This is a genomic window from Rhodopseudomonas rhenobacensis, from assembly GCF_014203125.1.
Classification (GTDB): domain Bacteria; phylum Pseudomonadota; class Alphaproteobacteria; order Rhizobiales; family Xanthobacteraceae; genus Rhodopseudomonas_A; species Rhodopseudomonas_A rhenobacensis.
In genome coordinates this window covers 63612-119311 of sequence record NZ_JACHIH010000010.1, presented here as the reverse complement: position 1 = coordinate 119311, position 55700 = coordinate 63612, and the positions used below count along the sequence as shown (strand labels likewise).

At 66.1% G+C, this 55700-nt stretch carries 54 protein-coding genes and 1 riboswitch (1 of these 55 only partly in view); of the genes, 17 read left to right on the top strand and 37 right to left on the bottom strand.

Features of this window, described 5'->3' with window-relative positions:
- The 4 genes in view from HNR60_RS10430 to HNR60_RS10415 are tightly spaced (at most 21 nt apart) and all read left to right on the top strand, a layout consistent with a single transcriptional unit that may run on beyond the window.
- Positions 1-516 carry the 3' portion of a CpaE/TadZ family protein gene (locus tag HNR60_RS10430; protein WP_184257107.1) on the top strand. 750 nt of this gene lie to the left of the window's left edge, so only the last 516 of its 1266 coding nucleotides appear in the window; its start codon lies beyond the left edge, outside the window; it ends in the stop codon at positions 514-516.
- Between the two features lie 21 nt (positions 517-537).
- Complete coding sequence (locus HNR60_RS10425) at positions 538-2010, top strand: ATPase, T2SS/T4P/T4SS family (RefSeq protein ID WP_184257105.1); 1473 nt, start codon at positions 538-540, stop codon at positions 2008-2010.
- An 11-nt stretch (positions 2011-2021) separates the two neighbouring features.
- Entirely contained in the window at positions 2022-2996 is a 975-nt protein-coding gene (locus HNR60_RS10420) for a type II secretion system F family protein (RefSeq protein WP_184257103.1), read from the top strand.
- A 9-nt stretch (positions 2997-3005) separates the two neighbouring features.
- Complete coding sequence (locus HNR60_RS10415; protein WP_184257101.1) at positions 3006-3980, top strand: type II secretion system F family protein; 975 nt, start codon at positions 3006-3008, stop codon at positions 3978-3980.
- A gap of 326 nt (positions 3981-4306) precedes the next feature.
- On the opposite strand, the gene HNR60_RS10410 is transcribed toward HNR60_RS10415, so the two are convergent.
- Positions 4307-5110: a tetratricopeptide repeat protein gene (locus tag HNR60_RS10410; RefSeq protein WP_184257099.1), complete on the bottom strand. Its 804-nt coding sequence runs from the start codon at positions 5108-5110 to the stop codon at positions 4307-4309.
- A gap of 125 nt (positions 5111-5235) precedes the next feature.
- Between HNR60_RS10410 and HNR60_RS10405 the strand changes: the two genes are divergently transcribed.
- Together HNR60_RS10405 and HNR60_RS10400 are read left to right on the top strand one after the other, a co-directional pair.
- A complete protein-coding gene (locus HNR60_RS10405) occupies positions 5236-6618 on the top strand; it encodes a leucyl aminopeptidase family protein (RefSeq protein WP_184257097.1) in 1383 nt (460 codons plus the stop codon).
- Entirely contained in the window at positions 6611-7522 is a 912-nt protein-coding gene (locus tag HNR60_RS10400; protein ID WP_184257095.1) for a C40 family peptidase, read from the top strand. The genes HNR60_RS10405 and HNR60_RS10400 overlap by 8 nt, the downstream gene beginning before the upstream one ends.
- On the opposite strand, the gene HNR60_RS10395 is transcribed toward HNR60_RS10400, so the two are convergent.
- The 9 genes from HNR60_RS10395 to HNR60_RS10355 all read right to left on the bottom strand — a co-directional run bounded on the left by HNR60_RS10395 (position 7452) and on the right by HNR60_RS10355 (position 17337).
- Positions 7452-8075: an NUDIX domain-containing protein gene (locus HNR60_RS10395; RefSeq protein ID WP_246432894.1), complete on the bottom strand. Its 624-nt coding sequence runs from the start codon at positions 8073-8075 to the stop codon at positions 7452-7454. The genes HNR60_RS10400 and HNR60_RS10395 overlap by 71 nt on opposite strands.
- A gap of 30 nt (positions 8076-8105) precedes the next feature.
- Positions 8106-9743 carry an ABC transporter ATP-binding protein gene (locus HNR60_RS10390; RefSeq protein WP_184257091.1) on the bottom strand — a complete coding sequence of 546 codons (1638 nt, stop codon included), beginning with the start codon at positions 9741-9743 and terminating at the stop codon, positions 8106-8108.
- Positions 9743-10183, bottom strand: a complete 441-nt coding sequence (locus tag HNR60_RS10385) for a type II toxin-antitoxin system VapC family toxin (RefSeq protein ID WP_184257089.1) — start codon at positions 10181-10183, stop codon at positions 9743-9745. The genes HNR60_RS10390 and HNR60_RS10385 overlap by 1 nt, the downstream gene beginning before the upstream one ends.
- The gene (locus HNR60_RS10380) at positions 10183-10398 is read right to left on the bottom strand and encodes a hypothetical protein (RefSeq protein ID WP_184257087.1); all 216 of its coding nucleotides are present in this window, start codon (positions 10396-10398) and stop codon (positions 10183-10185) included. The genes HNR60_RS10385 and HNR60_RS10380 overlap by 1 nt, the downstream gene beginning before the upstream one ends.
- Positions 10399-10431: 33 nt before the next feature.
- A complete protein-coding gene (locus tag HNR60_RS10375; protein ID WP_184257085.1) occupies positions 10432-11610 on the bottom strand; it encodes an ABC transporter permease in 1179 nt (392 codons plus the stop codon).
- Entirely contained in the window at positions 11610-12719 is a 1110-nt protein-coding gene (locus HNR60_RS10370; RefSeq protein ID WP_184257083.1) for a microcin C ABC transporter permease YejB, read from the bottom strand. The genes HNR60_RS10375 and HNR60_RS10370 overlap by 1 nt, the downstream gene beginning before the upstream one ends.
- Position 12720: 1 nt before the next feature.
- Complete coding sequence (locus HNR60_RS10365) at positions 12721-14586, bottom strand: ABC transporter substrate-binding protein (RefSeq protein WP_184257081.1); 1866 nt, start codon at positions 14584-14586, stop codon at positions 12721-12723.
- A gap of 14 nt (positions 14587-14600) precedes the next feature.
- Positions 14601-16487 (bottom strand): extracellular solute-binding protein, encoded by a 1887-nt coding sequence (locus tag HNR60_RS10360; RefSeq protein WP_184257079.1) that lies wholly within the window; start codon positions 16485-16487, stop codon positions 14601-14603.
- A 292-nt stretch (positions 16488-16779) separates the two neighbouring features.
- Positions 16780-17337, bottom strand: a complete 558-nt coding sequence (locus HNR60_RS10355; RefSeq protein ID WP_184257140.1) for a c-type cytochrome — start codon at positions 17335-17337, stop codon at positions 16780-16782.
- 237 nt (positions 17338-17574) lie between these two features.
- Between HNR60_RS10355 and HNR60_RS10350 the strand changes: the two genes are divergently transcribed.
- Both HNR60_RS10350 and HNR60_RS10345 read left to right on the top strand, forming a co-directional pair.
- Complete coding sequence (locus HNR60_RS10350; RefSeq protein WP_184257077.1) at positions 17575-18312, top strand: 3-deoxy-manno-octulosonate cytidylyltransferase; 738 nt, start codon at positions 17575-17577, stop codon at positions 18310-18312.
- Between the two features lie 51 nt (positions 18313-18363).
- Positions 18364-19224, top strand: a complete 861-nt coding sequence (locus HNR60_RS10345; protein WP_184257075.1) for a prephenate dehydratase — start codon at positions 18364-18366, stop codon at positions 19222-19224.
- A gap of 24 nt (positions 19225-19248) precedes the next feature.
- Here HNR60_RS10345 and HNR60_RS10340 read toward each other — a convergent pair whose 3' ends face one another.
- Positions 19249-20268, bottom strand: a complete 1020-nt coding sequence (locus HNR60_RS10340; protein ID WP_184257073.1) for an LLM class flavin-dependent oxidoreductase — start codon at positions 20266-20268, stop codon at positions 19249-19251.
- A 458-nt stretch (positions 20269-20726) separates the two neighbouring features.
- Here HNR60_RS10340 and metF point away from each other — a divergent pair, with 458 nt between their 5' ends.
- Positions 20727-21617, top strand: coding sequence for a methylenetetrahydrofolate reductase [NAD(P)H] (gene metF, locus HNR60_RS10335; protein ID WP_184257071.1), 891 nt, complete (start codon positions 20727-20729; stop codon positions 21615-21617).
- Between the two features lies 1 nt (position 21618).
- Positions 21619-25482 (top strand): methionine synthase, encoded by a 3864-nt coding sequence (metH, locus tag HNR60_RS10330; RefSeq protein ID WP_184257069.1) that lies wholly within the window; start codon positions 21619-21621, stop codon positions 25480-25482.
- 90 nt (positions 25483-25572) lie between these two features.
- On the opposite strand, the gene HNR60_RS10325 is transcribed toward metH, so the two are convergent.
- Positions 25573-26172, bottom strand: a complete 600-nt coding sequence (locus HNR60_RS10325; RefSeq protein WP_184257067.1) for a superoxide dismutase — start codon at positions 26170-26172, stop codon at positions 25573-25575.
- A gap of 176 nt (positions 26173-26348) precedes the next feature.
- On the bottom strand, positions 26349-27590 hold the full coding sequence (locus HNR60_RS10320; RefSeq protein ID WP_184257065.1) for an MFS transporter: 1242 nt from the start codon (positions 27588-27590) through the stop codon (positions 26349-26351).
- Between the two features lie 194 nt (positions 27591-27784).
- Here HNR60_RS10320 and HNR60_RS10315 point away from each other — a divergent pair, with 194 nt between their 5' ends.
- Together HNR60_RS10315 and HNR60_RS10310 are read left to right on the top strand one after the other, a co-directional pair.
- Complete coding sequence (locus HNR60_RS10315; protein ID WP_184257063.1) at positions 27785-29158, top strand: MATE family efflux transporter; 1374 nt, start codon at positions 27785-27787, stop codon at positions 29156-29158.
- Positions 29159-29372: 214 nt separating this feature from the next.
- A complete protein-coding gene (locus HNR60_RS10310) occupies positions 29373-29816 on the top strand; it encodes a DUF2147 domain-containing protein (RefSeq protein WP_184257061.1) in 444 nt (147 codons plus the stop codon).
- Between the two features lie 7 nt (positions 29817-29823).
- On the opposite strand, the gene HNR60_RS10305 is transcribed toward HNR60_RS10310, so the two are convergent.
- The 4 genes from HNR60_RS10305 to cobD form a co-directional block, all read right to left on the bottom strand.
- Positions 29824-30969 (bottom strand): DUF3095 domain-containing protein, encoded by a 1146-nt coding sequence (locus tag HNR60_RS10305; RefSeq protein WP_184257059.1) that lies wholly within the window; start codon positions 30967-30969, stop codon positions 29824-29826.
- A 109-nt stretch (positions 30970-31078) separates the two neighbouring features.
- Positions 31079-31210, bottom strand: a complete 132-nt coding sequence (locus HNR60_RS24340; RefSeq protein WP_283810634.1) for a hypothetical protein — start codon at positions 31208-31210, stop codon at positions 31079-31081.
- Positions 31211-31252: 42 nt separating this feature from the next.
- Positions 31253-32812, bottom strand: a complete 1560-nt coding sequence (locus tag HNR60_RS10300) for a glycosyltransferase family 39 protein (RefSeq protein WP_430694908.1) — start codon at positions 32810-32812, stop codon at positions 31253-31255.
- Between the two features lie 231 nt (positions 32813-33043).
- The gene (gene cobD, locus HNR60_RS10295) at positions 33044-34033 is read right to left on the bottom strand and encodes a threonine-phosphate decarboxylase CobD (protein ID WP_184257057.1); all 990 of its coding nucleotides are present in this window, start codon (positions 34031-34033) and stop codon (positions 33044-33046) included.
- Between the two features lie 101 nt (positions 34034-34134).
- Between cobD and cbiB the strand changes: the two genes are divergently transcribed.
- A complete protein-coding gene (gene cbiB / locus HNR60_RS10290) occupies positions 34135-35106 on the top strand; it encodes an adenosylcobinamide-phosphate synthase CbiB (RefSeq protein WP_184257055.1) in 972 nt (323 codons plus the stop codon).
- Here the strand turns inward: cbiB and HNR60_RS10285 are convergent.
- The 3 genes from HNR60_RS10285 to cobU form a co-directional block, all read right to left on the bottom strand.
- Positions 35079-36542 carry a cobyric acid synthase gene (locus HNR60_RS10285; protein ID WP_184257136.1) on the bottom strand — a complete coding sequence of 488 codons (1464 nt, stop codon included), beginning with the start codon at positions 36540-36542 and terminating at the stop codon, positions 35079-35081. The genes cbiB and HNR60_RS10285 overlap by 28 nt on opposite strands.
- A gap of 226 nt (positions 36543-36768) precedes the next feature.
- Positions 36769-37392 carry a cob(I)yrinic acid a,c-diamide adenosyltransferase gene (gene cobO / locus HNR60_RS10280; RefSeq protein ID WP_184257053.1) on the bottom strand — a complete coding sequence of 208 codons (624 nt, stop codon included), beginning with the start codon at positions 37390-37392 and terminating at the stop codon, positions 36769-36771.
- Positions 37389-37970 carry a bifunctional adenosylcobinamide kinase/adenosylcobinamide-phosphate guanylyltransferase gene (cobU, locus tag HNR60_RS10275; protein WP_184257051.1) on the bottom strand — a complete coding sequence of 194 codons (582 nt, stop codon included), beginning with the start codon at positions 37968-37970 and terminating at the stop codon, positions 37389-37391. Before cobU ends, cobO begins: the two co-directional genes overlap by 4 nt.
- Positions 37971-38081: 111 nt before the next feature.
- Positions 38082-38274: riboswitch (cobalamin riboswitch) on the bottom strand.
- Positions 38275-38366: 92 nt separating this feature from the next.
- Here cobU and cobT point away from each other — a divergent pair.
- Together cobT and bluB are read left to right on the top strand one after the other, a co-directional pair.
- Entirely contained in the window at positions 38367-39422 is a 1056-nt protein-coding gene (cobT, locus tag HNR60_RS10270; RefSeq protein ID WP_184257049.1) for a nicotinate-nucleotide--dimethylbenzimidazole phosphoribosyltransferase, read from the top strand.
- Positions 39423-39881: 459 nt separating this feature from the next.
- On the top strand, positions 39882-40565 hold the full coding sequence (gene bluB, locus HNR60_RS10265) for a 5,6-dimethylbenzimidazole synthase (RefSeq protein WP_347339336.1): 684 nt from the start codon (positions 39882-39884) through the stop codon (positions 40563-40565).
- Positions 40566-40641: 76 nt separating this feature from the next.
- On the opposite strand, the gene HNR60_RS10260 is transcribed toward bluB, so the two are convergent.
- Positions 40642-40941: an HU family DNA-binding protein gene (locus HNR60_RS10260; protein WP_184257045.1), complete on the bottom strand. Its 300-nt coding sequence runs from the start codon at positions 40939-40941 to the stop codon at positions 40642-40644.
- A gap of 235 nt (positions 40942-41176) precedes the next feature.
- Here HNR60_RS10260 and HNR60_RS10255 point away from each other — a divergent pair, with 235 nt between their 5' ends.
- Together HNR60_RS10255 and HNR60_RS10250 are read left to right on the top strand one after the other, a co-directional pair.
- Positions 41177-41737 carry a flavin reductase family protein gene (locus HNR60_RS10255; protein ID WP_184257044.1) on the top strand — a complete coding sequence of 187 codons (561 nt, stop codon included), beginning with the start codon at positions 41177-41179 and terminating at the stop codon, positions 41735-41737.
- Positions 41738-41857: 120 nt separating this feature from the next.
- The gene (locus HNR60_RS10250; protein WP_184257042.1) at positions 41858-42502 is read left to right on the top strand and encodes a pyridoxamine 5'-phosphate oxidase family protein; all 645 of its coding nucleotides are present in this window, start codon (positions 41858-41860) and stop codon (positions 42500-42502) included.
- Between the two features lie 587 nt (positions 42503-43089).
- Here the strand turns inward: HNR60_RS10250 and HNR60_RS10245 are convergent.
- From HNR60_RS10245 to cybH, 16 genes are all read right to left on the bottom strand, one after another.
- Positions 43090-43503, bottom strand: coding sequence for a gamma-glutamylcyclotransferase family protein (locus HNR60_RS10245; protein WP_184257040.1), 414 nt, complete (start codon positions 43501-43503; stop codon positions 43090-43092).
- A gap of 260 nt (positions 43504-43763) precedes the next feature.
- The gene (locus HNR60_RS10240) at positions 43764-45113 is read right to left on the bottom strand and encodes a sensor histidine kinase (RefSeq protein ID WP_184257038.1); all 1350 of its coding nucleotides are present in this window, start codon (positions 45111-45113) and stop codon (positions 43764-43766) included.
- Positions 45103-46548 (bottom strand): sigma-54-dependent transcriptional regulator, encoded by a 1446-nt coding sequence (locus HNR60_RS10235; RefSeq protein WP_184257133.1) that lies wholly within the window; start codon positions 46546-46548, stop codon positions 45103-45105. Before HNR60_RS10235 ends, HNR60_RS10240 begins: the two co-directional genes overlap by 11 nt.
- A gap of 61 nt (positions 46549-46609) precedes the next feature.
- Positions 46610-47656, bottom strand: a complete 1047-nt coding sequence (gene hypE, locus HNR60_RS10230) for a hydrogenase expression/formation protein HypE (RefSeq protein ID WP_184257036.1) — start codon at positions 47654-47656, stop codon at positions 46610-46612.
- The gene (gene hypD, locus HNR60_RS10225; RefSeq protein ID WP_184257033.1) at positions 47653-48783 is read right to left on the bottom strand and encodes a hydrogenase formation protein HypD; all 1131 of its coding nucleotides are present in this window, start codon (positions 48781-48783) and stop codon (positions 47653-47655) included. The genes hypE and hypD overlap by 4 nt, the downstream gene beginning before the upstream one ends.
- Positions 48780-49007 carry a HypC/HybG/HupF family hydrogenase formation chaperone gene (locus tag HNR60_RS10220; RefSeq protein WP_184257031.1) on the bottom strand — a complete coding sequence of 76 codons (228 nt, stop codon included), beginning with the start codon at positions 49005-49007 and terminating at the stop codon, positions 48780-48782. The genes hypD and HNR60_RS10220 overlap by 4 nt, the downstream gene beginning before the upstream one ends.
- A gap of 15 nt (positions 49008-49022) precedes the next feature.
- Positions 49023-49985, bottom strand: a complete 963-nt coding sequence (gene hypB, locus HNR60_RS10215) for a hydrogenase nickel incorporation protein HypB (protein WP_184257029.1) — start codon at positions 49983-49985, stop codon at positions 49023-49025.
- Entirely contained in the window at positions 49985-50326 is a 342-nt protein-coding gene (gene hypA / locus HNR60_RS10210) for a hydrogenase maturation nickel metallochaperone HypA (protein ID WP_184257027.1), read from the bottom strand. Before hypA ends, hypB begins: the two co-directional genes overlap by 1 nt.
- Positions 50319-51443 (bottom strand): nickel-dependent hydrogenase large subunit, encoded by a 1125-nt coding sequence (locus HNR60_RS10205; RefSeq protein ID WP_184257025.1) that lies wholly within the window; start codon positions 51441-51443, stop codon positions 50319-50321. Before HNR60_RS10205 ends, hypA begins: the two co-directional genes overlap by 8 nt.
- Positions 51440-51997: a [NiFe]-hydrogenase assembly chaperone HybE gene (gene hybE / locus HNR60_RS10200; protein WP_184257023.1), complete on the bottom strand. Its 558-nt coding sequence runs from the start codon at positions 51995-51997 to the stop codon at positions 51440-51442. The genes HNR60_RS10205 and hybE overlap by 4 nt, the downstream gene beginning before the upstream one ends.
- A complete protein-coding gene (locus tag HNR60_RS10195) occupies positions 51987-52199 on the bottom strand; it encodes a rubredoxin (RefSeq protein ID WP_184257020.1) in 213 nt (70 codons plus the stop codon). The genes hybE and HNR60_RS10195 overlap by 11 nt, the downstream gene beginning before the upstream one ends.
- Positions 52196-53068: a hydrogenase expression/formation protein gene (locus HNR60_RS10190; RefSeq protein ID WP_184257019.1), complete on the bottom strand. Its 873-nt coding sequence runs from the start codon at positions 53066-53068 to the stop codon at positions 52196-52198. Before HNR60_RS10190 ends, HNR60_RS10195 begins: the two co-directional genes overlap by 4 nt.
- Positions 53065-53466, bottom strand: coding sequence for a thioredoxin domain-containing protein (locus HNR60_RS10185; protein ID WP_184257017.1), 402 nt, complete (start codon positions 53464-53466; stop codon positions 53065-53067). The genes HNR60_RS10190 and HNR60_RS10185 overlap by 4 nt, the downstream gene beginning before the upstream one ends.
- 273 nt (positions 53467-53739) lie before the next feature.
- Positions 53740-54051, bottom strand: coding sequence for a HypC/HybG/HupF family hydrogenase formation chaperone (locus HNR60_RS10180; protein WP_184257015.1), 312 nt, complete (start codon positions 54049-54051; stop codon positions 53740-53742).
- Between the two features lie 22 nt (positions 54052-54073).
- The gene (locus HNR60_RS10175; protein ID WP_184257013.1) at positions 54074-54694 is read right to left on the bottom strand and encodes a HyaD/HybD family hydrogenase maturation endopeptidase; all 621 of its coding nucleotides are present in this window, start codon (positions 54692-54694) and stop codon (positions 54074-54076) included.
- Positions 54691-55425 carry a Ni/Fe-hydrogenase, b-type cytochrome subunit gene (gene cybH / locus HNR60_RS10170; RefSeq protein ID WP_184257011.1) on the bottom strand — a complete coding sequence of 245 codons (735 nt, stop codon included), beginning with the start codon at positions 55423-55425 and terminating at the stop codon, positions 54691-54693. Before cybH ends, HNR60_RS10175 begins: the two co-directional genes overlap by 4 nt.
- Between the last annotated feature and the right edge of the window lie 275 nt (positions 55426-55700).

The following is a 55700-nucleotide window of genomic DNA, read 5'->3' as shown; positions in this document are numbered from 1 at the left end:
GAACGGGTCTACGACTTCGGCAGCGAGGCGTTCGACTCGATCTTCGACACGCTGCGCACCACGATGCCCTGCATCGTGCTCGACGTGCCGCACCAATGGTCGGGCTGGACCAAGCGGGCGCTGGTCTCGGCCGACGACATCCTGATCGTGGCTGCGCCTGACCTCGCCAATCTGCGCAACGCCAAGAACATGTACGACCTGTTGAAGGCGGCGCGGCCGAACGATCGGCCGCCGCATTACTGCCTGAACCAGGTCGGCGTGCCGAAACGCCCGGAGATCAACGCCAACGAATTCGCCAAGGCGATCGAAAGCCAGCCGGTGGTCAGCATTCCGTTCGACGCGCAGATCTTCGGCGCCGCCGCCAACAACGGCCAGATGATCGCGGAGATTTCCGCCAATCATCGCGCCACCGAAATGTTCTTGCAGATCGCCCAGCGGCTGACCGGCCGCGGCGAAACCAAAAAACCGCGCGGCTCGTTGCTCGCGCCGTTCCTCGAGAAATTGCGGGCCAAATAACGCCCGGGGTGGAGCATCGTCGTGTTTGGTAAGCGTAGCGGAGCAGATAACGACGGCCGCCTGCCGAAGCCCGCGCCAGCGGCGCCGGAGCCGGCGACCGGCGTTGCGTTGCGTGCGCCGATCGATGCGCCGCCCGCCGCGGTGGCGTCGCCGCCGCTCGCCCCGGCCCGGTCGACGCCGGCCGCGATCGCGATCGAGACCCGTAGGTCGGATAACTATTACCAGGTCAAGGCGACCATTTTCGGCGCGCTGATCGAGGCGATCGATCTCGCACAACTCGCCAAGCTCGACACCGAATCCGCGCGCGAGGAAATCCGCGACATCGTCAACGAGATCATCGCGATCAAGAACATCGTGATGTCGATCGCCGAGCAGGAGGAACTGCTCGACGACATCTGCAACGACGTGCTCGGCTACGGCCCGCTGGAGCCGCTGCTGTCGCGCGACGACATTTCCGACATCATGGTCAACGGCGCCGGCACGGTGTTCATCGAAGTCGCCGGCCGCATCCAGCGCACCGGCATCCGGTTTCGCGACAACCAGCAGCTCTTGAACATCTGCCAGCGCATCGTCAGCCAGGTCGGCCGCCGCGTCGACGAATCCTCGCCGATCTGCGACGCTCGGCTCGCCGACGGCAGCCGCGTCAACGCCATCGTGCCGCCGCTGGCGATCGACGGCCCTGCGCTCACCATCCGCAAGTTCAAGAAGGACAAGCTGACGCTCGATCAGCTCGTCAAGTTCGGCGCCATCACGCCGGAAGGCGCGACGATTTTGCAGATCATCGGCCGCTGCCGCGCCAACGTGCTGATCTCCGGCGGCACCGGCTCCGGCAAGACCACGCTGCTGAACTGCCTGACCAATTACATCGACGACGACGAGCGCATCATCACCTGCGAAGACGCCGCCGAATTGCAGCTGCAGCAGCCGCACGTGGTGCGGCTGGAAACCCGACCGCCGAACATCGAGGGCGAAGGCCAGGTGACGATGCGCGAGCTGGTGCGCAACTGCCTGCGTATGCGGCCCGAACGGATCATCGTCGGCGAAGTCCGCGGACCGGAGGCGTTCGACCTGCTGCAGGCGATGAACACCGGCCACGACGGCTCGATGGGCACGCTGCACGCCAACAATCCGCGCGAGGCGCTGTCGCGCTGCGAATCCATGATCACGATGGGCGGCTTCTCGCTGCCGTCGCGCACCATCCGCGAGATGATCTGCGCCTCGATCGACGTGGTGATCCAGGCAGCAAGGCTACGCGACGGCTCGCGCCGCATCACCCACATCACCGAGGTGATGGGGATGGAAGGCGACACCATCATCACCCAGGACATTTTCCTGTACGACATGGTCGGCGAGGACGCCAACGGCCACATCGTCGGCCGGCATCGTTCCACCGGCATCGGCCGGCCGCGGTTCTGGGATCGCGCGCGCTACTACGGCGAGGAAAAGCGGCTCGCCGCGGCGCTCGACGCCGCCGAAGCCGTCGTCGAAATCTAGCGGGGACATCGATGCAGATACAAACGCTCGCCGTCGCCTTCCTCGCCGCCACGGCGGTCGGCGGCCTCGCATGGGTCTTCATCTATCCCTCGTTGTCGGGACAGAAGGCGGCCGAACAGCGCCGCGCCTCGCTGGCGCGTCCGGAGCCCGTGGTGCGCATGGCCGACCGCTCGCAGCGGTCGCGCCGCGAACAGGTCGAAGGCTCGCTGAAGGAAGTCGAAGCCCGGCTGAAGAAGGAAAAGAAGGTCGCGTTGAGCACCCGGCTGACCCAGGCCGGCGTGAAATGGACGCCGAAGGGATTCATCATCGGCTCCGGCGTGCTCGGCGCCCTGATGTTCGCGATCACCTACCTGTTGGGCGGCGGGCTGATGGCCGCGGTCGGCCTCGGCTTCGCCGCCGGCTTCGGGCTGCCGCGCTGGGCGCTGAATTACCTGAAGAAGCGCCGCGAAAAGAACTTCCTCAAGGCGCTGCCCGACGCCGTCGACGTCATCGTGCGCGGCATCAAGGCCGGGCTGCCGCTGTTCGATTCGCTGAAAGTCGTCGCCGCCGACGCCCCCGAACCCTTGAAGAGCGAATTCCTCGCGATCCTGGAAACCCAGGCGATCGGCATGCCGCTCGGCGAAGCCTGCGCGCGGCTGTACGACCGGATGCCGCTGCCGGAAGCCAACTTCTTCGGCATCGTGGTGGCGATCCAGCAGAAGTCCGGCGGCAATCTCTCGGAAGCGCTCGGCAACCTCTCCAAGGTGCTGCGCGACCGCAAGCGGATGAAGGAGAAGATCCAGGCGATGTCGATGGAGGCCAAGGCCTCCGCCGGCATCATCGGCTCATTGCCGCCGATCGTGATGTTCCTGGTGTACCTGACGACGCCGGACTACATCTCGCTGTTGTGGACGCATCCGACCGGGCAGCTGCTGTTGGCCGGTTGCGTGCTGTGGATGGCGATCGGCATCTTCGTGATGAAGCAGATGATCAATTTCGACTTTTGACGGTGCAGCATGTTTGAACTCATCATCGAGAAATTCCACGATGTTCGTTTCATGACCATGCTGCTGGCTGCGATCGCCGCCAGCGCCACCGCCTATACGCTGATCATGCCGCTGTTCGCCGGCGAAAGCCTGTCCAAGCGCATGAAGGCCGTCGCCAGCGAACGCGAGCGGATCCGGCAGCGCGAGCGCGACCGCATGGCGAAAGCCGAACGGGTGTCGCTGCGTCAAGCGCCGAAACAGTTCGTCTCCAAGGTGGTGGAAGACTTCAACCTCGGCAAATGGGTGGCGCAGGAAACCGCCCGCGACAAGCTGGTGATGGCCGGCTATCGCGGCCAGGCGCCCTACGTCACCTTCCTGTTCTTCCGCATGGTGATGCCGCTCGCCTTTCTGATCGCGAGCGGGCTCTATGTGTTCGTGATCTCCCACATGCAACAGGCGACCCCGATCAAGATCGCGATCTGCATCGCCGCGTGCTACCTCGGCATGCAGGCGCCGATGCTGTTCCTGACCAACGCGATTTCCAAACGGCAGGTCTCGATCAAGCGGGCGTTTCCCGATGCGCTCGATCTGCTGCTGATCTGCGTGGAGTCCGGCATGTCGATCGAAACCGCGTTCCGCAAGGTCTCGATCGAGATCGGCTCGCAGTCGATCGCGCTGGCCGAAGAGTTCACGCTGACCACCGCGGAGCTGTCCTATCTGCAGGATCGCAAAGTCGCCTATGAGAATCTGGCCAAGCGCACCGGCCTCGAAGGCGTCAAATCGGTCTGCCTCGCCCTGCAGCAATCGGAGCGCTACGGCACCCCGCTCGGCCAGAGCCTGCGGGTGATGGCGCAGGAAAACCGCGACATGCGGATGAACGAGGCGGAGAAGAAAGCCGCCGCACTGCCGCCGAAGCTGACGGTGCCGATGATCCTGTTCTTCCTGCCGGTGCTGTTCGTCGTCATCCTGGGCCCGACCGCGATCAAGATCTCGGCGATGCAGTAGCAGCGGCTTGATCGGGCGACGCGATCGCTGCCGCCCGCACGTTGCTACGTCACGTGTCGTTTGCAGCTTCGCCGCCGCAGCCACGGGCGCCCGGCGGCGATGCCGCTTATTCTGATCGAATGAAGGAAGCGCTCAGCGTCTGCCGGAAAAAGCGATCAACGAAATCAGGCATTAAACCCGTCATTGCGAGGAGCCCTTGCGACGAAGCAATCCAGGGCTCCATGGGTGGCCCCTGGATTGCTTCGTTGTTCGGCCGGCGCTGCGCGCCGGCCTCGGCTCGCAACGACGAAACCACGGATTTGCTTGCTGCCTTTTGACTCGGACGCTCAGGAGCGGCCGCGGGGATCGTCGGCTTGCGCACCGAGCCGCGGCGCTTCCTTGCGGCTGAGCATCTGCCGCAGATAGGCGGCGTTGGCGGCGGCTTCGTCGGCCGGCAGGTCGGCGCGCACGATGGATTCGGCTTCGGCGAAGCGGCCCTGCAGCCCGACCACCAGCGCCAGATTCTGCCGCACCCGCGGATCGGTGCTGGCGCCCGCGCCATAGGCGCGACGCAGCGTCAGTTCGGCATTCGCCAGCTCTTTGGTGAGCACGTAGGACAGCCCGAGATTCGACAGCACCGAAGGGTCTTCCGGCTTGATCTTCAGCGCGCTGGCGTAGTAGCGCCGCGCCTCCTCATGACGTCCCATCTGATCGAGCGTGGTGCCCTGCACCGACAGAATCCGCCAATCCGGATTCTCCGGCGAATGCGCGCTGCCGAGCACGTCGAAGGCGCGCTGGAAGCTGCCGGCATCGGCCAAGGCGCGACCATAGCCGGCGAGCAAGGTCTTGTTTCCCGGACTGGCAATGGTGGCCTGTTCGAACACCGCGACCGCCTGCGCGCGCTGGCCGGTGGCCCGCAGCGCCTGGCCGTAGCGCAACGCGGCCTCGGCGTCTTTCGGATTGGAACGGTAACGCTCGCCATAGACCTCGACCGCCGACCGCGGATCGGCCGCCAAGGCGTCGGATTTGCTGGGGCCGAGCGAGCCGGTGATGTCCGAGCCGGTGGTCTGGCAGCCGCCGAGCGACGCCGCCAGCAGCGCCGCGCCGGCGGCGGATGCAACAGTGCGGGCGAGACTGGACGGCTGACGCATGACAGCTTACTCACGGTGGGCGCGGACGATGGCTGACCCCGAGCAATAGTCTGTTAACCCTAACGGCGGGTTAATCGGCGACGCCTCCGCCCGCGCGCGCTCGCCCGCTTGCATATGAGGCTCCGATGCATCCCGTGTTTGAAACCGCCCCGGGGCTGTCGGCCACGCCGATCAGCTTCGTCAGCAAGGCCAATTGGGACACCGCCTGCGCGGCGCTGCCGGACCACGCCCGGCAGTTTGCGATGGCCAACAATTACGCGGCCAAGCCCGGCGACTATCTGGCGCTGCCCGCGCCCGAGGGCGGCGTCGCGCAGATCCTGTTCGCGCTGGACGATCCGACCGGCAAATCGCTCGATCCGTTTCGCGTCGGCCAATTGCCGAAGCTGCTGCCGCCTGGAACCTACCGCTTCGCCAACGCGCCGCATGATCTGCGTCTGGCCACCCTGGCCTTCGCGCTCGGCAGCTACAAATTCAGCCGCTATCGCAAGGCCGAGGCCTTGGCGGTCAAGCTGGTCCCGCCGGAGGGGATCGATTTCGACGAGCTGTCGCGGATCATCGAGGCGGTGACGCTGGCGCGCGATCTGATCAACACCCCGGCCAACGACATGGGACCGGAGCAGCTCGCCACAGCTGCGCGCGAACTCGCCGAGCGGTTCGGCGCCAGTTTCAGCTGCACCATCGGCGAGGCGTTGCTGGCGCAGAACTATCCGCTGATCCACGCGGTCGGCAAGGCCTCCGACCGCGCGCCGCGGCTGATCGATTTTTCCTGGGGCGATCCGAAGCATCCGAAGGTGACGCTGGTCGGCAAGGGCGTGTGTTTCGATTCCGGCGGCCTCGATTTGAAGCCGTCGAGCGGCATGCTGATCATGAAAAAGGACATGGGCGGCGCCGCCAATGTGCTGGCGCTGGCGCTGATGATCATGGACGCCAAGCTCAAGGTGCGGCTGCGGGTGCTGATCCCGGCGGTGGAGAACGCGGTGGCCGGCAACGCGATGCGGCCGCTCGACGTGTATCCGTCGCGCAAGGGGCCCACGGTGGAGATCGGCAACACCGACGCCGAGGGCCGGCTGGTGCTGGCCGACGCGCTGGCGCTCGCCGACGAAGAGGCGCCGGAGCTGTTGATCGATCTCGGCACGCTGACAGGTGCTGCGCGCGTCGCGCTCGGCCCCGATCTGCCGCCGTTCTACACCAACGACGAGGCGCTGGCGCTCGACGTTGCGCGCTGCGCCAAGACCGAGAACGATCCGTTGTGGCGGCTGCCGCTGTGGCCGCCTTATGACGCCTGGCTCGACTCCAAGGTCGCCGCGCTGAACAACGCGCCATCCGGCGGCTTCGCCGGGTCGATCACCTGCGCGCTGTTCCTGCAGCGCTTCGTGGAAACCGCTGCGAGCTGGCTGCATGTCGACATCTACGGCTGGACGCCGACGGCCAAGCCTGGACGTCCCGAAGGCGGCGAATGCCAGGCCGCGCGCGCGATCTACAAATTGCTGAGCCAGCGCTATGGCTGACCTGACGCGCGATCCGCGGCTGACGCCGGCGCGGCCCGACCTCGCCGCGAAGCATCTCGAGGGCAAGGTCGAGGCCTTGCGCTTCGTGACCGGCGAAGAGTTCGAAGTGTTCGACGGTGTCGCGCCCGTCCGCCGCGATCCGTTCGGTGGCGCGATGCTCGACACTCAGGCGCTGAAGGGCGAGCGGGTGACGATCTACGAGCGCAGCGCGGAAGGCTGGGACTGGGGCCAGCTGCACAGCGATGGCTATGTCGGCTGGCTGCCTGATTTGGCGCTGTATCCGCCGGGACCGCCCGCAACTCACAAGGTGACGGCGCTACGCAGCTTCGCCTTCCCCGGCCCCTCGATCAAATTGCCGCCGGTCGACACGCTGCCGCTCGGCGCGCGGCTTGCGGTGGCGCGGCTGGATGGCGGCTTTGCCATCACGCACGACGGCCAATACGTGCCGGCCCAGCATGTGAGCGCGATCGACGCCTTCGAGAGCGATTTCGTCGCGGTGGCGGAGCGCTTTCTCGGCACGCCCTATCTGTGGGGCGGCAAGAGCAGCCTCGGCATCGATTGCTCCGGGCTGGTGCAGGTTGCGCTGAATGCGTGCGGCCTCGCCTGCCCGCGCGACAGCGACATGCAGCAGGCCCAGCTTGGACGCGCGCTGTCAGTTGCGGAAATGCAGAGCCCGCAGCGCGGCGACCTGATGTTCTGGAAAGGCCACGTCGCCATCGTGCGCGACGCCGACAGCATCGTTCATGCCAACGCTCACGCCATGGCCACCGCGATCGAAGGCATCGGCGCGGCGATCGCGCGGATCGCTGCCGCGGGCAGCGACCTCGCCGCGATCAGGCGGCTGGATTCCTTGCATAGTCCTGCAAGCGATCACGGTGCAGCGCCAGCCACTGCAGCGCGCTGACCAACAGCGCGTTGGCCACGAGGCCACTCTCGAGCGCGGCGATCGCCGCGTCGATCGACACCGCGAAGGGGCGGATCTCCTCGGTCTCCTCGGCAAGCCCGCAGCGCTCCGGCAGATTCGAGGCATCGATCAGCCCGAGAAAGAACGTCACGGATTCGTCGGTGATACCCGGCGTCGGCAGCACGCTGTAGAGTTCGACAAGGCGCGACGGCGCTGCGCCGATTTCCTCGACGCATTCGCGCGAAGCCGCCTCAGCCGGGGTCTCACCCTCATCGACGCGGCCGGCGACGATCTCCACCATCTCGCCGCGGCCGGTGACGAAATGCGCCGTCAGCCGAAACTGGCGGATCAGCACCACCTCGCCGCGCGCCAGATCCACCGGCAGCACCGCAGCAACCTTGTTGGCGCGCAACAGGTCGCGGCGCTGTTGCAGCGGCGGTTCGCCATCGCGGTGCAGCACAACGTCGAAGCGTTGATAGGCCATGAAGCCGCGGCCGATCAGCGACGGTTCGGAGACCGTCACTTCGGCCGCCTGATCCGCAATGACGGACATTGTCGTTTGATGATCATCCATTTCAAAAACTCATTGTGCCGCGGCGCCGCCGGGCTCGGTCTCGATGCGGAACGCGGCGGCGAACAGCGCGCGGGTGTAGTCGGTCTTCGGCTGCGCGAACAGTTCCGACGCCTCGCCCTCTTCGACCACCTTGCCGTGACGCATCACGATCAGATGGCTGGCCAGCGAAGCGACGACGCGCAGATCGTGCGAGATGAACAGGTAGGTCAGATCACGCTTGCGCTGCAGGTCGCGCAACAGATCGACCATCTGCGCCTGGAACAGCATGTCGAGCGCGCTGGTCGGCTCGTCCAGCACCACGAAGCTCGGCTCCAGCACCGCCGCGCGGGCGATGCTGATACGCTGGCGCTGGCCGCCGGAGAATTCATGCGGATAGCGAAACCGCGTCGCCGGATCGAGCCCGACATCCTGCAGCGCCTTGACCACGCGGGCGTCGCGCTGCTCCTGCGACAATGACGGCTGATGTACGCTGAGGCCCTCGGCGACGATATCGCCGACCGACATCCGCGGGCTGAGCGCGCCGAACGGATCCTGAAACACGATCTGCATGTCGCGGCGGAACGGCCGCATCGCCTTGAACTTCAGGCCCTGGATGTTCTTGCTGAGAAACACGATCGGCCCGTCCGACGAGATCAGCCGCAACAGCGCCAACCCAAGGGTGGTCTTGCCGGAGCCGGACTCGCCGACCACGCCCAGCGTCTCGCCACGGCGCACGCTGAGGCTGACGCCATCGACCGCCTTGATGTGGCCGACGGTCTTGCGCATCAGGCCGCGCTTGATCGGAAACCAGACCTTGAGATCGTCGGTCGACATCACCACCGGCGCGTCGGGCCGCGGCGGCGCCGGATCGGGCTTCGGCTCGGCGGCGAGCAGCGCGCGTGTGTAAGGGTGCTGCGGCGCGGTGAACACCTGCTCGACCGGCCCCTGCTCGACGATCTTGCCGTTGTGCATCACGCAGACCACGTCGGCGATGCGGCGCACGATGCCGAGATCGTGGGTGATGAACAAAAGACTCATGCCGAGCCGCGCGCGGATCTCCGCGAGCAGCGCCAGGATCTGCGCCTGCACGGTGACGTCGAGCGCGGTGGTGGGCTCATCGGCGATCAGCAGATCCGGCTCGTTGGCGAGCGCCATCGCGATCATCACCCGCTGGCGCTGGCCGCCGGACAATTGATGCGGATAGCTGCCGAGCCGGGTCTCCGGCTCTGGGATGCCGACCTGGGTCAACAGCTGCAGGATCCGCGCCCGCGCCTTGTCGCCGCGCACCCCGCCATGCAGCTGCAAGATCTCGCCGATCTGCGACTCGATGGTGTGCAGCGGATTGAGCGAGGTCATCGGCTCCTGGAAGATGATCGAAATGTCGTTGCCGCGCACGCTGCGGATCTCGTGCTCCGACAGGTTGAGCAATTCGCGGCCCTTGAAGCGGATGCTGCCGGAGGGATGCGACGCGGTCGGATAGGGCAGCAGCCTCAGGATCGACAGCGCGCTGACCGACTTGCCGGAGCCGGATTCCCCGACCAGCGCCACGCATTCGCCGCGCTTGATCTCGAACGAGATGTGATCGACCGCGATCGATTGCCCGCTCGGCTGGTGAAACGCCACCGAGAGGTCGCGAACGTCGAGCAAGGGCTGGTTGAGGACGTCCATCAGGAGAACTCGGAGAGTTGGAGCCATTTCAGATCGCCGGCGATCGAGCGGCCGAGCCGATGATCTTCAGTCAGGAAGTAATCACATCCCGCCGCCATCGCAGTCGCGACGTGGATCGCATCCATCGGCTTGATCCCTAACTCAGCTTGAACATGACAGGATGCCAGAAGAATTTCACGGCTGACCGGCAAGGTGAGAATCGGACTGGACGGCGAAAAGAACAGCTCATACTTGGCCAGATGGTCAGGGCTGTTGAGCGATATCGGTTTCGGCATGACTTCCGCAATCGTCAACTCCGAGGTCACGACCCGCAGCACATCGGCATCGATCGCGCTCAGCATCTCGTACATCGTCTGCGTCGATCGGCTGCCTTGCTCGATCGCGTAGATAATAATGTTGGAATCGAGATAGATCGGCCGATCTCTGTAACGCTCCCACATCAGCTGTCTTCACGGAGCTCGCGGATATACTGAACCACTTCCTCGTCGCGGCCATGGATGTTCGGGACGGCCCCAGCCAGCGGCGCCAACAACACCCGCGGTTGCATCTGCTGCTTGAGCCTGAACTCGATTTCGACCGAACCATGCTTTGGCAGCCCCTCGCGTAAATCTGCGGGGAGCTTATCGACGGGATAGTCCGGCACGATCTTGTTCATCACTCCTCTCCTTCCCGGCAGCCTACCACAGCCTCACCTGAACGTCTTGCGCGGGTCGAAGGCGTCGCGGACGCCCTCGCCGATGAAGATCAACAGCGACAGCATGATCGCCACCGCGAAGAATCCGGTGAAGCCGAGCCACGGCGCCTGGGGATTGGCCTTGCCCTGCGACAGCAACTCGCCGAGCGACGGCGAACCGGGTGGCAGCCCGAAGCCGAGGAAATCCAGCGCGGTCAGCGTCATCACCGACGACGACACGATGAACGGCAGGAACGTCATGGTGGCGACCATGGCGTTCGGCAACAGATGCCGGATCATGATCTTGGCGTTGGAGACGCCGAGCGCGCGCGCCGCCATGATGTATTCGAAATTGCGCCCGCGCAGAAATTCGGCGCGCACCAGCCCGACCAGCGACACCCAGGAGAACAACAGCAGAATGCCGAGCAGCACGAAGAAGCCCGGCACCAGCACCGACGACAGGATCAGCAACAGATACAGCGACGGGATCGCGCTCCACACCTCGATGAAGCGCTGGAACATCAGGTCGACCCAGCCGCCGAAATAGCCCTGGATGCCGCCGGCGGCGACGCCGATCACCGAGGAGATGATGGTGAGGCTGAGGCCGAATAGCACCGAGATGCGGAAGCCGTAGATCAGCCGCGCCACCACGTCGCGGCCCTGATCGTCGGTGCCGAGCCAGTTGTACTCGAGATCGCGGCAGCCATTGAGGCCCTTCTTCTGCACCACCGGCTTGCACTCGGCTTCGGTCAGCATCCAGGTCGGCTTCGACGGCGCAGGCGTCGGCAGGTCGAGATTGTGGGTGTCGTAGGAATAGCGGATCAAGGGCCAGATCGTGGTGCCGCCCTTTTCGGCGATCAGCTTCTGCAGGAACGGATCGCGATAATCCGCCGCGGTCTCGAAATCGCCGCCGAACGTCGTCTCCGAATAGCTGACGAAGGCCGGGAAATACAATTTGCCGTCGAACTTGATCAGGAACGGCCGATCGTTGGCGATCAATTCGGCGAACAGCGAGACGAAGAACAGCAACAGAAAGATCCAGAACGACCAGTAGCCGCGGCGGTTGGATTTGAAATTCTGCCAGCGCCGCCGGTTCAGCGGCGACGGCGCCAACAGCCGCCGCGCCGGCGGCACGGCCTCGCCGAGCGGCGCTGTGGTGGTCGATTCGATCGGCTGGCGCGCGATGATCGTCATCAGACCTCGCGCGCTTCGAAATCGATCCGCGGATCGATCCACATATACGCCAGGTCGGACAGCAGGTTCACCACGAGACCAACCAGCGAGAAGATGAACAGCGTGCCGAACACCACCGGATAGTCGCGGTTCAGCACGCTCTCGAAGCCGAGCAATCCCAGCCCGTCGAGCGAGAAGATGGTCTCGATCAACAGCGAGCCAGAGAAGAACGCGTGGATGAAGGCGCCGGGAAAGCCGGCGATCACGATCAGCATGGCGTTGCGGAAGATGTGGTTGTACAGCACCTGGCGTTCGCTGCAGCCCTTGGCGCGCGCGGTCATCACATATTGCTTGCGGATCTCATCCAGGAACGAATTCTTGGTCAACAGCGTCATGGTGGCGAAGGCGCCGAGCACCATCGAGATCAACGGCAGCGTGATGTGCCAGAAATAGTCGATGATCTTCCAGTACCAGGGGAAATCGCTCCAGCCGTCCGAGGTCAGCCCGCGCAGCGGAAAGATGCTCCAGAACGAGCCGCCGGCGAACAGGATGATCAAGAGGATGGCGAACAGGAATCCCGGAATCGCGAAGCCGATGATGATCACCGCCGAGGTCCAGGTGTCGAATTGCGAGCCGTCCTTCACCGCCTTGCGGATGCCGAGCGGAATCGAGATCAGATAGGTCAGAAGCATCATCCAGATCCCGAGCGACATCGACACCGGAAGCTTCTCCTTGATCAGCTGCAGCACGCTGACGTCGCGGAAGTAGCTCTTGCCGAAATCGAACCTTGCGAAATTCCACAGCATGATCGCAAATCGCTCCGGCGCCGGCTTGTCGAAGCCGAACTGCTTCTCCAGACTTTTCACGAAATCCGGGTCGAGCCCCTGGGCGCCGCGATACTTTGAATTCACCGCATCGCCCGAGGCGCCGACCTGGCTGCGGGCGCCGAAATCGCCACCGGAAGAGCCGGAGACGCGCGACGCCGCGCCGGTGTCGGCGCCGGACAATTGCGCGATCACCCGTTCCACCGGGCCGCCGGGCGCGAACTGCACCACCACGAACGACACGAACAGGATTCCCAAGAGCGTGGGAAACATCAGCAGCACGCGGCGGGCAATGTAAGCGGTCATGCTATTTCGCCTGTTCGGCAGCGGCGGACTTCGCCGTCGACCACCACAGATCCGGCGCGCCGACGCCGAGATATTTCGGCAGTTTCGCCGGGTGACCGAACACGTCCCAATAGGCCACCCGATGCGAGCCCGAGTACCATTGCGGCACCCAATAGCGGCCGGCGCGGACCACGCGGTCGAGCGCGCGCGCAGCGACCACCAGTTTGACCCTGGTGTCGGCGGCGATGATGTCTTCAACCAGCGCATCGACCACCGGATCGGCGATGCCGGCGAGATTGCTCGAGCCTTTGGTCGCGGCCGCCCGCGACGAGAAGAACGGCCGCAGCGAGTCGCCCGGCACCGTCGAGAAGCTGAAGCGCTCGATGATGAGGTCGAAATCGAAATCGTCGCGGCGGGCGCGGTGCTGCACGGCATCGACCAGCCGCAGCGACGCCTCGATACCCAGCGTGGCGAGATTCTTGATGTAGGGCATGTGATGCGGCTGAAAGGTCGGCTCGTCGAGCAGAAATTCGATCTTGAACGGCTCGCCCTGCGGCGTCATCCGCTTGCCGTCCTTCATCACGCAGCCGGCGGCCTGCAATAATTGCACCGCCTTCTTCAACAGCGCGCGGTCCTGCCCGGAGCCGTCGGAGACCGGCGGCACATAGGGCGCACCGAACACTTCGTCCGGCACCCGGCCGCGGAACGGCTCCAGCAGCGCCAGCTCTTCCGGCGACGGCGGTCCTTCCGCCATCAGGTCGGAGTTCTGAAACGGCGACACCGTGCGGAGATAGGCGCCGTACATCAGCGTCTTGTTGGTCCATTCGAAATCGAACGCGCAGCCCAGCGCCTCACGCACCCGAGGGTCCTTGAATTTGTCGCGGCGGGTGTTGAGAAACCAGCCCTGCGCGCCGGACGGCGTCTCGTCCGGCAGCGTCTCGCGCTTGACGCGGCCGTCGGTGACCGCCGGAAAATCATAACGCGTATTCCAGACCCGCGAGGTGAACTCCTCGCGGTACAGATAGCTGCGCCCGGTGAAGCCCTCGAAGGCGACGTCGCGGTCGCGATAGAAGTCGAAGCGCACCACGTCGAAATTGTTGGCTCCGCGGCTGACCGGCAGATCGGCGCCCCACCAGTCCTTCAGCCGCTCGAATTCGATGTAGCGGCCGACTTCGAACTTGCCGACCTTGTAGGGCCCAGAGCCGAGCGGCGCCTCCAGCGTCGACTCATCGAACGGATGCTTGGCGTAATAGGCCTGCGAAAAGATCGGCAGCCCCGCCACGAACAGCGGCACGTCGCGGCCGCGCCTGGCCGAAAATGTCACCTGCAACGTAGCGTCGTCGAGCGCTTCCGCCGAGATCACGTCGCGCATCTGCTGGGTGATCAGCGGGTGGCCCTTGGTCTTCAGCACGGTCAGCGAAAACGCCGCGTCGTGCGCGGTGAGCTTGCTGCCGTCGTGAAACCGCGCCTCCGGCCGCAGCGTGAAGCGATAGGCGAGGCCATCGGCGGAGACCTTTACCGATTTGGCGACCAGACCGTACATCGCGTCGGGCTCGTCGCCGGCCCGCACCATCAGCGGCGCAAAGGTCAGGCCCATGCCCTGCGCGCCATCGCCCTTGAAGATGAAGGCGTTGAGCGAGTTGAAGGTGAAGAACGACTGGTTGAAGGCCCGGTAGGACGGAATCGTCGAGAACATCCCGCCCTTCGGCGCGGCGACATTGACGTAGTCGAAGTGATGGAAATCCGCCGGATATTTCAGGTCGCCGAACGCCGAAATGCCGTGCGCCTCGCCCTCGCCGCCTTCGGCCGCATTGGCCGGCCGCAAATTGGCCGCCGCCACCGCGCCGAGACCGAGACCGAGCAGATGCCGGCGATTGAGGTCGCCCATGCGCCGCGAACCCTTCAAGACCGTTTGCCGATCTTGGCGGCCTTGTCGGCGTCGTACCACCACAGCGACGGCAGCCCGGCGCGGGCGTATTTCGGCAGCGGCTCGGCGTGGCTGAAGCGATCCCACCGCGCGTAGCGCGCATAGCCATAGGTGAACTGCGGCACCAGATAGAAATTCCACAACAGCACGCGATCGAGCGCCCTTGTGGCGGCGACCAGCGAGGCGCGGTCTTGGGCGAAGATCACTTTCTCGATCAGCGCGTCGACCGCAGGGTTCTTGATGCCGATGGTGTTGCGCGAGCCCGGCTGATCGGCGGCCTGCGAGCCCCAATAGTCGCGCTGCTCGTTGCCGGGCGATAGCGACTGGCCCCAAAGATCAGTGATCATGTCGAAATCGAAGGCGCGAATCCGATTCTCGTACTGCGCGTCGTCGACGGTTCGGATCGACACCGTGACGCCGATCCGTTCCAACGACGGCTTGTAGAACAGCGCGATCCGCTCCGAGGAGGGATCCCGCACCAGCATCTCCACCAGCACCGGCTTGCCGGCGGCATCGACCAGCCGGCGGTCGCGGATTTCGAAGCCCGCCTCTTTCAGCAGCCGCATCGCCTCGCGCAGATTGGCGCGCACCGCGTCGGAATTGCCGCCGACCGGATTGGCGTAGGGCGTGGTGAACAGCTCGGCCGGCAGCTTGTCGCGTAGCGGCTCCAGCAGCGCCAGTTCGGCGCCTTGCGGCAGCCCGCTGGAGGCGAGCTCGGTGCCTTCGAAATAGCTGTTGATCCGAGTGTACTGCCCGTAGAACAGCTGCTTGTTCATCTCCTCGAAGTCGAACGCGTAGTTGAAGGCGCGGCGCAGCCGGGCGTCCTGGAACATCTCGCGGCGCAGATTGAAGATGAAGCCCTGCATCCGCCCGGAATCGTTGATCGGGAATTCTTCCTTGACGACGCGCTTCTCGGTCACCGCCGGGAAATCATAGGCGGTGGCCCACTGCTTGGCGGAGTTCTCCACGATCCAGTCGGCCTGATCGGCCTTGAAGGCTTCCAGCGCCACCAGATTGTCGCGGAAGAATTCGTAGCGCAGTTCGTCGAGATTGTTCTGGCCGACCCGCGCCGGCACCGCGGCGCCCCAATAATCCTTGACCCGCTCCAGCGTCACCGAGCGGCCGGCGACGAAATCCTTGATGCGATAGGGACCGGAGCCGAGCGGCTTCTCCAGCGTGGTGGCGGAAATGTCGCGCGGCCGGCCCTGCTCGTCGCTGCCTTGCCACCAATGCTTCGGCAACACCACCAGTTCGCCGACGATGGTCGGCAATTCGCGGTTGCCCGGCATGTCGAAGCTGAATTTGATCTCGCGGTCGCCGGTCTTCTCGGCCTTGACCACGTGGCGATAATACGAGGCATAGCGCGGGCTGTATTTCTTCAGCGCTTCCAGCGAGAAGATCACGTCCTCAGGCGTCACCGGCTTGCCGTCGTGCCAGCGCGCGTCGGCGCGCAGCCGATACATCACCCAGGAGTGGTCGTCGGGATGCGCGGCGGCTTCCGCCAGCAACCCGTATTCGGCGCCGACCTCGTCCTGCGACTGTGTCATCAGGGTTTCGTAGATCAGCCCGACCGCGGGCGCGATCGAGCCCTTCACGCCGGCCACCGCCAGATTGAAATTGTCGAAGGTGCCGATCGAGATCTGCCGCGCCACGCCGCCCTTCGGCGCATTCGCATCGACGTAATCGAACCGCTTGAAGTCGGCCGGATATTTGACGTCGCCGAACAGCGACAGGCCATGGCGCCAAGCCGGCGCGGCCTGCGCGGACGCGCCGCCGCTGACAGAGAATGCGCCGAGGCCCAGCGCCGGTGCGGCCGCCGCCAAGGCGCCGCTTTGCAGAAGATGTCGTCGGGTGATGGGCAAATCAGGTTCCTCTGATGACGCCGCGGTGGCCAGCACCGCCTCAGGAGCCAACGCCTGAAATCTAGTCGGGGCAATGGCGGAGGGCAAATCCCGACCCGCGTGGTCGGCCGCCCGACGATGGAGCGCGTGCAACGACGCAACAATAAGGCAGGTTTTGCGGCCCGCGCGCGAAACATAGCACCGCAACCACAACAGCGTTGCGGCCAAACGTCCCGGGAGGCTGACGACCACGAAAAAAGCGGCCAGGAAACCCGGCCGCTGATTCGTCGCTGAGCTGGAGCTAGCGCGTCGGCTAGTTCGCCGCGGTAGGAATCGGAACCGGCGCGTCGGACAGGCTGCGCAGATATGCGATCACGTCGGCGCGCTCGCTGTCCTTGGGGATGCCGGCGAAGCCCATCGCGGTGCCGGGCACATAACCCTTCGGGCTGGCGAGAAACTGGTTCAATGCATCGAACGACCAGGTGCCGCCCTTGGCCTTCATCGCGGCGGAGAAGTTGAAGCCGTTGCGGCCTTCGCCGACATGATCGCCGACCACGCCGAACAGGTTCGGGCCAGTGCGGTTGGGCCCGCCTTTTTCGAAGGTGTGGCAGGCCGCGCATTTCTTGGCGGCGGCCATGCCACGTTCCACCGACGCAGTCTGCAACAGCTTCTCGATCGGCTCGGATGTCACTGCGGCTGCGGGGGCGCCCTTGGCGGCGGGAGGCGCCTCCTCCTTGACGGCAATATCGTACCCCTGCTTCTCGACCTTGCGCGGCGTGAAGATCGCCTGGGCGGCGAAATTGGACACCAGCAGAAGCAGGCAGGTGGCAAGCACCGCGCCCACCACTTTATTCAATTCAAAGGAGTCCATGTCGGCGAGGCTCCGTGCGTTTCCCGTTTTCATTTTGTCGGCAGCGGGACCGGCGTGGGCCGCGCTGTTCATTGGCAGTCGCAACTAAAGTTGTAAGGCGATCAGATAACGGTTTGCCCGCGCTGTGGCAACCCGTATAACCGCGCCAGTTCACGCTTCGGCTGCCGAATCCTGACCGTTTTCAACGCGTTCGGCGGCTTCAGGTTCACCTGCGGCACGGTCCAGATCCACAATCCCATGACCGAGACCAAAACGCTGGTGCTGATTCCTGCCCGCATGGCCGCGACGCGGCTGCCGGGCAAACCGCTGATGGACATCGCCGGGCTGCCGATGATCGTGCATGTGCTGCGCCGGGCGGAAGCCGCGGCGATCGGCGCGGTGGCTGTGGCCACCGACACCGCCGAGATCGCCGACGTGGTGACCGCGCATGGCGGCCAGGTGGTGATGACGCGGGCCGACCATCCCTCCGGTTCGGACCGCATCTTCGAGGCGCTGAGCACGCTGGACCCCGACGGCGCGATCGAAACCGTGGTCAACCTGCAGGGCGATTTTCCGACCATTCAGCCCGACAACATTCGCGCGGTGCTGGGGCCGCTCGCCGATCCCGCCGTCGACATCGCGACGCTGGCGGCCGAGATCCATACCGAGGAAGAGAGCCTCAACCCCAACGTGGTCAAGGTGATCGGCTCGCCGCTCGGCGACCGGCGGTTGCGCGCGCTGTACTTCACCCGCGCCACCGCGCCATGGGGCGATGGCCCGCGCTATCACCACATCGGACTCTACGCCTATCGGCGCGCGGCGCTGCAGCGCTTCGTCGCCCTGCCGCCCTCGCCGCTCGAGCAGCGCGAAAAGCTCGAACAGCTGCGCGCGCTGGAGGCCGGGATGCGGATCGACGTCGGCATCGTCGACGCGGTGCCGCGCGGCGTCGACACCGCGGCGGATCTGGAGACCGCGCGGCGCGTGCTGGGCTCCTGACTCAAAGTTTAGCCGCACTGGCAAAGATCTGAACGATTGGTACAAGGCGCAATGACAAAGACTTTGAAGATTGCCTTCCAGGGCGAACCCGGCGCCAACTCGCATCTGGCGATCGTCGAGGCCTTTCCGACCGCCGACCCGTTGCCCTGCGCCACCTTCGAGGATGCGTTGTCGGCGATCAGTTCCGGCGAGGCCGATCTCGGCATGATCCCGATCGAGAACTCCGTCGCCGGCCGCGTCGCCGACATTCACTATCTGCTGCCGCAGTCCAACCTGTTCATCGTCGGCGAATGGTTTCTGCCGATCCATCACCAGCTGATGGCGCCGCGCGGCGCCACGCTCGCCGGGATCAAGAGCGTGGAAAGCCACGTCCACGCGCTCGGGCAATGCCGCCGCATCATCCGCAAATTCTGCTTCAAGCCGATCGTCGCCGGCGACACCGCGGGCTCGGCGCGGATTGTCGCCGAGCGCGGCGATCTGAGCTGTGCGGCGATCGCCTCGCCGCTGGCGGCGCAGATCTACGGGCTGGATATTCTCGCCGAGAACGTCGAGGACGAAACCCACAACACCACGCGCTTCGTGATGCTGGCGCGCGAGCCGCGCTGGGCGCCGCCGGGCTCCGGCCCGCTGGTCACCAGTTTTGTGTTCCGGGTGCGCAACCTGCCGGCGGCGCTGTACAAGGCGATGGGCGGCTTCGCCACCAACGGCGTCAACATGACCAAGCTCGAGAGCTACATGGTCGACGGCAATTTCTTCGCCACGCAGTTCTACGCCGACGTCGACGGCCACCCCGAGGACCGCAACCTCGCCTTCGCGCTCGATGAGCTGAAATTCTTCTCGCGCGAATTCCGCATCGTCGGCGTCTATCCGGCGCACCCGTTCCGGGCGACCTTCAGCGAGACGCAGAGCTGACAGCGCGTGGCTTGGCGCCCCGGCTTACGCCGCGGCGCGCTTACCGAGACCAAACGCCTCCGCCAGCAGCCCATACGACCGCTTGCGCGCCTCGTGGTCGAAGGTCGCGGTGATCACCATCAGCTCGTCGGCGCGGCTCGCCTCGATCATCGGCTGCAGCGCGGCCATCACCGTCGCCGGAGCGCCGACGAACAGCTTCTCGCGGTCGCGCGCGATCAGCGCGCGGTCGCGCTCGCTGTAGGGATAGGCCAGCGCCTCCTCGATGCTGGGCAACGGCAGATACTGACCGCGATTACGCAGCAGCCGGTTGAGATCCATCGACGATGCCTGCCGCTCCGCCTCGGCGTCGGTTTCGGCGACCACAGCCGCCACCGCCAGAATGGCATGCGGCGCCCGCCGCCAGCGCGACGGCTGGAACGAGCGGCGATAGTCGGTCAGCGCCGCGACCGCATCGTAAGACGCGAAATGATGCGCGAAGGCGAAGCCCATGCCGACCTGCGCGGCCAGTTCCGAACTGTAGTCGCTCGAGCCAAGCAAAAAGATCGGCGGCAGCGGCGCATCGTCCGGCATCGCGACGACGTTGTTGTAAGGGTGGCCGGGCGGAAACTCGCGGGTCTCCCACAGCGTCAATTCCTGCAGCCGCTCCAGGAAATCATCACCCTCGCGGACGTCGAGCCGGCGCCGCAGCGCGTGCGCGGTGGCCTGGTCGGTGCCGGGGGCACGACCGAGGCCGAGATCGATGCGGCCGGGAAACAGCGCCTCCAGCATCTTGAAGCGCTCGGCGATCACCAAAGGCGCGTGGTTCGGCAGCATCACGCCGCCGGAGCCGACCCGGATCTTAGTGGTCACCGCGGCAATCTGCCCGATCATGATGTCGGGCGCCGGACTCGCCACCGACGACAGGCTGTGATGCTCGGCCAGCCAATAGCGCGAATAGCCGAGGCGGTCGGCGTGCTGGGCCAGGTCGATGCTGTTGCGCAGCGCCGCGGCGGGTTTGGTGCCGGTGGTGACCACCGACAAATCGAGAATGGAAAGAGGTGTCATGATGCCAAATTAATGCACGACGCTCCGACCGCAATGGCCCCGGCCGAGCAGAGCAGCCCCGCGGCAGCTTGCGGCCAGCTTGTTCGTCGTTCTTCTGGAAATGTGGGCCAAATGGCATGAACGCGACGCTATGTGGCCTTGCCCACCAGCGAGATTGACGAAGAAACAACTGGCACCGCGCTGCGTGAGACCTCTAAAGGCACTGTATTTGCAGAACAAAAAGACCGCCTTCGCGGGCCGAGCGCCTCCCATCTTTTCGCCCACCGGCGCCGTCAATCGACTTTTTGAAGGACCCGAATGAAGTCTGATGGGCAATTTCCCATTCGAAATCAGCCCATCGTGGGCTAGGCCGCGGCGACGCTTCGTCCTAAATTGGCAACCATTGCGCGACAGCAGCGGGCGCGGACGCTCGACGTGAGCATCCCGCTCGAACGCGGCATAACGGAGCCTGACGAGACATGACCGAGCTAATGCCCGCGACCCGCCCGGCGATTTCCTTCGAATTCTTTCCGCCGAAGACCGAGGAGATGGAGCGCACGCTGTGGGAGGCGATCAGCCGGCTGGCGCCGCTCGCCCCGAATTTCGTCTCGGTGACCTACGGCGCCGGCGGCTCGACCCGCGAGCGCACCCACGCCACCATCGCCCGCCTGCTCAATGAGACCAGCCTGACCCCGGCGGCGCATCTGACCTGCGTCGACGCGCCGAAGGCCGACGTCGACGACGTCGTGGCGCGCTATCACGAGGTCGGCGTCCGCCACATCGTGGCGTTGCGCGGCGACCCTTCGAGCGGACTCGGCAACAGCTACGCCGCGCATCCGCAGGGCTATCAGCACTCCTATGACCTCGTCGCCGCGATCAAGCGCCGCTACGCCGACATCGAGGTCACGGTGTCGGCCTATCCGGAGAAGCATCCGGAAAGCGCCAACTTCGACGCCGATATCGACATGCTGCAGGCCAAGATCGACGCCGGCGCCACCCGCGCCATCACCCAGTGCTTCTTCGACAACGAGCTGTATCTGCGCTACCTCGACCGGGTGCGGGCGCGCGGCATCAGCATCCCGATCGTGCCCGGCATCCTGCCGGTGCAGAGTTTCAAGCAGGCCGCCAACTTCGCCGCGCGCACCGGCACCAGCATCCCGGCCTGGTTCGCGGAAAAATTCGAAGGCCTCGACGACGATCCGGACACGAGGAAACTGGTGGCGGCGACCGTCGCCGCAGGCCAGGTGCAAAAGCTCGCCAAGCACGGCGTCGACAGTTTCCACTTCTACACCATGAACCGCGCGGACCTGGTGTTCGCGATCAGCCACCTGCTCGGCTTTCGGCCGAACGGCGCACGGAAAGCAGCCTGATATGACCACTCCGATCTCGGCCCAGCGCACCGCCCTGCTCGCGCTCGCCCGCGAGCGCATCCTGGTGCTCGACGGCGCCATGGGCACCATGATCCAGCAATTGCAGCTCGACGAGGCGGCGTTCCGCGGCGAGCGCTATCATAATTTCCATCGCGACCTGCGCGGCAATAACGACCTGTTGATCCTGACCCAGCCGCAGGCGATCGAAAACATTCACGCGCAATATCTGCGCGCCGGCGCCGACATCGTCGCCACCAACACGTTTTCCTCGACCTCGATCGCGCAGGCCGATTACGACCTCTCCGACATCGCCTATGAGATGAGCTTTGAGGGCGCGCGGCTGGCGCGCAACGCCGCCAAGCTGGTCGAAGCCGAGGACGGCAAGCCGCGCTTCGTCGCCGGCTCGATCGGCCCGACCAACCGCACCGCCTCGATCTCGCCCGACGTCGGCAATCCCGGCTACCGCGCCGTCACCTTCGACGATCTGCGGCTGGCCTATGCCGAGCAGATCAACGGCCTGCTCGACGGCGGCGCCGATCTGTTGCTGGTCGAGACCATCTTCGACACCCTGAACGCCAAGGCGGCACTGTATGCCATCGCCGAAATCGCCGAGGCGCGCGGCATCGACGTGCCGGTGATGATCTCCGGCACCATCACCGACAAGTCCGGCCGCCTGTTGTCGGGACAAATGCCGGAAGCATTCTGGAATTCGGTACGCCACGCCAAGCCGATCACCATCGGCTTCAACTGCGCGCTCGGCGCCGAGGACATGCGCGGCCACATCGCCGACATCGGCCGGGTCGCCGACACGCTGATCTGCGCCTATCCGAACGCCGGGCTGCCCAACGAGTTCGGCCAGTACGACGAAACGCCTGAGTTCATGGCGCGCCTGGTCGGCGAATTCGCCCGCGACGGCCTCGTCAACATCGTCGGCGGCTGCTGCGGCACCACGCCGGACCATATCGCGGCGATCGCCCAAGCGGTCGCCCCCTACAAGCCGCGCATCGTGCCGACGATCGAACCGCGGCTGCGGCTATCGGGGCTGGAGCCGTTCGAACTCACCGCGGACATTCCCTTCGTCAATGTCGGCGAGCGCACCAACGTCACCGGCTCGGCGCGATTCCGCAAGCTGATCACCGCCGGTGATTACGACGCAGCATTGCAGGTGGCGCGCGACCAGGTCGAGAACGGCGCGCAGATCATCGACGTCAACATGGACGAGGGTCTGCTGGATTCCGAAGCCGCGATGGTGACGTTCCTCAACCTGGTCGCCGCCGAACCCGACATCGCCCGGGTCCCGGTGATGGTGGATTCTTCGAAATTCGCGGTGATCGAGGCCGGGTTGAAATGCCTGCAGGGCAAGCCGGTGGTCAACTCGATCTCGATGAAGGAAGGCGAAGCCAAATTCATTCACGAGGCGCAGATCGCGCGGCGGCACGGCGCCGCCGTGGTGGTGATGGCGTTCGACGAACAGGGCCAGGCCGACACCTTCGCGCGCAAGACCGAAATCTGCAAACGCGCCTACGACATCCTGGTCGGCCAGCTGAACTTCCCGCCCGAAGACATCATCTTCGATCCCAACGTATTCGCGATCGCCACCGGGCTCGAAGAGCACAACAACTACGGCGTCGATTTCATCGAAGCCGCGCGCTGGATCCGCAAGAATTTGCCGCACGCGCATATTTCCGGCGGCGTCTCCAATCTGTCGTTCTCGTTCCGCGGCAACGAGCCGGTGCGCGAGGCGATGCATTCGGTGTTTTTGTATCACGCCATCAAGGCCGGCATGGACATGGGCATCGTCAATGCCGGGCAGATGATTGTCTATGACGACATCGACCCCGAGCTGCGCCAGACCTGCGAGGACGTCATCCTCAACCGCGACCCCGGCGCCTCCGAGCGGCTGTTGCAGCTTGCCGAAAAATATCGCGGCAAGGAAAAGCAGACCAAGGAGCAGGATCTGGCCTGGCGCGACTGGCCGGTGGAGAAGCGGCTCAGCCACGCGCTGGTGCACGGCATCACCGAATATATCGAGGCCGACACCGAGGCCGCGCGGCTCACCGTGGCGCGGCCGCTGCACGTCATCGAAGGCCCGCTGATGGCCGGCATGAACGTGGTCGGCGACCTGTTCGGCGACGGCAAGATGTTTCTGCCGCAGGTGGTGAAATCCGCCCGCGTCATGAAGCAGGCGGTGGCCTATCTGATGCCGTTCATGGAGAAGGAAAAGGCCGACAATCTCGCCGCCGGCATCACCGGCGACGGCCGCAAGAACGCCGGCAAGATCGTGATTGCCACGGTGAAGGGCGACGTCCACGACATCGGCAAGAACATCGTCGCGATCGTGCTGCAGTGTAACAATTTCGAAGTGGTCGACCTCGGCGTGATGGTGCCGGCGGCGAAGATCATCGAGGCCGCCAAGCGCGAGGGCGCCGACATCATCGGCCTTTCCGGCCTGATCACGCCGTCGCTCGACGAGATGAGCTTCCTCGCCTCGGAAATGCAGCGCAACGGGCTAACCATGCCGCTATTGATCGGCGGCGCCACCACCAGCCGGGTGCATACCGCGGTGAAGATCGACGCCAACTATCCCGATGGCGCGGTGGTGCACGTCCATGACGCCAGCCGCGCGGTCGGCGTCGCCTCCTCGCTGCTGGCGCCGGATCGCCGCGACGCCTATGCGGCGGAGATCCGCGCCGAATATCAAAAGATCTCTGCGGCGCACGCCCGCGCCCAGGCCGACAAGAAGCGGCTGAAGCTCGGCGATGCCCGCGGCAACGCCGTCAAGCTCGACTGGGCGAAGACGAAGCCGGCGAAGCCGTCATTCCTCGGCGTCAAGAGCTTCAGCAACTATCCGCTCGCCGAGTTGGTCGACTACATCGACTGGACGCCGTTCTTCCAGGCCTGGGAATTGGCCGGGCGTTTCCCGGCGATTCTTGACGACGAAAAAGTCGGCGAAGCCGCGCGAGCGCTCTACGTCGACGCGAGAGCGATGCTGGAGCGGATCGTCGCCGAGAACTGGTTCACCGCCAGGGCGACCATCGGCTTCTGGCCGGCCAACGCCGTGGGCGACGACATCATCGTCTATGCCGACGACAGCCGGCAGAGCTCGATCACCACGCTGCACACGCTGCGTCAGCAGTTGGAGAAGCGCGAGGGCCGCTTCAACGCAGCCCTTTCGGACTTCATCGCGCCGGTTGGTTCCGGCGTCGCCGACTACATCGGCGCCTTCGTGGTCACCGCCGGGATCGGCGAGGACGTCATCGCCGACAAGTTCAAGGCCGCCAACGACGATTACTCCTCAATCCTCGCCAAGGCGCTGGCCGACCGCCTCGCCGAAGCCTTCGCCGAACGGATGCATCATCGGGTGCGCACCGAATTCTGGGGCACCTCGCCGGACGAGAAGCTGACGACCGACGAACTGATCGCGGAAAAATATCAGGGTATCCGCCCGGCGCCGGGCTATCCGGCGCAGCCCGATCATACCGAGAAGGCCACGTTGTTTGCGCTGCTCGATGCCGAGGTCAACGCCGGCGTGACGCTCACCGAGAGCTTTGCGATGTGGCCGGGCTCCTCGGTCTCGGGGCTGTATTTCGGCCATCCGGAGAGCTTCTACTTCGGCGTCGGCAAGATCGAGCGCGACCAGGTCGCGGACTACGCGACCCGCAAGGGCTGGAGCGTGGCCGAGGCCGAGCGCTGGCTCGCCCCGGTGTTGAACTACATCCCGGACCGCGCCGCGGCGACGCCGCCGCTGGCGCCGAGCGAGCCGCCCGAGGTCAACACCGACGTCGCCGACGTGGCGTCGCACCCGCCGGGCTGCGGCTGCGCGTTCCATCTGCGCTACCGCGACAAGCCGGCGCGGGCGGGGTAAAGCGCGGCATTCGCAGCCTCGCGCGCAGCTTGCGCACATAGCAAAGGCGGCAGCGCGCGCTGCCGCCTTTGCTTCAATGATGATGTCAGATCAGACCTTGGAGAACAATTCGTCGACGTAATCCCAGTTGATCAGGTGATCGACGAAGGCCTTGAGATAATCCGGGCGCTTGTTGCGGTAGTCGATGTAGTAGGAGTGCTCCCAGACGTCGACGCCGAGCAGCGGCGTGCCGCCGTGCACCAGCGGATTCTCACCGTTCGGGGTCTTGGTGATTTCCAGCTTGCCGTCCTTGCTGACCGACAGCCAGGCCCAGCCGGAGCCGAACTGGCCGACGCCGGCGGCGGCGAAATCGGTCTTGAATTTTTCCAGGCCACCGAGATCCTCGGTGATCTTCTTTTCCAGCCGGCCCGGCAGTTTGTCGCCGCCGCCGTTGGGCTTCATCCACTTCCAGAATTCGATGTGGTTGTAGTGCTGCGCGGCGTTGTTGAACAACGGCGCATTCTTTCCGAACGAGCCTTTGACGACCTCCTCGAGCGGTTTGCCCTCGAATTCGGTGCCCTTCAGCAGGTTGTTTCCGTTGGTGACATAGGCCTGGTGATGCTTGTCGTGATGGTATTCGAGTGTTTCTTTCGACATATACGGCGCGAGCGCGTCATAGGCATAAGGCAGGTCGGGCAGCGTGAAGGTCATGGGTCCATTCCACAGTGATGGGAGTCACGTCTTAACTGGAACCGTTATAAATGGTTCCCGCTGCAAATCATAAGCATTTGTGTGCGAAGATTCAAAGTCGCGATCAAGACATGCGCGTCGCCGTCAAACGCAACGCGCGAGCGCGGCGAGCTTCACAAAGATACCGGCGCGATCACTCACGCCGCATTGACCACCGCGCCACCGAGCGCCTCGCGACGCTGCGGCGGCCGCACATTCATCAGCATCTGAAACACCCCGGCGATCAGTCCGATCAGCACCGCCGCCTGCCACGCCGCGTCGTAGCTGCCGAGCCGGTCGTAGATCATTCCGCCGCCCCAGGCGCCGAGGAACGAGCCGGCCTGATGGCTGAGGAAGGCGACGCCGGCCAGTGTCGCCATGAAGCGCAGCCCGAACAGTTGCGCCACCAGGCCGTTGACCAGCGGCACCACGCCCAGCCACAGCGAGCCCATCACCGCGGCGAACACCATGGTGGAGGCGGCCGAGGCCGGAAAATAGAAATACGCGCCGAGCGCCACCGAGCGGATGATGTAGATCCCGCCGAGCAGCAGCTGCTTCGGATAGCGGCCGCCGAGCCAACCGCAGATATAGGAGCCGATCACGTTGAACAGCCCGATGATGGCGAGCGCGGTGGCGCCGAGCGACGGATCGAGCCCGCAAATATCCAGATAGTTCGGCAGATGCGTGGTGATGAACACCAATTGCAACCCGCAGACGAAGAACGCCAGCGACATCACCACGAAGCCGGAATGGCCGAGCGCGGATTGCATCACGCTGCCGAGCGACTGCTCGCTGTCGTCGGCCTTGTCGATTTCGATTTTGTCGGAGCGACCGGCGAAAAACGCCGACGGCAGCATCACCGCCACCAGGCCGAGAAAGCCGATCAGCGCCACCTTCCAGCCGGAGGTCGAGATCAGCGTCTGCGCCAGCGGCGAGGCGATCACCAGTCCGAGCGAGCCCACCGCTGAGACCGCGCCCATCGCGACGCTGCGCTTGGCGGCCGACACCGTGCGCGAGGTCACCGTCATGGTCAGGCTGGAGGCGGTGCAGGACAGCGCCAGCCCGACGCAGAAGCCGGCGCCCAGCGTAAACACCAGCGCCGAGGTCGCGACCATCATCAACACCAGCCCTGCGGCATAGATCAGCACGCCGCCGAGCATCACATAGCGCGTGCCGTAGCGATCGGCGAACATGCCGACGAAGGGCTGGGTGACGCCCCAGACCACGTTCTGCAGCGCGGTGGCGAGCGAGAAATCCGCCGAGGTGATGCCGATGTCGCGAATGACCGAGGGCTGGAACAACCCGAAGCTCTGCCGCATCCCCATCGCCAGGCTGAGCAGGATGGCGGCGCCGGCCAAAATCGACCAGCGCTGCAATGCGCCGAGTTGGGCTGCCCGCATGATGTTTCCTCACCTGAGATATTTTTTCCACTGTGACATCGGATTCGAGCATTGACCATCCGCCGCGGCGGATTGGCCGAATGCGTGCGACGCAGGGGTCGCGCGAGGGGGACTGGCGCTCGCGCGGCAACTCGCATAATATGTCGATCATCATTTATAAGATCGCCGGTCGACGACGGCCCTGGGAGACGCGCATGAGCCTCGAGCTGCCGCTGAGCGTCCCGCTGCAGGCCGCGCCGGCGAACGGGCTGTTGACCGCGCCGATCCTGCCGACGCTGCTGCGGCTGGCGATCCCCAATTCCATCGCGATGCTCGGCAGCGCGCTGATCGCGGTGGCCGAGACCTCCTATATCGGCCGGCTCGGCCTCGCACCGCTGGCGGCGATCGCGCTGGTGTTTCCGTTCGCGATGCTGACCCAGATGATGTCGGCCGGCGCGATGGGCGGCGGCGTCTCCTCGGCGATCAGCCGCGCGCTCGGCGCCGGCAATCGCGAGCGCGCGGCGGTGCTGGCGCTGCATGCGGCGATCATCGGCGCCTGTGGCGGCCTCCTGTTCACGCTGGTGATGCTGCTGTTCGGCCGCTCGTTCTATGTGCTGCTCGGCGGTCGCGGCGAAGTGCTCGCGGAAGCCTGCGGCTATTCCCACGTGCTGTTTTCCGGCGCGATCTCGATCTGGATGGTCAATACGCTGGCCTCGGTGCTGCGCGGCACCGGCGACATGAAACTGCCGGCGATGACCATCCTGGCCGCCGCGGCGATTCAGATCGTCGTCGGCGGCGTGCTCGGCCTCGGGCTGTTCGGCATGCCGCAACTCGGCATGCAAGGCGTCGCCTGCGGGCAATTGCTCGGCTTCTCGCTCGCGGCGCTGTTCCTGATCTGGTACCTGGTCAGCGGTCGCGGCCGGCTCAGCCTGCAATTTTCCTCGTTCACGTTTCAGCGCGCGATGTTCGTCGACATTCTGAAAGTCGGCGCGGTGTCGTGCCTGTCGCCGCTGCAGACCGTGCTGACGATCCTGATCTTCACCAAGATTCTCGCCGGCTTCGGCACCGAGGTGTTGGCCGGTTACGGCATCGGATCGCGACTGGAATTTCTGCTGATTCCGATTGCCTTCGCGGTCGGCGTGGCCTCGGTGCCGATGGTCGGCATGGCGATCGGCGCCGGCGACGTGGCGCGGGCGCGACGGGTAGCATGGACCGCGGGCGCGACCTCCGCGCTCGGCGTCGGCGCGGTCGGATGGCTGGTGGCGATCTGGCCGTCGCTGTGGGTGTCGCTGTTCACCAGCAATCCGGCCGTCACCGCCGCGGCCAGTTCTTATTTCGCCTGGGCCGGTCCGGTGTTCTGTTTTTTCGGCCTCGGCGTCTGTCTGTATTTTTCCTCGCAAGGCGCCGCCAAGGTCGGCGGACCTGTGCTCGCCTCGACGCTACGTCTGCTGCTGGTCGGCGTCGGCGGCTGGGTCTTGAGCGCGCTCGCGGCGCCGGCCTGGATGCTGTTCGTGCTGGTCGCTGTGGCGATGGTGATGTTCGGACTGTGCACCGCCGCCGCGGTGCGCTTCACCCGCTGGGGCCAGTGAACGGGCCGCGACAACGTGGCCCCTTCACATAATCGCGCGCGCGGCTGCGATGCGGATAAGTTGAACGCCGTTCGCGTCAATGTCATTGCACAAATCTGGTTTTTTGGTATCCACAACCATCCCCTCGCAATTGCGAACGTGGGACTTGGCGTGGTTTCGCGCAATCCTTTCCATGACTGGCATTGGCTGGCCTGAAATTGCCTGGGAGGCATTGATGATGGGTCGATTTGGTTTCGTTGCGGTTTTACTGGCGACACTGGCCCCTGCACCGAACGCCCACGCTCAAAGCCCCGGCGCGCCGACCGGCGTGTGGCTGACCCAGGCCGGCGACGCCCGGGTGAAGATCGCCAAATGCGGCGCGGCGTTGTGCGGCACCGTGGTCTGGCTCAGGGATCCGATCGATCGCGCCACCGGCAAGCCGGCGATCGACGACAAGAATCCGGATCCGGCGCGCGCTCAGCGCCCGGTGATCGGATTGCAGATCTTCAACGACATGCGGCCGTCGGCGCCGGGCAAATGGTCGGGTCACATCTACAACGCCGATGACGGCAAGACCTATGAGAGCAGCCTCTCGGCGACCGGCCCCGGCACGCTGAAGGTCGAAGGCTGCGTCGGCGCGTTGTGCGGCGGCGAGGCCTGGACCCGCGCGGGCAAATAGCGGCGCCTCACGCCTGCATCGCCTTCAGCCCGACCGCCGCGGACGCATAACCTCCTCGCGCGCCATCGATGAAATGCACGTGATCGCCCTGCAGCGCCGAGGGCGTGAAGCAGGTCATCATCGCGGCGTCCTGTCGCGACAGGCCATAGCTTGCGACGCCTTCGGCCGCCGCAGCCGACAATCGCCGCTCCAGCGCGTCGGCCAATTCCTCCGTGCAATCCAGGATCATGCGCAGGCCGTCATCGTATTTGCGGAAGTCGGAATTCTCCACCAATTGCCGCAGATAGGTCGACGGCACGAAGCCGCCGACGCTGAGGCCGAAGCGCATGATCAGATAGGCCGCAAGGGTCTGCGTCAGCACCGCGGCGCGGCGCGCCCATAGCGATCCACCGCGGGCGGCGCGCGCCTCGAAATCGAATCCCCGCGGCGGCCAGCGCGTCGGTGGGCCGCGCGCCGGCACCGGCCGCCCGGCGTCTGGACTTCGCTCGACCTGCAGAATCAGTTGTTCGATCAGCGCGCGAAACGCCGCCGGATCGGCATCCGGCATCGGCACCACCAGCACCGACAGGATCACCCCGCGCACCGAGGCCATTTCCTCGAACCGGCAGGACAGTCCGCTGAGATCGGGCGCGGTGCCCGGCGGCGCGACCGGCACCGCAAATTCGCCGCGCTTCATCGCGGCCTCGGCCCATCCGACACCGCCGCCGGTGAACATCGCGTAAGACACGTTGTCCGACGGCGCGAACCGCGCCACCCGCACATCGAGGCCGCGCGCTCTGATCTCGGACATCGGGACCAGCGCCACCCGCATCGTCAATTGCAGTTCGGCATCGACCCACGTCGCGGTCGCCGCGAGCGCAGCACGCGCCGCGTCGACATCGCGCGGCGGCACCGCGAAGCTGGCGCCGTCGCCGCCGAACACAAAGGGAAAATCCCGGCCGCACAGCGCGTTCTTCACCGCTGCTATCACCGCGGCGCCGGCGATGTTGACCGCCTTGTAACGTTGCTGCGCGATCGCTGCGGTGGAATCCACGATATCGGCGACGCCAATCGTCCAGTCATCGGGCAGCGCCGCGTAGAGCGACGGCTCCATCAGACTGCCAAAGCCGCGAAACACCGCGATGCTGCCGTAAAACGGATCGCTGTCGCCCATGGCGGTCCTGCCGAATTCTGCCCTGTCTTGAAAACTACGACTCCATGGAATCGGAGTTGCGCCACCGGCGGCTCACGCCGGAACGCGCCCCGGCACCAGCCGTGGCGGATCAGCCCTTCGCGCACAAGCCCAACGCCGACGTCAGGCTGCCGCGGACGCAACGCGTCATGGTGATATCGGCATACAGGCCATAGGCGAAAACGGCGAGCGCGAGCAGCAGCATCGCTCCGAGCGACTTCAACGGCGTGTCCTTCCTGGCGAAATCGAAAGCGACGCCATTAGATCAGAGACCGCGGCGCCGGATCAACTCCGGCGGCGGCCATCGCAGCAGAATATCACCTCTCGCGCCGTCCAGCAGGTCGACGCGATAGGTCTCGATCACCGTCGGTCCACGCATGCGCGAGACGTCGGCCACGCGGTCGACGCTCGCGAAGGCTTGCACGAGCCAGGGGTGAAGCCAGTGCTGATAGGAGTCGCGGCCGACGAACAGCAGCTTGCCGTTCAGCTGCGCGGCATCCGGCTCCTTGGCATTGGCCCAGCGGATCCGCTCGAAATGCTGCGCCACGCAACTGCCCGGCGGCAGATAGAACATCAGCCAGCTGGTGGTGCCGTAGTCGGTCGCCAGAATGCAACTGGCGCCGAGGCGGACGCGCAGTTGCTCGATCTGCCGCGCCACCTCGGGAAAGCCAACGCCGACCAGGCGGACGCCCTCTTCGTTGCGATAGCCGCTGAGCACGCCGCTGTGCAATTGCAGCACGATCAGCGCGACCATCGCCACGCTGCCGGGCACCGCCCAGCGGCCGAGAAAATCGACGAAGCGCTGCCATCGCGGCCGCCACTCGGTTCGCTCGACCGCCACTGCGGCCGCGATCGCCAGCGCCGGATAGATCTGACACAGCCAGTCCGGATGCACCTCTTCGTGCAGCGCGTGCACGGCGAAATAAGCCACCACCACCCAGATCGTGGCGTGCAGCAGCGTCGCGGCGCCGCGCAATCCCGGCAGCCCGCGCGCCAGCGCCAACAGGCCGCTGAAGCCGAGGATCGCCACCGCGGGCGTCATCACGACGAATTGGCCCGCCAGCAGGCCGAGCAGATAGCGCGGGCGGAATTCATCGGCGCCGACGCGGCCGAACTGCTTGAGGAACGACGCCCACTCGTGCTGCGCGTTCCAGATCAGCGTCGGCGAAAACAGCAGCAGCGCCACCAGGCCACCGAGGTAGGGCCACGGCGAGCGCAACCAGCGCCGCAGATCGGCGACCGCGATCATCCAGATCAGCAGGGTCGGGCCGAGGAACAGCGCATTGTATTTCGACAGCAGCGCCGCGCCGACCGCGGCACCGACCGCAAGCCACCACGCGCCACGCCCGGTCTGGATGAGCTTGGCCAACGACCATAGCACGAGGCTCGACGCCAGCATCAGCGGGACGTCCGGCGTCGCCATGATGGTGCCGAGCCAGGCCATCATCGTGGTGTTGAACAGAATCGCCGCGGTGGCGCCGACGCGCGCCGAGCCGAACAGGATCGCACCACTGCGATACACCGCCCAGCTGGTCGGCAGGGCCAGCAGCACCCCGACCAGACGAACGCCGAACTCGGTGTCGCCGGCGAGCAGCGTGCCGAGCCGGATCATCACCGCGACCATCGGCGGATGATCGTAATAGCCGCCGGCCAGAGTCTTCGACCAGGTCCAGTAATAGGCTTCGTCGAACGTCAAAGGCGTGGTGGCGGCCACCACCAGCCGCAGCACCACCAGGCAAAGGATGATGAGACCCGCGCGCCGCACCGCGCCACGATCCTCACTGTGCGGCTGCGTCAGCCGCTGCACCGGCAATTCGAAACGCAAATATCCCCCAAAATATTGTGGTTGGTCACACCGTGACGCCGTGCTTTATGCGCAATCGCCCGCTGCACGGCCACCGAAATTTCACCGGGGCGCGAATCGCGGGGCGGCAGCGGGTCTTTCGCCTATCACCGCCAGGCCCAAGGCGTATGACGGAACATGTCGAAGCTGAGGTTCAACGAGGTGGGCGGGGCACGACGACAGCGCGGGGTGGGACCGCGTCGGCCGGGAGGGTTAGCGCCGGTCGCTGAGCGCAGCCGCCAGCCGATCCAGCGCGGCGTCGTCCGGCGGCAGGCCGAATCGCAGCAAATCGTTCGCCCAGTCGAAGCGACGGCACCAGATCTGCTGTTGCGCCAGCGCGGCATGAATGCGCACGGCCTCGCGGTGCCGCGTCAATCGATACAGCGCGGTGCCGCCGATCAGCTCGAGCCCGGCGTTGCGCAGGATTGCGTCGAGCCGCGCGGCCTGCCGCGCCAACGCCGCGCGGGTCGCTTCGGCCCAGACGTGGTCGCAGAGCGCCGCGGCGCCGATCTGCAGCGCCGGACCCGAGCAGCACCACGGCCCCATCGCAGCCTGGATCCGATCGGCGATCGATGGCGCGGCCAGCGCAAAGCCGAGCCGCAAGCCGCCGAGGCCGTAGAACTTGCCGAACGAGCGCAGGATCACGATCGGCAAATCGGCGCACAGCGCGCTCGCGGTGATCTCCGGCGTCACATCGGCGAAGGCTTCGTCGATCACCAGCCAGCCGCCGCGGGGCTGCAGCAGGCGTGCTGCGGCCGCGAGCGTCGCGCGATCGACGATGCGGCCGTCGGGATTGTTCGGGTTGACGATCACCGCATGGCGCGCCTGTTGCGGCAGTTCGCTGATATCGCCGATCGCGATCACCTCGCGGCCGGCGCTGCGCCACGCGCTCGCGTGCTCGCTGTAGGTCGGACCCACGATCGCGACCGGCCCGGGCGTAGCGAGATGAGGCAGCCACTGGATCAGCGACTGGGTGCCGGACGCCGCGACGATCGACGTCGCAGCGGGCACGCCATAGGCCGTGCGGGCCGCGTCGATCAGCGCGGCCGCGTCGGCGCGCGACGGCAGCCGCTGCCAGGCTTCGTCGCTGATAACAGGAATCGGCCACGGCCACGGATTGATGCCGGTGGAGAGATCAAGCCATTGCTGCGGCGCGCCGCCGTGGCGCGCCATCGCTTCGGTCAAATCGCCGCCGTGTTTCATCGCCGCCTCATGCCATCATCCGCGACAAAGCGCGAGAGCCCGCGGCCGTTGTGATAAGGCTGCGGCAACCGATCACGTGAGTCGAATGCAGGGAATTTGAGATGCTGATCTCGCAGGATGCCTTGCTGATCGTGCTGACGGCGCTGATCTTCGATGCGCTGATCGGCGATCCGGATTGGCTGTGGCGCCGCGTCGCGCATCCGGTGGTGTGGATCGGCGCGCTGATCGGCTGGCTCGACCGCTCGCTCAATCGCGAGCATTGGTCCTCGGCGTTGCGCAAGCTCGCCGGTATCATCGCCGTGATCGTGCTGGTGACGGTCGCCGCCAGCACCGGGTTTTTGCTGCAGAAAATCTTGTGGCAAACCTGGGGCAGCGTTTTCTGGCTCGGATTGCTCGCCTCGACGCTGATCGCGCAGCGGAGTCTGTATCAGCACGTCGCCCGAGTCCGCGAGGCGTTCGGCAGCGGCGGGCTCACGGCGGCGCGGCGGGCGGTGGCGATGATCGTCGGGCGCGATCCCGAGCAACTCGACGAGGCCGGGGTGTCGCGCGCGGCGATCGAATCCTGCGCGGAGAATTTTTCCGACGGCGTGGTGGCGCCGGTGTTCTGGCTGGCGCTGTTCGGATTGCCGGGACTGATCACCTACAAGGCGATCAACACCGCGGACTCGATGATCGGCCATCGCAGCGCGCGCTACTATTCGTTCGGCTGGGCGGCGGCGCGGCTCGACGATCTGGTCAACCTCATTCCGGCGCGGCTGGCCGGCGTGCTGATCGCGCTCGCGGCGCCACTCGCGAAAGGATCGATCAGTAAGGCGTTCAAGGTGATGCTGCGCGATGCGCCAAAACATCGCTCGCCGAATGCCGGCTGGCCGGAGGCGGCGATGGCCGGCGCACTCGGCGTGGCGCTGGCCGGGCCGCGGCGCTATGCCGAGGGCCTGGTCGAAGATCCGTTTCTCAATGCAGAAGCACGGCACGATGCTACACCCCACGACATCGGCCGCGCGCTGCGGCTGATGGCGGCGGCCTGCGGCTTCGAGGCTGTGCTTTACGCGGCGCTGGCATTGCTGCTGTGACGGCTGCGCGCGATCGCGAGGATCGCGTCGATATCAAGATGAGTCTCCAGATGATCGGCCAGCGCGTCGAGCGCGGTCTCGATCTGCGATTCGTAAGCCAGCGTCGAGGCGATGCCGAGCCGCGCCAGCCAGGCCTTGCGGAACGCGTCGCCGCCAAACAGCCCGTGCACGTAAGTGCCTTGCACACGGCCGTCGCGCGACGCAGCACCATCGGACCGACCATCGATGGTGAGGAACGGCCGCGCGCAATCGGCGCCGTCGCTGCGGCCGAGGTGAATCTCGTAACCTTGGATCGCGGCACCGCTGTCGCAATGTACGCCTGACACAAGCGTGGTGGATTTGTCGCCGGTCATGGTCGTGCTGATATCAAGCAGGCCGAGCCCCGGCACCGTGCCGGCCGGGCCGTCGACGCCGTCCGGATCATCAATCATCTTGCCCAGCATCTGATAGCCGCCGCACAATCCAAGCACATGACCGCCGCGACGCAGATGCGCGGCGATGTCGATATCCCAGCCCTGCGCGCGCAGGAACGCCAGATCGCCGAGCGTGGATTTGCTACCAGGCAGGATCACCACGTCGGCATTGCCGGGGATCGGCTGGCCCGGCGGCACGAAGATCAGTTTCACGCCAGGCTCCTGCCCCAACGGATCGAGGTCGTCGAAATTGGCGATCCGCGCCAGCACCGGCACCGCGATGATACGTGTCGCGGTCGATTGATGCGCGCGGTTCAGATCCACGGCGTCCTCGGCCGGCAATAGCGCCGCCTGCGGCAGCCACGGCACCACGCCGAGCGACGGCCAGCCGGTCAGCTTGGTGATCGCGACGAGGCCCTGGTCGAACAGCCGCGGGTCGCCGCGAAACTTGTTGATGATGAAGCCCTGGATGCGGGCGCGCTCGTCGGGCTGCAGCACCAGATGCGTGCCGGCGAGGCTGGCGATGACGCCGCCGCGGTCGATGTCGCCGGCGAGCAGCACCGGCACATTGGCGGCTTCGGCAAAGCCCATATTGGCGATGTCGCCTTTGCGCAGATTGATCTCGGCGGGGCTGCCGGCGCCTTCGACCAGCACGATGTCGGCGTCGCGGGCGAGCTTCGCGAAACTATCCAGCACGAACGGCAAAAGCGCCGCCTTCTTGTCGAGATAGTTCCTGGCGCCGAGCACGCCCCAGCGTTGGCCCTGCACGATGATCTGCGCGCCGGTGTCGGTCTGCGGCTTCAGCAGCACCGGGTTCATGTGCACGCTCGGCGGCAATCGCGCGGCGCGGGCCTGCACCGCCTGCGCGCGGCCGATCTCGCCGCCGTCAACCGCCACCGCGGCGTTGTTCGACATGTTCTGCGATTTGAACGGCGCTACTTTCAGCCCGCGGCGCACCAGCGCACGCGCGAGGCCGGCGACCAGCGTCGACTTGCCGGCGTTGGAGCCGGTAGCCTGGATCATCAGCGCGGGGGTGGTGGTGGTCAAATCAGTTGCTCCGATGACGGCGCGCTCCCTCTCCCCGCTTGCGGGGAGAGGGTTGGGGTGAGGGGGTTGGTGAGGTTGTGATCAATTGAGACGCCCCCTCACCCGACCCGGCTTCGCTGCGCTCCGCCGGGTCGACCTCTCCCCGCAAGCGGGGAGAGGTGAAGCCGTGCGCTTTACGCCTGCGGAGCAGAACATCATCGCGCTAAAACTCCACGCCCTTCTGGGCTTTGACGCCGGCGCGGAACGGATGTTTCACCAGCGTCATCTCGGTGACCAGATCGGCGAGCTCGATCAGTTCCGGCTTGGCATTGCGGCCGGTGATGACGACGTGCTTGTCGGCCGGCTTTTCGTCGCGCAGGAAGGCCAGAACCTCGTCGAGCGGCAGATAGTCGTAGCGCAGCACGATGTTGAGTTCGTCGAGCAGCACCATGCGGTGGCGGTGGTCGCGGATCAGTTCCTTGGCGCGCTCCCAGCCGGCGCGGGCGGCGGCGATGTCGCGGGCGCGGTCCTGGGTCTCCCAGGTGAAGCCCTCGCCCATGATGTGCAGCGTCACCAGTTCGGGAAATTTCGACAGCAACTTGGCTTCGCCGGTGTCCCATTTCTGCGACTTGGTGAAATGCACCACGCCGACCGGCATGCCGTGGCCGATATGGCGGAACACCATGCCGAGCGCCGCCGAGGTCTTGCCCTTGCCGGTGCCGGTGTGGACGATCAAGAGGCCCTTCTCGCCGATCTTGCCGGCCATCATCTTGTCGCGCACCGCCTTGTGCTTCTTGGCCTTCTCGGCGTGGCGCAGATTGTCCTCGTCGTCGGTGGATGCGGTCATGCGGATGGCTCTCCTGCGGGTGAGCGTTTGAGCCACAGCGGCAAGCCTGCGGCGATGAAAACGACGTTGGGAACGGCGGCAGCGACGATCTGGTTGAGCCGGCCCTGGGCGTCGCGGAAGTCGCGGCCGAGCGGCGTCTCCGGCACCAGGCCAAGCCCGATCTCGTTCGACACCAGCACGATCGGCTGCGCGGCATCGCGCAGATAGTCGGCGAGGTCGCGCGAGGCCCTGGCAACGTCGCGGTCGGCGTACATCAGATTGGCGAGCCACAGCGTCAGGCAATCGACCAGCACGGCGCGGCCGGGACCGGCTTCGCGCGCCAGCGTCTCGACCACCGCCTGCGGTTCCTCGATGGTGGTCCAGCCGCAGCCGCGCTGTGTGCGGTGATGCGCGATCCGCGCCACCATCTCGGCGTCGTCGCCGGCGGTCGCGGTGGCGAGATAGAACCGCGCCAGCCCTGTGGATTCAATCAGTTGCTCGGCGAACCGCGACTTGCCGGAGCGCGCGCCGCCCAGCACCAGCGTCGGGCGCAGCGTCGTCGTCGCTAAGGAAGGATCGTCGCGGAGGTGGCGATGCATCGAAGGCTCATAGCAAGGCCGTGCGGCCGCGAGCTTTGTTGGATCGCGTGCGACGGCTTACCGCCATCGCGCTCGCTCCCGCCCGGTGCACCCCGCCCCGACGACGCCTTCAAAGCACAGTCTTCGATGGCAGGTCTCCTGGCTCGCGGGTCAAAGCCGTTTCGCCGCCTTCCCAGGAACATCCCAGTGGCCTCGGCGCGGGCTCGTCGCTCACAGTTGCGGGGGCAGCGCCGGGTTTGAGAACTCTCGCACCGGCTTCCCTTTTCACCTTCCACGTGGAAGGACCATCGGCCACAACGCTAGCGCGGCGCGCCCGGCACGGTCAACCACGCTTAGGTGGTGTTGACCGCGGCGATGCGCTGCGCCAGTTACGCCGCCTTGCAACGAGGACAGATCATGCCCACCGCCACCGACATCGCCTGGCAGCCGCCCGGCATTTCCCCGATCGACGCCGCCACCGAAACCGCGATCCGCGCGCGGATCGACGGCAAGGCCAAGCCGCTCGGCTCGCTCGGCCAGATCGAGGACCTCGCGGTGCAGCTCGGCCAGATCCGGCATCCCGGCGAGCCGCGCGGCGACAATGCGGTGCTGTTGGTGTTCGCCGGCGACCACGGCCTCACCGAAGAAGGCGTCTCGCAATTTCCCGCCGCGGTGACGGTGGGGATGGTGATGACCTATCTGGCCGGCCGTGCCTGCGCCAACGCCTTCGCGGGGGCCACCAACGTCGAAATCCGCGTGGTCGACGCCGGCGTCGCCGCCGAGCTGCCGAAGCATCCCGGGCTGATCGACGCCAAGATCCGGATGGGCACCGCCAACGCCGCGCGCGAGCCGGCGATGACCCGGCAGCAGGCGATCGCCGCGCTCGACCGCGGCTGCGCGCTCGCGGTGGAGGAGATCCGCAACGGCGCCGACATCATCGCGCTCGGCGAAATGGGCATCGGCAACACCGCCTCGTCCTCGCTGCTGCTGCATCGGCTGGCCCCCGCGCCGCTCGAGGAATGCATCGGCGTCGGCGCCGGGCAAAACTCAGCCGGCATGGCGAAGAAGCGCGCGGCGATCGAAAAGGCCGCGGCGCGCAGCGACGTCACCGCGCCGCTCGACGTGCTCGCCGAATTCGGCGGGCTGGAAATCGCCATGATGGCGGGCGCGATCCTCGGCGCCGCCTCGCAGCGCCGCCCGGTGATCGTCGACGGCTTCATCTCGACGGTCGCGGCACTGCTGGCGATCCGGCTGCAGCCGGCGGCGCGCGGCTACTGCGTGTTCGCGCATCGCTCCGCCGAGCGCGGCCACGCCATCGCGCTGCAGGCGATGCAGGCCAAGCCGCTGCTCGACCTCGGGCTGCGGCTCGGCGAAGGCACCGGCGCGATCCTGGCGGTGCCGCTGCTGCGCGCCGCGGCGCGGCTTTTGACCGACGTCGCCAGCCTCAGCGACGTGCTCGAGGGCAAAATCTAGCGCCGACACCGGCTCACCGGCGCGAATCGCCGCCGGCGTGTTCGGATGCCTCGACGTCAGGCAAACGCGAGGCATGGCGGGCCATCCGTTCGACGTGACCAGGCTTCAGGCGATTGCATGAGCACTGGGCAGTCGGGCCAGGTGCGGCGGGAGTCGGCAACAAGATAATACCTGTCGATTCCCGGCGTCTGCCGCCTATTGCGGCAATTTCGTCAAGTGGCCTTGACAACGTTGACAGGCCGGTCGCCCGATGACTAACAAGGTCTTAACAGCGCCGGTTCCAAAGTTCCGCCCATCCTCCGCGCGCTGCCAGCTTTTGAACCTAACCGCTTGACAGTCGTGGGGTTGCGACCGGATCCGGTTCGCCGCGTTAGCAGCGGGCGAACGCGTTTTCGGCCCAGGTCTCGCCTCGGCTTCGAGCGACCTGCCGACGCGCTGACTGTGCTGAGGAGACCAAAGGTGACGCATTTCGACGCCGGCCCGTTGACCGAGCCAGAGCTCGGGCAAAGGTCGCCGGATTTCGATCCCGAATTTGTTGCAAAACTCGCCCAATTGATCGAATGGCGGCGCGACGTGCGGCGGTTTCGCCGCGACGCGGTCGAGCCGGATCTGATCGAGCGGCTGCTCGATCTGGCGCAGCTGGCGCCGTCGGTCGGCAACAGCCAACCGTGGCGCTGGGTCAGCGTCGACAGCCCGCAGATGCGGGAAAAGATCCATCAGAACTTCGTCGCCGCCAACGCCAAGGCGGCGGCCACCTTCCAGGGCGATCGCGCCGCGCTCTACGCCCGGTTGAAGCTGGAGGGCATCGACGTCGCGCCGCGGCAGTTCGCGGTGTTCTGCGATCGCGGCACCCAGCAGGGCGCCGGCGTCGGCTGTAAGACCATGCCGGAGACGCTGGACTATTCGGTCGCGGCGATGATCGGGACGTTCTGGCTCGCCGCCCGCGCCGAAGGGCTCGGCATCGGCTGGGTCTCGATCCTCGATCCCGATCAAGCCAAGGCCGACCTGCAGGTTCCGGAACGTTGGAAGCTGATCGCCTATCTTTGCGTCGGCTGGCCGGTCGAAGAACACGCGGTGCCGGAGCTGGTGCGATTCGGCTGGCAGGATCGCACCCAGGCCGGACGCTTCGTCACCTCGCGCTGACCGCGATGGCCCAGCGCTCGGTTTGCCGTGATCCCACCCGGCCGTCGACCGGATGGGCGGTTGCAGCGTCGGCGGATTACACCGAGTCCTTGGCGGCCTTGACCGGACGGGCGCGGACGATCTTGCGGGCCGGCTTGGCCTTGAACACCATCGGCTCGCCGTTGAACGGGTTGGTGCCCTTGCGCGCCTTGGTGGCCGGCTTCTTGATCACCACGAACTTGGCGAAGCCCGGCACCAGAAACACGCCGTTCTTCTTCAGCTCCTTGTAGCCGATCTCGGTCATCGCCTCGAGCACGACCTTGACGTCTTTCTTGGCCAGCTCGCTCTGGGTGGCGATCTTCTCGATTAGCTGCGATTTGGTCATCTGCGTCGCCATTTTATCTCCTTGCTGGCTGATTCGGTGCCGCAACAATATTGTGAAAGTGCCGGCGAAGCGACCGTTCGCAGCGGTTTTTAAGGGGTTTTCCGCGGCTTTCGCAAGCCGCGGCGAAACCGCAGACACGCGCGCGAGCCTGAAATCGAGCCATTGCCGCGTGTTTCGGCAGTTAGCAGCAACGCACCGCGGTCGAAGATCTGCTAGGATTTTTGCGGGACCAGGCGGGAACAGAGTCATGAGCCAACGCGCGGCGAAGCTTGATTTTCCGGTGTCGCAGGTGCGCCGTTATCTGGAGCCCGGCCCGATCGTGCTGGTGTCGTCGGCGCGCGGCAACGAACGCAACATCATGACGATGGGCTGGCACACCGTGATGGAGTTCACGCCGTCGCTGATCGGCTGCGTGATCTCGGGCGGCAATCACTCGTTCGGGCTGATCCGCGAGAGCGGCGAATGCGTGATCAACCTGCCGACCACAAAACTGACCGACATCGTGGTCGGAATCGGCAACACCTCTGGCGCGGATATCGACAAATTCGAACATTTCGGGCTGACCGCTGAGCCGGCGACGCGGGTCAAGGCGCCGCTGATCGCCGAGTGCCACGCCAATTTCGAATGCAAGCTCGCCGACGACGGCCTGGTCGACAAGTACAACTTCTTCATCTTCGAGGTGGTGAAGGCGCATGTCGCGACCTCGCCAAAACATCCGCAGACGCTGCACTACGAGGGCGACGGCGTGTTCATGGTGTCCGGCAAGATCATCAGCCGGCGCAAGCTGTTTCGCCCCGGCATGCTGTAACGCGCCGCTTGGCACTGGGCGCAATGCGGCGCATCGCCCAATGGCCTATCGACTCAGGCGCCGCGTTGTATATCAGTGGATATTACGACCGCGATGCCTGACAACGATAGGAATGCGACGATGTCCACCCCGCCCAGCGACCGCACCCGGGTCAAGCGCTACAATTGGCTGGCCAATTACGACCACGACACCATCGCGGCGATCCTCGACGCGATCCCCCATTGCACCATCGGCTACGTGGTCGACGGCAAGCCGTTGGTGACGCCGACCATGCACTGGCGCGAAGGCGACCGGGTGTATTGGCACGGCTCGGCGGCGAGCCGCATGATCACCGCGATCGAAGGCGCCGAGGTCTGCCTCACCGCCAGCGTCATCGACGGCCTGGTGATGGCGCGCTCGGCCTACAACTTCAACATCAACCACCGCTCGGTGATGGTGTTCGGCAAGCCTGAGAAGGTCACCGATCCGGACGAGAAGGAAGCCCATCTGCGCACCTTCGTGAACCGGCTGATCGCCGGGCAATGGGAGCGGCTGCGGCCGATGCTGCCGAAGGAATTGAAGGCCACCACGGTGCTGTCGATGCCGTTCGACGAGGCCTCCGCCAAGATCCGCACCGGCCACCCCGAGGACGAGGCCGACGACTACGCGTTCCCGGTGTGGGCCGGCGTGATCCCGATCCGCCAGCAGGTGCTCGATCCGGTCGCCGATCCGCGCAATTTGCCCGACGTCAAACTGCCGCCGGAGGCGCTGGCGTTTCGGTTTTGACGGCGGGGCGTGGACGCGGCCCGCGCAGGCCGTCGCGAGCGTGTTGACGCGCATCACAAATAGCAGGTCGTCATTCCGGGGCGCGAGAGCGATAGCTCGAGCGAACCCGGAATCTCGCGACGGCTTCGGGCTCTTTCGCCGCGGCGAGATTCCGGGTTCGCGTGCCGCTGCCGCGGCCCGCGCCCCGGAATGACGATTGGTGATAGATTGGCGCGCTGAACAATTAGTTGGCGGTCGTCACGCGGCAGGCCGTCATCCCGGGGCATGAGCGGCGATAGCCGCGAGTGAACCCGGGATCCAATACTCACCGCCCTGGAATACTGGATTCCGGGTTCGCTCGGCCTTTCGGCCTCGCGCCCCGGAATGACGGTTGGCGGTGGGGTACGCGTTCAACAAGTAACAGGCCGTCATCCCGGGGCATGAGCGGCGATAGCCGCGAGTGACCCCGGAAACCAATACTCACCGCCCTGGAATACTGGATTCCGGGTTCGTTCGGCCTTTCGGCCTCGCGCCCCGGAATGACGGCTTCATTTGGATCGCTGCTCGAATGAACAAGGCTTGTGTTGGATGGGCGCGGCGAAAAGAACTCACTCCGCCAACGCCGGCCAATGCAGCCGGCCGTCGCGATCGCGCGCGGTGAACGGCGGCCAGCCGCGGCTCGCCCACGCCACCGGCCGGCCGATATAGATGAAGGCGTCGGTGACGCGCTCACCGAGCGCGATGGCGACGGTCTTGCGGTCGTACAAATCGCCGACCGATTCCAGCTTGTCGAGCTCGATCAATGTGGCGTCGTCGACCTCGAACAATTCGCCGCTGACCGGCAACAGCCCGGCGCCGTCCTCGAACAGCACCGGATAGTCGCCGGCGATCATCCGGTAGTGCGGCACGCTGGTCGCCACGCCGATAAATCTCGCCCGCGCCATCAGATGGTGGTTCTTCAATCCGCGCTTCAACGTGCCGTAAGCAAACACCCGGTGCATCGTCTGGTGATCCTCGCTCATTGTGCCGCGCCCCGCGATCGCCCAACCGCCGATCACCGGCGCGTCGGCTTACCAAGCCAGAGCGAGCGCGGGCGTCAAGGTTTTGATCTGCGCGGCATCCGCATCGCGGTCATGCATCATGACGTGATGGGCACGGCAGACGCTCGGCGTGTGACGACGTTGCCGTCAAACGCACCGCCAGGGGTGATGGGTCCCTGCGTGCCGCAGGGACGACTCGTGGAGGCGCCATGCCCCGCACGGCAACCGGCGCAGCCGCGCGATCACCCCGCCGGCAGCGTCAGCGTGAACACCGCGCCGCCGCCGGAGCGGTTCGCCGCGGCGAGCGCGCCGCCATATTCGCGGGCGATGCCGTAGCTGATCCACAGCCCGAGCCCGGTGCCCTCGCCGACCGGCTTCGTCGTGAAGAACGGTTCGAAAATCTTGTCGATCAGGCCTTCGGCGAAGCCCGGGCCGTTGTCGGCGATCGCGATCGCGACCTCGCCGCCGCGGCGGCTGGCGCGAATTTCGATCAGCGGCTCGGTCGCGCCGCGGCTGGCATCGAGCGCGTTGTCGACCAGGTTGACGATGATCTGGTGAAACTGCCCCTCATTGCCGACCACCGACAGATCCTTCTCGATGTGGAACACGATCTCGACCCGGCCGGCCTTGGCGCGCGACGCCCAGCGCGCCGCGGTGCGGATCACCCGCTCGATGTCGACCTGTTGCGCCTCGCCGGCCTTGAGGAACGACAGCCGGCGCAGATTCTTGACGATGTCGGAGACCCGCATCGCGCCTTCCAGCGTGCCCTCGATCAAGGAGCCGCTGTCGTCGAGCAGCGCGTCGATCCGCAACTCGTGGCGCAGCGCGTCGATCTCGGCGGCGTCAGCACCGCCATGGATCGCGCCGAGGTAAGTGCCGAGCCGCTGGCGATAGCGCTCCAGCGTGTGGATGTTGCCATAGACGAAGCTGATCGGATTGTTCAATTCGTGCGCGACGCCGGCGACCAGCCGGCCGAGGCTCGCCATCTTCTCCTGCTCGACCAGTTGCCGCTGCGCGCGCTGCAACTCGCTGTGCGCGGCGTGCAGCGCCTCGTAGGCGCGGCGCAATTCGCCGATCGGCCGCCCGGTCAGCACTGTGCCGACCCGGGCGCCGGCGGGATCGTAACGGGTGGCGCCGTTGACGGCGTAGAGATCCGAGATGCCGCTGGCGGTGACGAAGCGGATCTCGAAGGTCATGACGTCGGACGACAGCCCCGCCTTCAACAGCGCGTCGACGCGGACGCGATCGGGGGCGTCGATCAGTTCGACCAGCGGCCGGCCGGTCAGCGCTTCGGCGGGACGGCCGAACAGATACACCGCGGCGGGATTGACCTGCAGGATGCTGCCGTCGCGGCCGCAGGCGATCAGGATGTCGGACACCGATTCGATGACGCTCGAGATGAAGGCCTGGGCCTCTTCGAGCGCGGCGTTCTTCTGTTCGAGGTCGGTCTCGTAGCGCAACAGGTCGGCGTAGACCTCGTCCATCTTGCGGATCACTTCGATCCACACCGCCTCGCGCTCGCCGTCGAGCCCGGGCGGCGCGCGGTCGCCTCCCTTCACGATCGAGCCGTCCGCGCCGACGTCATTCGTCATCGACGACGCCCTTGCGGATGTCGTAGCGCGCGAGCTTGTTGCGCAGGCCCACCCGCGACAGCCCGAGTTCGGCGGCGACCCGGCTGATGTTGCCGCCGTGCCGTTCCAGCGCATCGACGATCATGGAGCGCTCCAGCGCCTCGACGCGGTGCTTCAGCGTCGCGGCTTCACCTGCGAGCGCGTGCGCGGGCGCGGCCGGCGCGCCGCCGTCGCGCACCCGGAGCGACAGATCGCGGATCTGCAGCCGGCCGTCATTGGCCAGCACCACCATGCGCTGGATCTCGTTCTGCAATTCGCGGACATTGCCCGGCCAATCGTGCCGCTGCATCGCCATCAGCGTATCGCGCGCAATGCCCGCGACCTGGCGGCCATAGGACTTGTTGACGTCGGCCAACACCTTCGCGGCGATCAGCGGAATATCCATCGGTCGCTCGCGCAGCGGCGGCATGTGCAGCGGGAACGCCGCCAACCGATAATACAGATCGCGGCGGAAGCGGCCGGCGCGCACTTCGGCTTCGAGGTCGCGATTAGTTGCGGCCACCACCCGGACGTCGACCTTGCGCACGCGCTGCGCGCCGAGCGGGCGGATCTCGCTCTCCTGCAGCACCCGCAACAGCTTGACTTGAAACGCCGGCGAGGTCTCGCCGATCTCGTCGAGAAAGATGGTGCCGCCGTCTGCGACCTCGAACAGTCCGATGCGATCCTGATAGGCGCCGGTGAAGGCGCCCTTCTTGCAGCCGAACAATTCGCTTTCCAGCAACTGATCCGGCAGCGCGCCGCAATTCTCCACCACGAACGCCTTGCCGGCGCGGCCGGAGCCGTAGTGAATCGCGCGGGCCAGCAACTCCTTGCCGGTGCCGGATTCCCCGGTGATCAACACCGAGATGTCGTACTCCGCGGCGCGACGCGCCAGATCGATGACGCCGCGCAAAGGGCTATCCGGGGCGTGCACGATGCGGTCGAAATCATACAATTGCTTCGCGGCGCCGCGCTTTTCAGTGACCACGCGGGTCACCCGCTCCGGCGTCAGCTTCATGTCGACTGCGGCGGTCTCGGTCTCCTGCTGCAGCCGGAACAGTTCGACCGCGCCGCGCACGGTGTCGAGCAGCCGGTCGGGATGCCAGGGCTTGGCGACGTATTGATAGATCCCGGCCTCGTTGATGCCGGCGATGATGTCCTCGGACTGCGAATAGCCGGAGATGATCATCCGCACCGGATCCGGCCAAGTGCTGCGCACATGCTTGAGGAATTCGACGCCGGTCTCGTCCTGCATGCGCTGGTCGCACAGGATGGCGTGGACGATCTCGCTTTCCAGGCAGCGCCGCGCCTCGGCGGCGTCCTTGGCGCAGATCACCTCGAACTCGTCGCTGAGCACGCGGCGCAGCGATTCCAGCGACCGCACCTCGTCGTCGACCACCAGCACGGTGGCGGTCATCGATCGCCCGCGGTTGCGCTCCGCCACCCGGCCTTCGCTCGCAAAAGCATCCATCGCGCCCTCAACAGATCCGTGGCAATTGATCGCCCGCCAGCCAATCGACAATGCGGCCGCCGCCGAACGCGGTGGTCATCTGCACAAAACGATGCTCGTCTTCCACCACCTCGCCGATGATCGCGGCTTCCCGCCCCAACGGATGCGCGCGCATCGCGGCCAGCGCCGCATCGGTGTGCTCCGGCGCGACGATGGCGATGAGTTTGCCTTCGTTGGCGACGTAGAGCGGATCGATCCCGAGCAATTCACAGGCGGCGGCGACTTGCGGCTTGATTGGCAGACCGTCCTCGTCGATGCGGAAGCCGACACACGATTGCTGCGCCAGTTCGTTCAGTGTCGCGGCGAGCCCGCCACGGGTCGGATCGCGCATCACCCGCAGGCCCGCGCCGGCCACCGCGACCATCTCGCCGACCAGGCCGTGCAACGCCGCGGAGTCGGATTGGATCGTGGTCTCGAAGGCGAGATTCTGCCGCCGCGACATCACCGCGACGCCGTGATCGCCGAGCGAGCCGGACAGCAGCACCTTGTCGCCCGGCCGCGCTTTGTCGGCGGAGAGGTCCAGCCCGTGCGGCAGCACGCCGACGCCGGCGGTGGAAATGAACACGCCGTCGGCCTTGCCGCGCTCCACCACCTTGGTGTCGCCGGTGATCACCGGGACGCCGGCCTCGCGCGCGGCGCGGCCCATGCTGTCGGCGATCTTCTTGAGATCGGCGAGCCGAAACCCCTCTTCGATAATAAAACTCGCCGACAGATACAGCGGCCGGGCGCCGGCCATCGCCACGTCGTTGATGGTGCCGTGCACCGCAAGCGAGCCGATGTCGCCGCCCGGGAAAAACAACGGCGAGATCACATAGCCGTCGGTGGTCATCACCATGCGGCCGGCAGCCACATCAAAGGCCGACTGGTCGTTGCCGCGGCGCAGCCATTCATTGTCGAGTGCTTGATGAAACACCTCGGCGATCAGTTGCGCCATGGCGCGACCACCGGCGCCGTGCGACAGCTCGACCCGGCCGGCCGCGAGATCGAGCTTCAAGTGACGCTGGCGCGCACTCATGCGGTCTTCCTCCTGGCGTGGTCGCGAAACCGGCCGTAGCTCCAATGCGCCGCGCAAGCGCCCTCCGACGACACCATGCAGGAGCCCATCGGGGTTTCTGGCGTGCAAACGGTGCCGAACAATCTGCATTCGGCCGGGCGCTTGACGCCGCGCAGGATGGCGCCGCATTCGCAGGCCGGATTGTCGCTGGCGGAAATATCATCGAGCGCAAAGCGCCGCTCGGCGTCGAAGCCCGCATAGGCGTCTTTCAGCCGCAGCGCGCTGTCGGGAAGTTGCCCAAGCCCGCGCCATTCGAAATTTTCGCGCAGTTCGAAAATGTCCGCGACCTCGGCCTGGGCGATACGGTTGCCGTGTTCGGTGACGGCGCGGATGTACTGATTCTCGACCTCGTGGCGGCCGTCATTAACCTGGCGGATCAGCATCAATATCGCCTGCATCACGTCGAGCGGCTCGAAGCCCGCGACCACAACCGGCTTGGCGAAGTCTTGCGCAAAGCGCCGAAACGGCGCGGTGCCGATCACGGTCGAGACATGCGCGGGGCCGACGAAGCCGTCGATGCGCACGCCGTCGCTGTCGCAGGCGAGAATCCGTTCGATCGCCGACGGCGTCAGCACGTGGTTGCAGAACACGCTGAAATTGCCGAGGTCCCGCTTCAGCGCCAGCCGGATCGAAAGCGCGGTCGGCGGCGTGGTGGTCTCGAAACCGATGGCGAAGAACACCACGTCGCGCGACGGCTCGGCTTCGGCGATCACGAGCGCGTCGAGCGTCGAATACACCATGCGGATGTCGGCGCCCGCCGCCTTGGCGCGCAGCAGCGAGTTGCCGCGCGAGCCCGGCACCCGCATCAGATCGCCATAACAACACAGCGTGACGTTGGGCTTTGCTGCGAGCTGCAGCGCCATGTCGATGCGGCCGACCGGCAGCACGCAGACCGGGCAGCCGGGGCCGTGCACCATGCGAACGTTGCCCGGCAGCAGGTCCTCGAGGCCGTAGCGCGAGATCGCGTGGGTGTGGCCGCCGCAAAATTCCATCAGCGCGTAGTTGCGCGCGGGATCGCTGTCGCGGGCGATGGCGGCCGCCACGCCGCGGGCGAGCTTTCCGTCGCGATATTCGTCGACGTATTTCATGCCAAAACCTCCGCGCCGAGCTGGCCGAGCAGCGCCAGGGTTCGACGCGCCTCCTCCGGATCGATCCGTGTCAGCGCGAAGCCGACATGCAGCACGACGTAGTCGCCGATCGCGAGCTCGTCGAGCAGCGCCACCGAGACCAGCTTGCCGACGCCGTCGACGCTGACCCGCGCCATCTGGTCGGGCAAGAGTTCGATGACTTCGGCCGGGATCGCCAGACACATTCGCTCGTTCTCCGGTTACTCGGCCGCCTTGGCGGCGCCGCGCGCTTCGGCCAAACGCTTCTCGATCCAGGCGTAGAACGCCGGCAGGCCCTCGCCGCTACGCGCCGACAGCGTCAGCACCGCGATCTTCGGATTGATCCGGCGGGCGTATTCGATGCAGCTCGCCAGATCGAAATCCAGATGCGGCAATAGGTCGACCTTGTTGATCAGCATCAGATCGGCGGCTGCGAACATGTCGGGATACTTCAGCGGCTTGTCTTCGCCTTCGGTGACCGACAGCACCACCACCTTGTGCGCCTCGCCGAGATCGAACGCCGCGGGACAGACCAGATTGCCGACATTCTCGATGAACAGCACGCCTTGCGCCAGCGGCGGCAGTTGACCGAACGCGTGGCCGATCATGTGGGCGTCGAGGTGGCAGCCCTTGCCGGTGTTGATCTGGATCGCCGGCGCGCCGCTGGCGCGGATGCGCTCGGCGTCGTTGGCGGTCTGCTGATCGCCCTCGATCACCGCGATCGGGAATTTGTCCTTGAGGTCGGTGATGGCGCGGACCAGCAGCGAGGTCTTGCCGGAGCCGGGGCTGGAAACGAGGTTCAGCGCCAGCGTGCCGGCGGCGGCGAAGCGGGCGCGATTGTCGGCGGCATAACTGTTGTTCTTGCCGAGAATGTCGCGCTCGATCTGCACGATGCGCGATTGCGAAAGCCCGGCGACATGCACGCCGGCGATGCCGCCGCCGAAATCCAGCGTGGCTGCACTCGCCGGCGCGTGGTCATGGTCGTGATCATGCGTAAGGGCGTGATTATGCGCATGATCATGAATGTGGTCATGCGCACGGCTATGATCATGGTCATCGCCATCGTGATGATGATGGTGGTGATGATGATGAGCATGGCCGTGGGCGTGCTCGTGCTCATGATCGTGGCCGTCGTGAGCATCATCGTGATCGGGCTTGCCGTCGCATCCGCACACCGTACACATCAATCGACCTCCAATTCCTTGACGCGCAGGTCGTCACCCGCGGTCACCTGCAATTGATGCCCGCCGCAATGCGGGCACGGATCGTAGCGCCGCTTAACCGGCACGGTCTTCTCGCAAGTCATGCACCAGGCTTCGCCAGGCACCTCCACCACCTCAAAGCGGGCGTCGGCGGCGATGCTGCCGTGGGTCACCGCGGAGAAGCAGAACCGCATCGCCTCGGGCTCGACATGGCTGAGCGCGCCGATCTCGACCCAGACCGCGCGCACCCGGCTGAATTGCTGGCGCTCGGCCTCGCGCTGGATGATGTCGAGCATGCCTTCGCACAAAGCCATCTCATGCATCGGCGGCCTCCGCAAAATGCACCGAAAGGCCTACGCACGGATCGAACGCCGCGATTAGTTGTTCGATGCGGCGGCGGTCGTCATCGGCTTTCGCGGCAACGCCGTGCAGCGCGCGCACCAGCGGGCCTTCGGGGTGAAAATTCCATTCGGTCGGCGCCAGAATTTCTAGCCGCGCGACGCGGTCATGGCCGTCGAGCGCGATCCAGTGATGCAGCCGGCCGCGGGCGCATTCCACCGCGGCGAAGCCGATGCCGGGCGCGAGCGGCGTCGCGGCGATCAGTTCGGCGGGATCGGCCGTGCCAGAGGCGAGCCCGCGTAGCAGCTCCGGCGTTTGCCGCGCCTCGATCAGCCGCGCCAGGATGCGCGCGCTTAAGCCTGTCTCGCGCGAGGCCAGCAGCGGATGCGTGTGTGTCCGCGATAACGCGCCGGTTTCAGGCGTGCGGCTTTGCAGATGCGGACGGGCGGCGAACGCCGCGCCGGACTGCGCCAATTGATCGGCGATCACCGCATCGTCGGCGGGATCGAGCGCGTCGAGCGGCCGCGCGCCGAAACTGGCATCGCCGGCGAGCAACGGCTGCAGCAGTCGTGCCATCGGCGCATCGGATGCAGTCCAGCGTTGATAAGTATCGGCGTCGTCGAAGCAATGCTTGGGCAGCCCGAGCGCGTCGAGGCTCTGCTCGATCGCGGCGATCGCGGCATCGCTGGTGGCGCGGTCGGTCCACGCCGCGTCGAAGCTGAAGCTGCGGGTCGCGGCGGCGAGCGCGCGCAACGCCGGCGCGGTGCCGCCGAGATCCGATCCTGCAAGCATGGTCACCGTGCCGCGCAGCAATTCCAGCACGCGTTCGGCGGCGACCGCGCTCGCCCTTGCCGCCAACTGATCGGGAGCAAGCGCGGTGCCGCGCGCGGCGGCGATCGCCGCAGCGACTGCGGCGCCCTGCGCCATCGCGCAGAGCCCAAAGATCCGCGGCAGCGCGCGGGCGACCTCGTCGGCGGGCCGGCCCCTGGCGTAGCGATCGATGCCGGAGGGCGGCCGCGCGGTGATGGCAACCTCAGTGACACGGCCGTCCGATACGGACAGTGTGACCTCGATGCCATCCGCTGCCGCCGCGCTGGTCATGGCCGCGCTCCGCTCGACAACGCGCCGCGCAGGAAATTGCGCCGATCGATCGCGGCGCTTCGCGGCTTTGGCGGCGACGCGGCTGCAGTCTCCGCGGGCGCCACGTCGAATCCCGGATCGAGCACCGCTTGGAGCGCCGCCTCGGCTGCGGCGAGCGCGCTTTGCTGATCGGCGAAGTCGAACATCGGCGAATACAGCGAGCAGCTCTCGATGATGCCAAAACCATCCAGCGCGCCGACGGTGAATTCGAAGAGGCCCGCCGGCAGGCTGCGCGAGACCGTCGCACCGGGCGGCGCATCGCTGCCCTCGCCGGCATCGAGCGGCGCCAGCACCAGATTCATGAACCACGGCGTCAGCACCACGCCGAGCGCTCGCCCCTCGTGCGCGCGAAAGCCGACTGCGGCAACCTCAAGTGCCGTGTTGTAGATCGGCAGCTCGCGCATGCCGCGATCGGCGGCGCGATACAGCGCCGCCAGCGCCGCGCCGATCGCCGCGGCCTTCTCGGCCTCGACCTTGTCAGTATCAGCCTTGGTTTGCGCGGGGTCACGGCTCATCGTCGAGCCTCATGAATTTGCTGGCCGGCGCGTCGCAGTTCGGACAGCTCCAGTCTTCCGGCAGCTCCGAGAACGGCGTGCCCGGCTCGGCGCCGCGATTGGGATCGCCGTCCGCCGGATCGTACACCGTCCAGCAGATGCCGCATTCCATCCGGGTCGCCACGTCGGTTTCGCGCCGGCCGAAATTCTCGAAGCCGCTCATTCGAAATACGCCTCGACGATTTCACGCAAGCGTTCCGCGGAGTCCTGGAAATCTTCGTCGGCGGCGCAGGCCGCGGCCGGCACGTCGCCGATCTCCAGCGTGTCGAGGATCATGGTGTCCATGGCGTTGAGGAACTGCACCGACCAGACGTCGCGCGTCGCGGTCGCCAGCACCCGGCAGGAGCCGTAGCCGCGCGAATGCAGCTGGATCGGGCCGTTGCCGAGCGTGGCCTGCAGATGCGCCATGTCGACGGCGTTCATCGGCAACAGCGTGAAGTTGATGACGTGCGACGGCAGGCCGGGACGATGCGCGGCCTTGCGCTCGCGGATCTCCGCCAGCACCGGCATCACGTTCATGGCGTCGGCGGGCGCGTCGCCCAGCACCACGTCGCTGGCGGTGAAATCCTGCGCGGCGCGGCGCACCAGTTCGGGGATCGCGCCGATCTCGACATATTCGACGCGCGGCTGCGCGGCGTCGCCCTCGATGCGGACCAGCCACAGCCCGGCAAGCACGGATTCCTGGATCTGGACGATGCGGCGATCCGGCAGCGCGACGATGCCGCCGACCTCGCCCTCGCCGAGCACGTCGACCAACAGCTCGCGCTCGGCGGGTGACAACTCATCCAGCGCAAAAACTTGCGTCGGCGCGTCGGCGCGCTGCGCCGCCAAGGCGGCGGCGAGCCGCGGCAATAGCGCCAGCAATTGCGGACATTGCTGCGTCAGCTCGGCGCCGCTCTGCGTCGACAGCGCCGCCACCGCGCCGGTCCGGGTCAGGCCGCGGCGGGAGGCGTCGGCGGGATCGTGGCCGACCGGCAGCAGCATCATCGCGACGTCGTCGCCGCCGTCGGCGCTCCAATAGCCCACCTTCATGACGTCGCTCCCTGCTGCGCGGAATGACCGTCGGCTGCGAGCATCGCTTCGATGCGCGCGAGATAGACCGACCAGTCCTGAATCTTGGCAATGACGCCGAGCGTGCGGTCGGCGCGCAGCAGCGCCAGGCTCGGCATCGCGCGGACCCCGCAGCGCTGCATCAGCGCTTGCTCGGCCGAGGCCGCCACGACGGCAGGACGCAGCCGGCCGGCAAACGCCTTGCCGAGTTGCGGCAGCACCACGGCGATGTCGCCGACTTCGGCGCGGGTCGGATCGCCGCGAAAGAACAGCAGCAGGATGGTTTCGGGAGCGGAGGCGAAGATGTCGTCGAGCGTCGCGGCATCGACCGTCGGCATGCCATCAAGGCGCACGTCTTCTGCAGCGAGCGATGTGCTCATCTTCCCCCCGTGATGTTGTGTTTCGACACTTGTTGTATTTTCGACTTGCCATTCAGCGGGCAAGCTTTGAACGGTTCAGCAAGCGACATGCCAACCATTCGACGCCCGCCGATGGAAGCAACGTGGCCGATATTGGACAGCTTCTGACCATCCCGCGGCGAGGCGACGCCGCAAATGGAAACATGATTTGGCAGCGCTGCAAAGTTAAATTGCAGGAGCGTGCGACCCCACATTAGTCGCAGGGGCAACGCCGGCACGGCGTCGCGCGCGGTCTCAACCCTGCGGCGTGACCTGGCTGCGCAAAAATTCCGGCAGTTGCGGTTCGCGGTCGATCAGGTCGGCGAACAGATGTTCGAAGTCACGGCCCTCGATCGCCGCGGCCAGGCCATCGAGCGCGTCGTCGATCAGCCGGGCTTCCTCAGGCTCGAGCAGCCGCACCGCGTTGTCGATGAACACCAGCACCCGGTCGCCGACCGCGACCTCGCCGATCAGCAGCGTCGAGACGCGGCGCTGCTCGCCGCGCCGCTCGCACAGCGCGGTGCCGTCGTCGCTGGTCACCACCGTCATCGGCACGCCTACGCACATGCGGTTGGGCTCCCCTGCTCGATCACGCACCGCGATCGCCGAGCAGCGCCCGCGCGGTCGGGCAGCGCTCGTAATTGTCGAAATCGATCGCGCCTTCAAGCAGGCGCTCGTCAGGTGCCAGCGGCCTTTCGCGCGGCGTCACTTCGACGCCCCACGCGGCCAAAGCCGCCACCGCGGCGTCGACCGCGGCGTCGATCTGGCCGCGCACCGGCGCGGTCAACGGGCCACCCCAGTTCTCCAGATCCTGCGGCTGGCAGCCGATCAGCAACATCTCGCTGGGCACATGACCGAGCAGTTCGGCGGCGCTGAGCACTTCCTGGAAGCCGGTCTGATGTAGGCTCATCTTCTTGATGCCGGTGAATTTAGGCACCTCCTCATTGCGCACCAGCTTCAGCGTGCCGGGCGCAAGGCCGTAATCGACGGCGTCGAACACGATCAGCCGGTCGGCCTCGTTGACATATTGTACGAGGTAGAGCCCTTGCGTGCCGCCGTCCATCACCGTGACGTTCTCGGGACAGACGTAGCGCTGGTGGAATTGCTCCACCGCGCGCACGCCAAAGCCTTCGTCGGCCCACAGGATGTTGCCGATGCCGAGCACCAGCGTGCGGAGCGGCTGGCTGTCGCTGCTGATCATCGCGCTCATCGCGGGAAATCGTCGATGTCGTCGCGGAACAGGCGCTCGCCGGAGATCATCGACGAGATCATGCTCTGGCGGCTGAGAATGTCCTCGCGCACCGCAGCGTAGATATGCACGACGACGAACACCACGATCGCCCACATCCCGAGGTGATGCCAAGTGTGCAGATCCTGGCTGTTCGGGAAGATCGCGAACATGAAGCCGAACACCTTGTATTGCCAGCTGTCGATGCCCTGGCCTTCGGAATACAGCGCCATGCCGCTCGCCATCATGAACAGCAGGAACAGCATGAAGGAGAACATCGCCACATGCGCCAGCGGGTTGTGGCCGATGTACTTCTTCGGGTCCTTCACCATGAAGAGGTACCATTTCAACTCGTAGAGGATGCCCCACCACCAGGTGCGGTTGTGCAGCGGCAGATAGAAGATCTGCCGCGAGTTGCGGTTGCCGACGAACGCCCAATACAGCCGCAGCAGGAAGAACACGATCAGCGATTGCCCGGCGGCGAAATGCGCAAAGCGGATGTAGCCCATCTGGAAGCTCGCCGAGGCCTCGCCCGACACCGACGGCAGCGGCGAGCCGATCAGATAGCCGGTGATGCACAAGGTCACGATCAACAGCGCGTTGACCCAGTGCCAGAGCCGGACCGGCGCTTCATAGACATAGACGGTCTGCAGCGACTTGGCGCGTTCGCCGTGGGCGTCGAGGGGGCCGTGAACCCGCGCGATCTCGGTCATGGTTATCTCCTTGAAGCCGCCGCACGGGCCTGGGGGCCAACCCGGCTGGATGAAACGTTTGCTGCCGCGTAGCGTCGACGTTGATAGCAGCGGCGCGGCGAACTTCCCTCTCCCCGCTTGCGGGGAGAGGGTGGCGCGACAAGCGAAGCTTGGCGCGCCGGGTGAGGGGGCGCCGCGTTTCGATGAAGCGGGGGGGGGCCCCCCCCCCCCCCCCCCCCCCCCCGCCGGGGGGGGGGGCCCCCCCCCCCCCCCGCCCCCGGGGGGGGCGCGCGCGC

What these genes read in the sequence shown, in the direction of transcription:
- metF (WP_184257071.1), top strand. Translation starts at nt 20,727, where the DNA reads ATGACCGAGCTAATGCCCGCGACCCGCCCGGCGATTTCCTTCGAATTC.
- HNR60_RS10345 (WP_184257075.1), top strand. Translation starts at nt 18,364, where the DNA reads ATGACAAAGACTTTGAAGATTGCCTTCCAGGGCGAACCCGGCGCCAAC.
- HNR60_RS10370 (WP_184257083.1), bottom strand. Translation starts at nt 12,719, where the DNA reads ATGACCGCTTACATTGCCCGCCGCGTGCTGCTGATGTTTCCCACGCTC.
- hypE (WP_184257036.1), bottom strand. Translation starts at nt 47,656, where the DNA reads ATGAGTGCGCGCCAGCGTCACTTGAAGCTCGATCTCGCGGCCGGCCGG.
- HNR60_RS10420 (WP_184257103.1), top strand. Translation starts at nt 2,022, where the DNA reads ATGCAGATACAAACGCTCGCCGTCGCCTTCCTCGCCGCCACGGCGGTC.
- hybE (WP_184257023.1), bottom strand. Translation starts at nt 51,997, where the DNA reads ATGAGCCGTGACCCCGCGCAAACCAAGGCTGATACTGACAAGGTCGAG.
- HNR60_RS10285 (WP_184257136.1), bottom strand. Translation starts at nt 36,542, where the DNA reads ATGATCCAGGCTACCGGCTCCAACGCCGGCAAGTCGACGCTGGTCGCC.
- HNR60_RS10340 (WP_184257073.1), bottom strand. Translation starts at nt 20,268, where the DNA reads ATGACACCTCTTTCCATTCTCGATTTGTCGGTGGTCACCACCGGCACC.
- HNR60_RS10175 (WP_184257013.1), bottom strand. Translation starts at nt 54,694, where the DNA reads ATGAGCGCGATGATCAGCAGCGACAGCCAGCCGCTCCGCACGCTGGTG.
- cybH (WP_184257011.1), bottom strand. Translation starts at nt 55,425, where the DNA reads ATGACCGAGATCGCGCGGGTTCACGGCCCCCTCGACGCCCACGGCGAA.
- HNR60_RS10355 (WP_184257140.1), bottom strand. Translation starts at nt 17,337, where the DNA reads ATGGACTCCTTTGAATTGAATAAAGTGGTGGGCGCGGTGCTTGCCACC.
- HNR60_RS10205 (WP_184257025.1), bottom strand. Translation starts at nt 51,443, where the DNA reads ATGACCAGCGCGGCGGCAGCGGATGGCATCGAGGTCACACTGTCCGTA.
- HNR60_RS10410 (WP_184257099.1), bottom strand. Translation starts at nt 5,110, where the DNA reads ATGCGTCAGCCGTCCAGTCTCGCCCGCACTGTTGCATCCGCCGCCGGC.
- HNR60_RS10395 (WP_246432894.1), bottom strand. Translation starts at nt 8,075, where the DNA reads ATGTCCGTCATTGCGGATCAGGCGGCCGAAGTGACGGTCTCCGAACCG.
- cbiB (WP_184257055.1), top strand. Translation starts at nt 34,135, where the DNA reads ATGCTGATCTCGCAGGATGCCTTGCTGATCGTGCTGACGGCGCTGATC.
- HNR60_RS10255 (WP_184257044.1), top strand. Translation starts at nt 41,177, where the DNA reads ATGAGCCAACGCGCGGCGAAGCTTGATTTTCCGGTGTCGCAGGTGCGC.
- HNR60_RS10320 (WP_184257065.1), bottom strand. Translation starts at nt 27,590, where the DNA reads ATGCGGGCAGCCCAACTCGGCGCATTGCAGCGCTGGTCGATTTTGGCC.
- HNR60_RS10245 (WP_184257040.1), bottom strand. Translation starts at nt 43,503, where the DNA reads ATGAGCGAGGATCACCAGACGATGCACCGGGTGTTTGCTTACGGCACG.
- HNR60_RS10375 (WP_184257085.1), bottom strand. Translation starts at nt 11,610, where the DNA reads ATGACGATCATCGCGCGCCAGCCGATCGAATCGACCACCACAGCGCCG.
- cobD (WP_184257057.1), bottom strand. Translation starts at nt 34,033, where the DNA reads ATGAAACACGGCGGCGATTTGACCGAAGCGATGGCGCGCCACGGCGGC.
- HNR60_RS10180 (WP_184257015.1), bottom strand. Translation starts at nt 54,051, where the DNA reads ATGTGCGTAGGCGTGCCGATGACGGTGGTGACCAGCGACGACGGCACC.
- cobO (WP_184257053.1), bottom strand. Translation starts at nt 37,392, where the DNA reads ATGACCGCATCCACCGACGACGAGGACAATCTGCGCCACGCCGAGAAG.
- HNR60_RS10350 (WP_184257077.1), top strand. Translation starts at nt 17,575, where the DNA reads ATGACCGAGACCAAAACGCTGGTGCTGATTCCTGCCCGCATGGCCGCG.
- metH (WP_184257069.1), top strand. Translation starts at nt 21,619, where the DNA reads ATGACCACTCCGATCTCGGCCCAGCGCACCGCCCTGCTCGCGCTCGCC.
- cobT (WP_184257049.1), top strand. Translation starts at nt 38,367, where the DNA reads ATGCCCACCGCCACCGACATCGCCTGGCAGCCGCCCGGCATTTCCCCG.
- HNR60_RS10390 (WP_184257091.1), bottom strand. Translation starts at nt 9,743, where the DNA reads ATGGACGTCCTCAACCAGCCCTTGCTCGACGTTCGCGACCTCTCGGTG.
- cobU (WP_184257051.1), bottom strand. Translation starts at nt 37,970, where the DNA reads ATGCATCGCCACCTCCGCGACGATCCTTCCTTAGCGACGACGACGCTG.
- HNR60_RS10405 (WP_184257097.1), top strand. Translation starts at nt 5,236, where the DNA reads ATGCATCCCGTGTTTGAAACCGCCCCGGGGCTGTCGGCCACGCCGATC.
- HNR60_RS10315 (WP_184257063.1), top strand. Translation starts at nt 27,785, where the DNA reads ATGAGCCTCGAGCTGCCGCTGAGCGTCCCGCTGCAGGCCGCGCCGGCG.
- HNR60_RS10380 (WP_184257087.1), bottom strand. Translation starts at nt 10,398, where the DNA reads ATGAACAAGATCGTGCCGGACTATCCCGTCGATAAGCTCCCCGCAGAT.
- HNR60_RS10250 (WP_184257042.1), top strand. Translation starts at nt 41,858, where the DNA reads ATGTCCACCCCGCCCAGCGACCGCACCCGGGTCAAGCGCTACAATTGG.
- HNR60_RS10185 (WP_184257017.1), bottom strand. Translation starts at nt 53,466, where the DNA reads ATGAGCACATCGCTCGCTGCAGAAGACGTGCGCCTTGATGGCATGCCG.
- HNR60_RS10260 (WP_184257045.1), bottom strand. Translation starts at nt 40,941, where the DNA reads ATGGCGACGCAGATGACCAAATCGCAGCTAATCGAGAAGATCGCCACC.
- HNR60_RS10310 (WP_184257061.1), top strand. Translation starts at nt 29,373, where the DNA reads ATGATGGGTCGATTTGGTTTCGTTGCGGTTTTACTGGCGACACTGGCC.
- HNR60_RS10385 (WP_184257089.1), bottom strand. Translation starts at nt 10,183, where the DNA reads ATGTGGGAGCGTTACAGAGATCGGCCGATCTATCTCGATTCCAACATT.
- hypD (WP_184257033.1), bottom strand. Translation starts at nt 48,783, where the DNA reads ATGAAATACGTCGACGAATATCGCGACGGAAAGCTCGCCCGCGGCGTG.
- hypA (WP_184257027.1), bottom strand. Translation starts at nt 50,326, where the DNA reads ATGCATGAGATGGCTTTGTGCGAAGGCATGCTCGACATCATCCAGCGC.
- HNR60_RS10415 (WP_184257101.1), top strand. Translation starts at nt 3,006, where the DNA reads ATGTTTGAACTCATCATCGAGAAATTCCACGATGTTCGTTTCATGACC.
- HNR60_RS10325 (WP_184257067.1), bottom strand. Translation starts at nt 26,172, where the DNA reads ATGACCTTCACGCTGCCCGACCTGCCTTATGCCTATGACGCGCTCGCG.
- HNR60_RS10305 (WP_184257059.1), bottom strand. Translation starts at nt 30,969, where the DNA reads ATGGGCGACAGCGATCCGTTTTACGGCAGCATCGCGGTGTTTCGCGGC.
- HNR60_RS10240 (WP_184257038.1), bottom strand. Translation starts at nt 45,113, where the DNA reads ATGACGAATGACGTCGGCGCGGACGGCTCGATCGTGAAGGGAGGCGAC.
- HNR60_RS10190 (WP_184257019.1), bottom strand. Translation starts at nt 53,068, where the DNA reads ATGAAGGTGGGCTATTGGAGCGCCGACGGCGGCGACGACGTCGCGATG.
- HNR60_RS10195 (WP_184257020.1), bottom strand. Translation starts at nt 52,199, where the DNA reads ATGAGCGGCTTCGAGAATTTCGGCCGGCGCGAAACCGACGTGGCGACC.
- hypB (WP_184257029.1), bottom strand. Translation starts at nt 49,985, where the DNA reads ATGTGTACGGTGTGCGGATGCGACGGCAAGCCCGATCACGATGATGCT.
- HNR60_RS10365 (WP_184257081.1), bottom strand. Translation starts at nt 14,586, where the DNA reads ATGGGCGACCTCAATCGCCGGCATCTGCTCGGTCTCGGTCTCGGCGCG.
- HNR60_RS10220 (WP_184257031.1), bottom strand. Translation starts at nt 49,007, where the DNA reads ATGTGTCTGGCGATCCCGGCCGAAGTCATCGAACTCTTGCCCGACCAG.
- HNR60_RS10400 (WP_184257095.1), top strand. Translation starts at nt 6,611, where the DNA reads ATGGCTGACCTGACGCGCGATCCGCGGCTGACGCCGGCGCGGCCCGAC.
- HNR60_RS10235 (WP_184257133.1), bottom strand. Translation starts at nt 46,548, where the DNA reads ATGACCGCCACCGTGCTGGTGGTCGACGACGAGGTGCGGTCGCTGGAA.